Origin of the sequence: Pseudomonas farris (genome assembly GCF_019145235.1) — a bacterium.
GTDB classification, from domain to species: domain Bacteria; phylum Pseudomonadota; class Gammaproteobacteria; order Pseudomonadales; family Pseudomonadaceae; genus Aquipseudomonas; species Aquipseudomonas farris.
In genome coordinates this window covers 1-57249 of record NZ_JAHSTV010000007.1, presented here as the reverse complement: position 1 = coordinate 57249, position 57249 = coordinate 1, and the positions used below count along the sequence as shown (strand labels likewise).

Below are 57249 nucleotides of genomic sequence, written 5' to 3'. Positions count from 1 at the left end.
TCTGGGGCGCTCAGGCCCACGGCTTCAAATCGGGCCCGCGTGCGGCTGGCAGGCCAGCGGTGGCGGGGCACTGAACCACAAAAAAGTCAAAAAATGGTTCTGGATGGGGGGCTCGGGCGATCCAGTTGATGCGTACCAAGGCGTTCACATTGGAGCTTTCAAAAAACGTTGCTCATGATCAGGATCAGGCAAAAGGCACGTGTTGTATTTTCCGAAGAGCCAATAGCGATTCAACGCAATGCGATCGTATGCCCAATCGCGAAGCTTGCGTAGGAAGCTGCGCAAAAGGTTCACGGGATGCCAAGGGGTGGGCAGCTGGGCGATGACTTCGAAAAATGCATCCGAACGCACCCAGTAGTGTCGGTCGCGGATCACGGCCATGGTGTCGAATTGGTGCAAGGGCAAACCTGCCCAAGCAAGCAGGGCCTGCCCCTCGGGCGACTGTACTGCCGCCAACCGGACGCGCCGATGGCGGTCATGGCGGAAACCTCGCCCAGCCATTGCACAGCTTACATACGCCGTCGAACAAGAGCACCGTCTCGCCTTGCTTGAGCAACGGCGCGGGTGAGGGGCGAATTTGGGATGCTGGCATAAACATGGGTCCAATGGGCCTCGTTATCCGGATCATACCCGCACGCTAGAGTTGAAGTCTGTTTATGGTCCAGAGTGTATAAAAACGGCCACCACCTTCTACGAGGATCCCACCATGCGCAACTACACCCTGGAATACCTGTTCAACGGCGAACCTCGCACACACATGTTCGAATTCGAGCAGCTTCAACTGCCTGTCCATGAGGCGGCGATGCACCTGCTACAGCTGCACTATGGGGATGGGGAGAACAGCCTGATCATGCCCACCGCGGACGCGACGCCAGCGGAGATTTTAGAGCAGGCTGAGCGGGTAGGGCTGACGCAGATAAAAGTCGTCGATTAACCCGGTGATGCGGGGCTGCGGTCAGCAACACGCGCCTCGGCATATTTGAAGGACCGTTGTTGACCGATTGTTGCCGGTCGTGAAGGTCTGTAATCAACTGTGGATTCAACCGGTCGATGCAACAGATTGGCTAAATCGCTCAGCGGGTGTTTCGTAGTTTGGTGTTTTCCCAGGACGGCAGCTATCTACACGATAGTGCCCCCGTTATTCGATTCGCGGATGCTGCTGCACGAGATGCTCACGTTTAGCTTTCAGCTCAGCGATTTCTGCGTCGATGTCCTCGATCTTCTGCTCGATATTGTCGTGATGTTCCTCCAACAGTTCTTGCGCTTCCTCAATGTCGGAAGCCGCCGGAGCTGCACCACGCAGCGGTTTGTTCGCTGTTTCTTTCATCGTCACGCCGGTAATCAGACCCACCACGGCAATCACCATCAGGTAGTAGGCCGGCATGTACAGATTTTGCGTGCTTTCCACCAGCCAGGCCACAGCGGCAGGGGTCAAACCCGCGATTAACACCGAGACGTTGAAGGCGCTGGCCAGGGCGCTGTAGCGGATGTGAGTGGGAAACATCGCCGGAAGGGTGGAAGCCATCACGCCGATGAAAAAGTTGAGCAGCACCGCCAGCATCAGCAAGCCGGAAAAGATCAGGCCGATCTTGCCGCTGTTGATCAGCATGAAGGCCGGGATGGCGAGGAAGAATAGACCGACGCTACCGCAGATAATGAAGGGGCGGCGCCCAATCTTGTCGCTGATGAGCCCGATCATCGGCTGGACGAATAACATGCCGACCATGATCGCGATGATGATCAACACGCCGTGATTCTCGCTGTAGTGCAAGTTGTGTGTCAGGTAGCTCGGCATGTAGGTAAGCAGCATGTAGTAGGTGACGTTGGTAGCTACCACTACGCCGATGCAGGTCATCAGACTGCGCCAGTGCTGGGTGGCCACCTCCTTGAAGGACACTTTCGGGCCCCTGGCAAGGCCTTCGCGATCACCCTGTTCCAGTTGCTCGACATGCTGTTGGAACGCCGGTGTTTCTTCCAGCGCGTGACGCAGATAGAGCCCGATCATGCCCAGGGGCAGGGCGAGGAAGAAGGGCAGGCGCCAGCCCCATGCCTCAAACTGCTCTTCGCCCAGAATGGTGGAGATCAGCACGACCAAGCCTGCGCCGAAGACGAAGCCGGCAATCGAGCCGAAGTCCAGCCAGCTGCCAAGGAAACCGCGCTTGCGATCCGGGGCATATTCGGCGACGAAGATCGAGGCGCCGGTGTATTCACCGCCCACTGAAAAACCTTGGGCCATTTTAGCGAGCAGCAGGAGGATCGGCGCCCAGATGCCAATCGAGGCATACGACGGAATCAGCCCGATGGCGAAGGTGCTGAGCGACATGATCACAATGGTGGCCGCCAGGACTTTCTGTCGACCGTACTTATCGCCCAACGTACCAAAAAACAAACCGCCCAGAGGTCTGATCAGGAAGGGAACCGAGAAGGTGGCCAACGCGGCAATCATCTGCACACCGGGATCAGCGCCGGGGAAAAATACCTTGCCGAGAACATAGGCAACAAACCCATAGACGCCGAAATCGAACCACTCCATCGCGTTGCCGAGCGCAGCGGCCGTGATCGCCTTGCGCATTTTCGCGTCGTCGACAATGGTGATGTCTTCCAATCCGATCGGATTGACGGTTTTCTCAGGTGATTTCATGCGAGCCACTCTGTAACTGATCTGTCCTGATGCAAACTGCTGAGCTCCGGTGTGGCACAGCCCAGACGGGTTTGCCGGCCAGACCGATTCTTCTAAGCGCGTGTCTAAACCAGCGACTTTTGAATTTGATGATCAAATGTATCTAGAAAATCATGCATGCTGATTTCTCCGAGATCTACAGCTTTAGCGCCGCCGGCCGCAATAAAGGTGACATCAGTGATACCTAGGACGTTCAGGATCAGTTTCAAATATTGGGTCGCAATGTCACGGTCTTTAATCGGGGAGTCGTTGGTGTATACACCTCCGGAGGCGAGCAGCACCGTTGCCTTTTTACCGGTCACCAGCCCTTTACCATCAAAGCCCAAGGTCAGGCCTTTACGAACCACATGATCCACCCACGCCTTGAGCGCCGCAGGAACGTTATAATTGTAGACCGGCGTTGAAATAACCACGTGATCGGTTTCCAGCAACTCGGCCCCTAGCGCACCGCTCATCGAAAGCCTGCGCGCTATCCGTGAGGCTTTTCCGCATCTGGCAGTGAGTTTTTCCACAGAAGGCTTAGGCGGCGCAGAGCGTCGATTGCGCAACGGCGATGCGGCACTGGCGTTTTGCACATTGATTCCGACAGTGCCCGACGATATCACCGCACTGCCGCTGCTCAGCGTCGACTTGAGGCCAGTAGTAGCCAGTGGGCATCCCCTGGCTATGTTAGGCCGTCGGGCAACAAGTGCAGACCTCAAGCCTTATGTACAACTGGTACTTTCCGATCCGGTTTCTCCCGACAGCCCTAGCTATGGGGTGACGGGCAGTCACCAGTGGCGGTTTGTAGATTTGGCACGGCGGCTGGATTTTTTGCTCGCCGGGTTCGGTTGGTGCCGAATGCCAGAGCATCTGATTGCGGATCATCTGGCTTCAGGACGCCTCCTACCGCTTGAGTTAACTGCCGAACTTCAGCGCACACCAGACACACTTACGATCTACGCAGCGCACATGCAAAATTGCTCTTTAGGGAAAGCAGGCCGATGGCTTCCGAATGATCTGACCCGTCGTCTGTGCATGTGATGATACGAAGACGACTAACGTTAGCGGTTTGGTTATCCCGTTGGCCAAAGGGCTGATGCGCGCCATAGGGTTTGGCACCCCAACGATCAGTCTTAATATGTCGTTGTTTGCTCGGCGCGCATCACTCTTCATTTTGGATATAGACAGTTAGCTTTTGTCGATACTTTGTCTCTGGGTCGTATCGTAATCGAACGGTTTAGTTCCATAAAAAGAATGGATTTCTGTTGCCCAAGACTCATCGGCCATATTGGGCCAATTGTCCTTGTCAAAGCCTGGTGCATTTTCCAAGCGTTCTTTCTCTACGTTGAGTACGAAGCGCTTGTTTATTGTGTCGAGTGTCAATGCATTCCAGGGTACTGCAAACAGTTTTTCTCCCATGCCAAGAAAACCACCAAAAGAGAGAACCGCATAACTCACTCTACCGCTGCGAACATCCAGCATGATTTCCTTAATATCCCCCAAATCTTCGTCATTATGGTTATAAACATCATTTCCAATGAGGGTGTCTGCCCCCATCAGGTCAGGGCCAGGCCCCTGTTCCTCGGAGCCGGCATCTCGTATGAGGTTGGTTTTGTACATGCCATAGGTATCGCGATCTTCGTAGTTCATTACTCTCTCCTATCAGCAATCGTCAATCAATCAGAAAATTTACCCACCGCCTTGATGGCTGTATTAGTGGGAGTCACCCGCTTTCGGAAAGGTTGAATTTTTTTTCTGCATGACGACGAGTGGCACGTGGGAAGTAAAAGAAGTTAATCAGCTTTTAATTAGTGTGCTATTCATGTGTGATGTTTGTATTGTTTTTATTATGGATGTTCATTGGATCGATATCGTAGATGCTTGGATGAAGCGATTTTCCGTTATGGCAACTACGTCTCCGGCTTGCATATGACTTCATAAATATGAAGATTAAATTTGGGCCGCTACCGGGACCGAACTTGTTTGAATGGTAGTCAATCTAGTAAGTGCCCTGGAAATGGCGGAACAGACGGCCGTCTGACCACCCACTGCAACGGTCGAGACTAGACCGTCGCAGTCTCTTACCAGGCTCGAGGTCGACCAATGCCCGGCGAGGCACCAATCGCTGCAGATCTTTCATCGTGACGTTCCAGCTTTCCAGGCGTCTATGACTTTGTAGCCAAGGTTGGCTCTCATCTTGGAAGAGGGAGAACTTTTATGATCATTAAACCGCGCGTTCGCGGCTTTGTCTGTGTGACTACCCACCCCACTGGCTGCGAAGCCAACGTCAAGAATCAGATCGATTACGTTACTACGAAAGGATTGATCACCGGAGGGCCAAAGAATGTACTCGTGATCGGTGCATCGACCGGATACGGACTTGCTGCGCGGATAACGGCAGCTTTTAGTTGTGGCGCCAGGACTCTCGGTGTGTTTTTCGAACGTGCAGGTGATGAAGGCAAGCTCGGCACCGCCGGCTGGTACAACACAGCGGCCTTTCACACGTTTGCCGAGTCCGACGGCCTCTACGCCAAGAGCATCAACGGCGATGCTTTTTCCGATGAGATCAAACAGAAGACTATCGACGTTATCAAGCGCGACTTCGGGAAGGTCGACCTGGTTGTTTACAGTCTTGCCGCACCGCGCCGGACACACCCCAAGACGGGTGAAGTATTCAGTTCTACCCTCAAACCGCTCGACAAGGCCGTGACCTTGCGGGGCCTTGATACTGATAAGGAAGTGGTCAAGGACACCAATCTACAACCCGCGACCCAAAGCGAAATCGATGGCACGGTGGCCGTGATGGGCGGCGAAGACTGGCAGATGTGGATCGATGCCCTGCACGAAGCAGGTGTTCTGGCTGAAGGGGCTAAAACGACCGCGTTCACTTACCTGGGCGAAAAGCTGACTCATGACATCTATTGGAATGGCTCCATCGGTGCGGCCAAGAAGGACCTGGATCAGAAAGTCCTTGGTATCCGTGAACGGTTGGCTGTTCTTGGGGGCGATGCGCGGGTCTCGGTATTGAAAGCGGTGGTTACCCAGGCAAGTTCAGCTATCCCGATCATGCCGCTGTATCTGTCATTGTTGTTTAAAGTCATGAAAGCGCAGGGCACACACGAGGGGTGTATCGAACAGGTCTATGCGCTCTACAAAGACAGCTTGTACGGCCATTCTCCAGTGATGGATGAAGTGGGCCGCCTGCGCGCGGACTACAAGGAGCTGGCTCCCGAAGTCCAGGACCGCGTCAGGCAACTTTGGGATCAGGTTAGCAACGATAACCTCTATGAACTAACTGACTTTGTCGGTTACAAAGCGGAGTTCCTGCGTCTCTTCGGTTTCGGGATCGAAGGGGTTGACTACGAGGCTGAGGTAGATCCAGACGTCAAGATCTCTAACCTGCTCCAGGCTTAGGTCGTAAGTATGGACAGCTGCCTCGATGCCCCATGCAGAGGCAGCGGCTGCCCAAGAGGGGTTGTGATTCCCTGCTATCTGTTGGCTAGCTGCACCAAGATGCTCTCTTGAACCTGCGCGACCACCTATAATTTCCTCGGAAATCATCGCAAGGCTCGCCTATGAAGCGCTTTATTCAAGGTGAACATCGAGGCCAAAGTACTTTACTTCCCGAGAGCCTCGATGACTATTTCAGCGATACCAATCCGGTGAAGATCTACATCTACGGCTATCTCAACCGCATTCAGTCGAGCCGGCGCCTGGAACGAGAAGCCCAACGCAACGTCGAGCTGATGTGGCTGACTGGGCGATTGATGCCTTATTTCAAGACCATTGCCAACTTCCGAAAAGACAACAGCAAGGCAATCCGAGGCGTCTGTCGTCAGTTCGTCGTGCTCTGTCAGCAGCTCGGATTGTTCGCAGAAAAAATGGTCTGTCACTTCCTGCGATTTTCCTGGGAGCGCATAGTTCGGGACTACGCTAAAGCTATGCGAATCGTCGATCAATGGTGACCCACTGTTCGCGCTGCGTCCGTCCCTGGAGCGCCCAATGCCGCCCATCACCACGCGCCTGGTGGCGCTGTTTGTTCTTTGCCTGACGCTTGAAGTGCCAGCCCAGACCAGCGCCTGCCCAGATGGTGAGAAACAAGTGTGCCTGGACGGCTGCCTCTGCCTGCCAGACGTGGGACAGGTGCTCGGTCCCCTGCCTGATGGCATCTACCAGATCGCAGCACCTGCCCTGGCGCTGTGGCTGACCCAAGCCCGCGCTGAAGCAGCCAACACCGGCATCCAACCGATTCCACCGCACATCCGCGAGCAACTGCTGCGCTGGTATGACCCCAGTGTCCTCGATACCGCGCGCTACAAAGTTAGCGACAACGGCCAATTCAACGCCGCTACTGCCATGCTGCAAAACCCCGATGTCGGTGCCGTGACGCTGATCGACATCATCCTCTTCCGGGACGCTCAAACCGCAGAACAGGACATCGCGCTCTGGGCTCACGAGTTAAAGCATGTGCAGCAGTATCAGGAATGGGGGGTAGAAGGATTTGCCCAGCGGTATACACAAGATTTCAATGCTGTGGAGGCGCCGGCTTATGCCATACAGGCTGAGGTCAGACGGCGGGTGCGGGAAGGGACTTACTGAAAAGCTGCCGGTCGGGATGGTTCAATCAGTTTCGCAAGTCACCCGCTTTGATGAAGTCGATGAGCGCTTTCAAGGCCGGTGGCACATGGCGCCGGCTGGAGTAATAAAGAAAGAATCGGCTTGGCGGTGCTTTCCATTCCTGGAGTATTTCTCGGAGATGTCCGTTGCGGATTTCGTCACGCGCCAGCTCTTCGTAGACATAAGCAATACCAGCGCCATCTTTCGCCGCCTGGATCATCAGCGCATCGTCTTCCAGAATGAGCGGGCCTGTGACGGACAACCGTATCGGTTGACCGTCTGCTTGATACTCCCAGGCGTAAAGTTTGCCACTGGGAAAACGCCTGGCAATGCACGAATGCTCGAGCAAGTTGCGGGGGGCGTGGGCAATCCCCTTTGCGGCCAGATAGGTATCCGAAGCAACCGTCACGAACGATTGAGGTGCGCCGACAGGGACTGCGATCATGTCACCGGCCAGGCTTTCACCAAAACGGACTCCAGCGTCAAACCCGCCGTTCACGATATCGGTCAATCCATCATCGGTGATCAGGTCTAACTGAATACGTGGATACCTGGCCACGAAGGGCGCGAGCACTTTCGCAAACACGATACGAGCCGCCGGACGCGCCACGTTGAGGCGAAGTTTGCCAGCGGGCACTTCCTGCATCGAGGTCAATTGCGCCAATACATCAGCAACCTGGTGCAGCGTCGGGACCAGCGTCGCCAATAGCTGCTGGCCGGCCTCGGTCGGGGTCACGCTACGAGTGGTTCGGTTCAGCAGCCTGATGCCCAGGCGTGTCTCCAACGCTCGCATTGCGTGACTCAACGCGGAAGCCGACACGCCACGCTCGTCGGCTGCCTTGCGGAAGCTGCGATGGCGAGCGACGGCGGCAAAGGCATCGAGTTCAGAGAGATCGGGGTGATTACTCATGAATGTCGTTCAGTAGTTCAAATACGATTACCCATCTTATCGCCATCAGATCTCTCCCGGATACTTCTCACATCATTTGTGGAGAGGTCGCTATGCAAAAGAATCGTCTTGGATCATCGGATTTCCTGATTTCGCCTATTGGCTTGGGGACATGGGCAATCGCCGGCGCCGGCTGGGAATACAGTTGGGGAGCGCAGGATGACCAGGACAGCCTGAGTGCACTTGAATATGCCGTCGAACGCGGCGTGAACTGGATTGACACCGCTGCGGTTTATGGCTTGGGCCATGCGGAGCAATTGGTGGGGCAATTGCTGTGTCGGGTGCCGGTCTCGCGGCGTCCTTTGGTGTTCACCAAAGGCAGCCTGGTCTGGGACCCGGTCACGAAACAGATTTCGCACTCCCTGGTCCCCCAATCCTTGCTCGCCGAGATCGACGCAAGCTTGCGCAGGCTCCAAGTCGAGACTATCGATCTGTATCAGATCCACTGGCCAGCCTTTCCTGCCGACGCAAGCAGTGAAGGTATTGAAATGGCGCTTTCGGCTTTGGCAGCCGCGCGCGATCAAGGAAAAATTCGCGCTATCGGCGTATCGAATTTCGATGTCGCTCAACTCAAGCGGGCGCAGGCGGTGACAGAGATCGTTTCGCTCCAGCCGCCGTACTCCGCCTTGATGCGGGACATCGAGAAAGACGTCCTGCCATTCTGTGAGCAGGCCGGGTTGGGTGTCCTTGCCTATTCCACACTTCAATCGGGGCTGCTGTCCGGCAGCATGACGCGCGAACGCATCTCGCAATTGCCCGAAGACGATTGGCGCAAGGCCCGAAGTGCTGATTTTCAGGAGCCCCGTTTGAGTGCGAACCTGGCATTGGTTGACGTCATGGCGCGTATTGGAGAAAGGCACGGGGTGAGCGCTGCGGCAGTCGCCATCTCTTGGGTACTTCGCCAACCGGTAGTGACGGGCGCCATTGTCGGAGCCCGCCGTCCCGCACAAGTAGACGGGCTGATTGCAGCCTCGGAGTTGCGTCTTGGCGCCGCGGAAATCGACGAAATTCGACCGTTCCTGCCCTCGGGCATGGGAACAAATGTCCCCGGCGTCGCCTGACTCTGTTGAACAGAGGGTGAGCGTTCGCCGACCAATCTTGTCGCTCATGAAACCGATCATCGGCTGGCCGAATAACGACCGGTCCGGGTGCTCACATCTACCCATACGGCTAACACCAGAATGCTGCCTTTGACAATCATCTGCCAGTAGCTGTCTACGTCGAGCATGGACATGCCGTTGTCCAGACTGGTGATGACCAACGCGCCAAGAAGGGCGCCATAGACCGTGCCGGAGCCGCCGCGCATAGAGGTGCCGCCGATGAAGCAGGCGGCGATGGCGTCGAGTTCGCCCATGCTGCCGGCCGAGGGTGAGCCGGCGGCAAGGCGGGCGGTGTTGACCACGCCGGCGAGAGCGCACATCACGCCCATGATCCCGAAAATCCACAGTTTCACAGCCTGTACGTTGATACCGGACAGGCGCGTGGCCTCCATGTTGCTGCCCACTGAATAGACGCGTCTTCCGAAGACGGTCTGGCTGGTCACGTAGCTGAACACGCCCAGCAGAATCAACAGAAGCAGCACTGGAACCGGAATCCCGTCGTAGCTGTTGAGGGTATAGACGAACCCGCCCAGTACCGCGCCGATCAACACCACGCGCAATACGTCACGCATCATCGAGTGTGCCGCCAGGCCGTGGAGAGCACGATTGCGGCGTTGTTTCCAGGTCAGCAAAAGTGTCAGCGCGAACAGCAGCACGCCCAAGCCGGTGCCTACCGCGTGCGGCAGATAACCCTGGCCAACGTAGACCAGCTCCGGCGATACCGGGGCGATGGTGGTGCCGCCGGTAATTCCCAGCAGGATGCCGCGAAAGGCCAACATGCCACCCAGCCCGACGATGAAAGACGGGATCCGCAGGTAGGCGGTCATGTAGCCGTTGGCCAAACCGATCATCAATCCGCACAGGGCGACCAGGCTCAGGTTCGCCAATAGCGGTATGTGATAGACCACGTCGAGAATCGCCGCCAGTCCACCCAGCAGGCCCAGCAATGAACCGACCGATAAATCGATCTCGCCGCTGATGATGACCAGCACCATGCCGCAGGCGAGAATCCCGGTGATGGACATCTGCCGCAGCAGATTGGAGAGGTTGCGCGGGGTCAGAAATCCGCCCTCGGTCTGCCAACTGAAGAACAGCCAGATAATCGCCACAGCAATCACTAGCGCGAGCATTTTGTAGCGGGTGAAGAGCTGTTTGATCTGATTCATCTACACGGATTTCCGATCATTATTGTGATGGCCAGCGGGGTGGCTGAGCGCGGCGGCGAGCACCTGTTCCTGGGTGAGTTCGTGGTTGACGAAATCGCCGCGCAATTGGCCTTCGCCGATCACCAGGACGCGGTCGGAGACGCCGAGCACCTCGGCCAGTTCCGAGGACACCATGATGATCGACACGCCTTCAGCCGCCAGCGTCCCCATCAACTTGTAGATTTCATACTTGGCGCCGACATCCACACCTCGGGTGGGCTCATCGAGAATCAGTACCCGGGGTTTGGTCAAAAGCATTTTCGCCAGCACGGCTTTTTGTTGATTGCCGCCAGAGAGGCTGGTGATTGGCAGGAACGGGCTCGCGGTTTTGAGATGCATGCGCGAGATTTCCCGGTCGATGCTGCCCAGTTCGGCTTCGGCGTCGATGCGGGTCATTTTCGAGTAATTGTCCAGCACGGCCAGGGTGATGTTCTGGCCGACGCCCAGATCCGGAATGATGCCCTGGCGCTTGCGGTCCTCGGGCACCATGCCCAGGCCGGCGCGGATTGATTTGCGCGGCGTGCGTGTGTCGATCGGTTTGCCGTCCAGCCAGACCTCGCCTTCGTGGCGACCGGGGTAAGCGCCGAAAAGCGCCGACACCAGCTCCGTGCGTCCGGCGCCGACCAGACCGGCGATGCCGAGGATTTCACCGCGTTTGAGGACGAACGAAATGTCGTCGACCCGTTTGCGTTTCGGTGTATCGACGTCGTAGCAGGTGACGTGGCGCGCCTCGAAAATCACCTCGCCAATGTCGTGGGGCTCGGTGGGGTAGAGGTTGCTCATTTCCCGTCCGACCATTTGGGTGATGATCTTTGGAATGTCCATGTCCACCATGGCGGTCGTTGCGATGTGTTGGCCGTCACGGATCACCGAAATGGTGTCGCATACGGCGGCCACTTCATCAAGCTTGTGAGAGATGTAAACGCAGGCAACGCCCTTGGCCTTAAGGTCGCGGATGATATCCAGCAGCACCTCGATTTCCGAACGGGTCAGGGCCGATGAAGGCTCATCGAGGATCAGCAGACGCGCTTGCTTGTTCAGTGCCTTGGCGATTTCCACCAGTTGCTGGTAGCCACCGCCGTACTGCGAAACCGGTAGCGATACGTTCATGTCCGGTACTTTCAGTTCACGCATCAGGGCTTCGGCGCGGTGGATCATCGCCGGGTAATTCATGCGCCCGCCGGGCAGCATCAGCTCATGGCCCATGAAAATGTTTTCGGCCACCGACAGGTCGGGAACCAGCGTCAATTCCTGATGAATGATGACGATACCGGCGGCCTCGGTCTCGCTGATCGATTGCGCCCTGAGCGGCTGGCCGTCCCAGAGGATTTCACCGTCCCAGGTACCATAGGGGTAGACCGCCGACAGAATTTTCATCAGCGTGGATTTACCGGCGCCGTTCTCGCCGCACAATCCCACGCATTCACCGGGCTTGACCCTGATGTCGATGCCATTGAGGGCTTTGACACCGCCGAAGGTTTTGACGATGCCGTTCATTTGCAGCAGGTAGTCGGACATGGCGAGGGCTCACACAAAGGGCTCACACATAAGCAACAGACGGGAGGCCAACCCTGCGGGAACGGATTGGCTCGCCCCGCAGGATTGCACTCAAGCTTGCTCTCGAGTCTGTACCGCTCGATGGTTCACTGTCCGGCAATCTGCGCCTTGGTGTAGAACCCGTCCTGTTCCAGCAGGTCGATGTTGTCCTTGGTCAATGGGGTCGGGGTGAGCAAGATGGTGTCGACTTTTTTACTGCCATTGTCGTACTGCGAGCTGTAGGTGGGTTTCTCGTTACGCGCCAGTTGCACTGACAGCTTGGCGGCTTCGGAGGCGATGAGTTTCAGCGGCTTGTAGACGGTCATGGTCTGAGTGCCATTGATCACTCGCTTGACCGCTGCCAGGTCCGCGTCCTGACCCGAGATTGGCACCTTGCCGGCCAGTTTCTGCGCGGCCAGTGCCTGGATGGCACCGCCGGCAGTGGCGTCGTTGGAGGCGACGATGCCATCAATCTTGTTGTCGTTGCGGGTCAGGGCATTTTCGACAATGCTCAGCGCTTCGGTGGGGTTCCATTCCTTCACCCACTGTTGGCCGACGATTTTGATATCACCCTTGTCGATGGCCGGTTGCAGCACTTTCATCTGACCTTCGCGCAGGACCTTTGCGTTGTTGTCGGTCGGCGCGCCTCCGAGCAAAAAGTAGTTGCCCTTGGGCGCTGCTTGCAGCACGCCGCTGGCCTGCATCTCGCCGACCTTTTCGTTATCGAAGGAAATGTAAGCGTCGATATCGGCGTTGAGAATCAGGCGGTCATAGGACACGACCTTGATTCCGGCCTTCTTGGCTTCGGCGACGGCATTGGTCAGTACGGTGGCGTTGAATGGCACGATGACGATCACATCGACGCCACGGGAGATGAGGTTTTCGATTTGCGAAATCTGCTTTTGCTCGTTGGCATCGGCCGATTGCACGAAGACCTTGGCGTCCATTTTTTCCGCCGCCGCGACGAAGTAGTCCCGGTCACGTGACCAACGTTCCAGCCGCAGGTCATCAATGGAGAAACCGATTTTCGGGTGGGCAGAATCGGCCATGACCGAAAGGGATAGCAAAGACAGGGCGCCGGCGAGTAGCGTGCGTTTTAGTTTCTTCATGATGGTGCGTCCTTTTATTGTTGTTTGAAAGACACTGCCTGACGATGAATATCGTGCCGGTAGAACTGTAGAGAGTCGCCAGGTGCCGCGGGCATAGATTTGTCGCGCGAATGTCACAGCGCCGCCAGCGGACGTTGTTGACCGTCAGTTGTAGATAAACCGGTTGACGACGTTTTCGAGCATCTCCTGCCTGCCGCTGACGGCCTGCGGATTCAGTTCGTTGGCGAAGGCATGTTCGGCCAGTGATTGGAGGCTGAACTCACCCGCCAGTACCGCTAGCCCCAAGGGCTGCTCCCAGCCGGCATAGCGTTGATCCTTGAATTGCTGGAGTCGGTCGTTCTGCACCATGGCCGCCGCGCGCTCCAGGGACAGGGCGAGGACGTCCATCGCGGCGACGTGGCCATGGAACAGATCGATCTCGTCGAGGCTTTGGCGGCGAACCTTGGAGTCGAAGTTGAACCCGCCATTCTTGAAACCACCGACTTTGAGAATTTCGTAGGTGGCCAGGGTCATCTCTTCGACGCTATTGGGAAACTGGTCGGTATCCCAGCCGTTCTGCGGATCACCACGGTTGGCGTCGATGCTGCCGAAGATCCCCAACGAGGCTGCCGTTGCGATTTCGTGATGGAAGCTATGACCCGCCAGGGTCGCATGGTTGGCCTCGATGTTGACCTTGATTTCGTTTTCCAGGCCGAACTGATGCAGAAAGCCAAAGACGGTGGCGCTGTCGTAATCGTATTGGTGCTTGGTCGGCTCCTGCGGCTTGGGTTCGATCAGCAGGTCACCTTTGAAACCGATCTTGTGTTTATGTTCGACCACCATTCGCATGAAACGACCCAGTTGTTCGCGTTCGCGTTTCAAGTCGGTGTTGAGCAGGGTTTCGTAGCCCTCGCGACCGCCCCACAACACGTAGTTGGACCCTTTGAGACGCTGGGTAGCGTTCAAGGCGCTGAATACCTGAGCGGCGGCACAGGCGAACACTTGCGGGTCCGGGTTGCTGGCGGCGCCTGCGGCGAAGCGCGGGTTGCTGAAGCAGTTGGCAGTTCCCCACAGCAGCTTGATCCCGCTCTGTTCCTGATGGCGCTCCAGATGGTCGATCATCTGCGCGAAGTGGTTGCGGTAATCCTTTAGCGAACTGCCTTCCGGGGCGACATCCGTATCGTGGAAGCAGTAGTAGTCGATACCAAGTTTGGAGAAGAACTCGAATGCAGCTTCCGCCTTGCCGATGGCCATCTCCATCGGATCTGCAGCTTGCTGCCACGGGCGCTTGAAGGTACCTGCACCGAACACATCGGAGCCCGGCCAGACGAAGGTGTGCCAATAGCAGACAGCCATGCGCAGGTGCTCGCGCATCGGTTTGCCGAGGATAAGCTTGTTGGCATCGTAGTGGCGAAAGGCGAGGGGAGAGTCGCTGGCGGGGCCTTCGTAGAGAATCTTGTCGACATCGGGAAAGTACGGCATTGGCAATGTCCTTGTTGTTCTTGGCGGTGTCTCGATACTAGCAACGGCCTTGTGGCTGCTGATTATGAAAGTCACCAACACAGGGTGCGATTTTGAGTATTGAGATTCGTCGTATGCACGCCTAGTCTGTGCCGACGCCTCGGTGTTGACCGGCCCAGGACAAGAACAATGAAAACCGTACCGCCCGTTCACCGCATCGCACTGCTGTTCAATGGCAGCAAGATCTACGACCGCGGCATCATCAGTGGCATCGGCAACTACCTGAGCAGCACCCGCGCATCCTGGGACTTGTTTCTTGAGGAGGATTTCCTCTGCCGGTTGAAAGGGATCGAGCGCTGGCAGGGTGACGGGATCATTGCCGACTTCGACGACCCGCTGATTGGCGAGGCGCTGGCCGCAATCAAGTTGCCCGTGGTGGCGGTGGGCGGTTCTTATCAGGATGCGCGAGCCTATCCGAAAGGTATTCCGTACGTCGCCACCGACAATGCCGCGCTGATGACGCTGGCGTATGAGCACCTGATCGAAGCCGGGCTGACGCGTTTTGCCTGCTTCAGCCTGCCTGAAGCACAAGCCAATCGTTGGGCTCAGGAACGGGAAAAAGCCTTTCGCCAGCTGATGCAACGCGATGGCCTGCACGCGGAGGTCTATCGCGGCATGGGCACCAGCGCGCCGCTCTGGGACAGCGCCGTCGAACAGCAGATCGCCTGGCTGCAGAGCCTGCCCAAACCCATCGGCATCATCGCCGTCAGTGACGCGCGCGCCCGGCAGCTACTGCAAGCCTGCCTTACCGCCGGGATCGCCGTGCCGGAGCAGGTGGCGTTGATTGGCATCGACAACGACCCGCTGACCCGCAGCCTGACCCGGGTGCCACTGAGCTCGGTCATCCAGGGCACCGAAACCATGGGGCGAACCGCTGCGCATCTGCTCCATCAGATGCTGCACGGCATGCCGTCCACAGGCACGCAAATACTGATTCCCCCTGATTCGATCAACGTGCAGGTATCAAGTCTGCATCAACCATTAGGTGACCCCTACGTCATGCAGGCGCTGCTGTTCATTCGTCAATATGCCTGCCAGGGCATCAAGACGGCGCAGGTGGCGGCTTATGTCGGCATATCGCGCTCGTCGCTGGAGTCGCACTTTCGCAAAGTGCGAGGCTGCAGCGTGCATGACGAGATCCTGCGCTTCAAACTGGCGGCCGCGACCAACGGGCTGGAGAACAGCGATTCAGCGATTGCAGACATTGCGTCCAGCTGCGGCTTCAAATCTGCGCAGTATCTGCACACTGTGTTCCGTCGCGAGTTTGGCTGTACGCCCCGTGAATACCAGCAGGGCGTCAGCGTCGCGATGCAGTGATCGTTGGGGTGAGTCATCGCCCTGGTCGTATAAATTTGAAATGTACGGCGTTGCTCTACAGAATCTCCCCCCCGATCCGGCCAAAGGTGCCGGACACTCGTGGTGAAAAGGAACTGCAGTTGAACGAACAGACATTGTCCATACGCCTGGAGCGCGTGGCGGCGCATGTGCCACCAGGTGCGCGCCTGGCCGATATCGGCTCGGATCACGGCTACCTGCCGGTGGCGTTGATGCGCCGTGGCGCCATCGCGACGGCGGTGGCCGGCGAGGTGGCATTGACGCCGTTCCGCTCGGCCGAACGCACCGTGCGCGAGAACGGCCTGGACCAGCGGATCACCGTGCGCCTGGCCAATGGCCTGGCGGCGATCGAGCCGGGTGACGGGATCACGGCGATCAGCATCTGTGGCATGGGCGGCGAGACAATCCGCGACATCCTCGACAGCGGCAAGGCGCACCTGAGCGGCCAAGAGAGATTGATCCTGCAGCCCAACGGCGGCGAGCAGCCACTGCGCCAATGGCTGATGGAAAATGGCTACCGCATCCTCTGCGAGGAGCTGCTGCGGGAAAATCGCTTCTACTACGAGATCATTATCGCCGAGTGCGACGGGCCGGTGATGTACACCGCCGAGGAGCTGTACTTCGGCCCGCTGCAGATGCAGGCGCGCAGCCCGGCGTTCCTGTCCAAGTGGCAGCGCCTGTTGCGCCAGAAGCAGAAGACCCTGACCAACTTCGCCCAGGCGCGACAGGCCGTGCCCGAGGAGAAGGTGCAAGACACCGAACGGCAGGCCCGGTGGATCAGCGAGCTGCTGGCTTGAACTCACGGTGTTAGCCGCTTTAGAGCCCCCTGAAACCGATAAACCAGGGAAGCGTATCCCTGCCTCTATGCCCTTTATACTCCGATTTTCTTTCAAGCTGCTTTCGACAATAAAACAAACTGATCATGGCTGGGATTAAGAACAAGTTGAACAACCATTGAAACGCATCTGTTGATTTCAAGGTGATCGCCGTAAGTAAGTTGATTAGAACCAGACCAATGATTAAAAGGTTGTATCTAATATGTCGACGCTTGATTAAAGCAAAGCTTTCCCAGTCATAAATCAGCCATTCGTGGGAAAATTCGTCGCATTTAGGGCACTTATGGGTTGGCGGAAGTTTGTCTCCGATATAACCACAGCCAGGGCATCGAACTTTCATGGCGCTATCCACTATTAGGTGACATGCCATGTCGCGTTTCTTGTCGCGGTAAGTGCGGGGAAACATGACTGAGGTGACGGCAAGCCCGACTATGGTAAAGAGGGTAGCAGGACACCACCCGTTTGCCACCAGTCTGTCCACCGACTGCTTTGTGGTCGATTGCGGCCTGTCACGAAGGGCTGCAATCGACCTATAACTCCCTGTCGCAAAGGCGAATTCAATATTCCTGGCAGGAATGCATCTCATAAAATTAATGAATTTTTATTATTTAAGTATGTGGAGTAGCTTAATTCAAGGACATGGAGAACCGCCTTGAAATCATCACCTCTGAAAGCAATTGAAAAATTCGATACCTCTCGGGCCAATGAATATGGACGACAGAGCCGCATCGCATTAGCAGGGTATGACGCCTGCCACGATCTTACCGCGTGTATGTTGGCGGCAAGCCTTGGTAATACAAGCTCCGCGAGAATATTGGCAGTCGGCGCTGGTGGTACCGCCCAAGAGATTATTGCTATGGCAGCATTGGAGCCAAGTTGGCATTTCACTGCCATAGATCCGTCTGAGCCAATGTTGGAGGCTGCGGCACAGCAGTTGAAGGCAAACAAGTTGCTTGAAAGAACGAATATGCACCTTGGGCAAGTCGACGATCTGCCTGAAGATAAGTTATACGACGCGGGCACTTTGATAGGCGTACTCCATCATCTCGAGGGAGATGACGCCAAGCGAAAACTTTTGCAATCCATCCGGACTCGTCTAAAGCCGGGTGCGCCGCTGATTGTGGCAGGAAATCAATATGCTTATGCCAGCCAACCGTTGTTGCTTGATGCCTGGGGGCAACGGTGGCGGCAACATGGAGCCAGCCCGGATGAAGTGAAGGCCAAGTTAGGAAAAATTCTACAGGGAGCTGACCCGCCACATTCCGAGGCTGCGGTTCAACAATTGATGCATGACTCTGGATTCGGAGACGCTACTCGTTTCTTCAGTAGTCTGTTCTGGGGTGCCTGGCTAACGCGTAAGACCATTTAAAACGGAACCGTAGACTGCTCTGGCCGTTTTCTGCCTGCTACGACGCAGCTATCGGGCCAAGATCCAAAACGCTGTCAGCACAACGACTTCTGGTAATAGAACCCACACATCGACTCGGGAACGCTGACACACTGCTTGAAGAGAAACAGCTGGAGGCATTTATCAAGGATGCATTTGCCGAGGAACCTGCACAAATCTTCTAAACGTTCTTTTCCATTGCGCGGTAATTTAGTCGTCCGCACAGATCAACACTGAGCCATGACCCAGGGAGCCTTGCGTGGATAGACGCAACTGGATTGAGCTGTCCCAGGACGCCGATACCGGGATTGAATCGATTCGTGCCCATTTTCAGGGGCATGCCTACGATCCGCATTGGCATGACAGTTTTCTGGTCGGGGTCACCGAGCAGGGGGTGCAGCAGTTCAATTGCCGGCGCGTTCGCCACCTCAGTACGCCGGGCAAGGTATTCATGCTGGAGCCGGGGGAAATCCACGATGGGCATGCGCCGACCGAGGAGGGGTTTACTTATTCGATGCTCTACCTCGATCCGCACTGGCTGGAGCGGGAGTTGCACGCGTTGTTCGAGCACGCGCCGGCCAACAGTCAGCCGGGTTTTGCCGACACCCTGAGCCAGGATCCGCGCCTGGCCACTGCCATTTTTCAAGCCTTCCACGCGCTCCATGAGGGCGACTTGCGCATTGTGCGCCAGAGCGCCATCGACACCTTGTTGGGTTCGCTCACTTGCCACCTTGATTGGCGCAAGCGTCAGACCTTTGATCCGCGCCTGCCGTGGGTGGCCCAGGTTGCACGTGACTATTTGCATGCCCATGTTTACGAAGACATCGGGCTGGATGATCTGGCCCAAGCCTGTGGTGTTGATCGCTTTCGTCTGACGCGGGCCTTCAAGGCAGCCTTTGGGCTGGCGCCTCATGCTTATTTGATCCAGCTGCGCCTGGCCAAGGCGCGACAACTGCTGGCGCGGGGCGAGTCGCCGGCTCAGGTGGCCAGTGCGCTTGGGTTCGCCGATCAAAGCCATATGGGGCGCTGGTTCCGCCGTGCCTACCAGCTCACACCCGCGGATTACCGCAAGCGCTGCTCAAACCTTCCAGACTGAATCCCGCTGACCCGCGACCATGGTTTCCTAATTGATCAAGGAGTCCATGCCATGGAATCGTTGTTGCCTTTCCTGCTGTTTGCGTTCGTTGCCTCGATTACCCCGGGACCGACCAATATTCTGGTGTTGAGCCACAGTTCGCGGCGGGGGCTGGGTGCCACGCTGCCGATCATTTTTGGCGCATGTGTGGCGGCGGCGCTGATTGTGTTTGCAGTCGGGCTCGGCGTGGGCGAAACGCTGCTGCGGTTTCCGCGTGTGCAGCAGGCAATGGCCTGGGCCGGGGTACTCTGGTTGAGTTGGCTGGCCTGGCAGATCTTTCAAAGCGCGCCGCCGTCCCTGGACCCGACCACCCCGCGCGATGAGGGGCTCAGCGTGTTCGGCGCCGCCACCCTGCAATTGGTCAACCCCAAGGTCTGGATGATGGCGATGGCGGTGGTCAGCGTATTTGTCGGTGGCGGCGACAAGACCCTGCGGCTGGTGGTGTTGTCGCTGATGTTTCTGTTGGTCTCTTTGCCGTGCATGACCCTGTGGGCGTTGCTCGGCGTGGGTAGTGCCCGGGCTTTTGGTTCGCCACAGGCGTTCAAACGCATGAACACTGCACTGGCTTTTTTGCTGCTGGTGTCGGCCTGGTTGACCGTGCTGGTGTAGGTCGAACATTGCCTGGGCAGGGCGAAGCAAGTCACAGCTTGCTGTCACTCATCTATATCAAAAGGCCAAACCGATATTCGTGCTCTGTCCCTTCCTGCCCAGATATAGGTTCAATCAAGAAGCCGCACCGGTTGAGCACTTTTGCCGAGCCGATATTTGCAGCGTATACGTTGGCAACCAGTTGTTTAAGGTTCCAATGCAGCTGCGCCTCCTGGATCAGATGCTTCACCGCCAACGTTGCCAGACCCTGTCCGCAAGCGCTTTGAGCAATCCGATAGCCGACTTCAGCCGACCGTTCGGAGATGTCGATACCTTTCAGGTTCGCCCGACCCACTATTTTTCCGTCAGCATCTTCGATGACAAATGGGTGCCAGGTTCCGGCGGCAAAGTCAGATAAATAAGCCGCAATGTGGCCGGCGACGCCCTGCACCGAGTAAAAAGCAGCGTCGCGCGCGTCAATGAAACGCTCGAACCACTCGCGATTGTCCATTTCAAAGGTCAGCAACGCCTCAGCATCAGTACTTTGTAGGGTACGAATTCTGACGGGTTTCATAAGATCGCTTCCTTGGTAGAACCACTTGGTAATTGTGCAGTGGAACAACTGTCCGCTCTCGGCCGATTCTTACCTGCATCGGTCGGTTGAATCCACAACCCAAAGCGGACAGCCCGGACATCAGAATCAGGTTTCGGATTGATGAGCCGCCCAGTGTTTCATCTCTTCGGCAATGAAGTGGTTCACCAGGTCGCTGTACATCTTCTCGATTGCATCCGGGCTCAGGCCCTCGGCCTTAGCCCACTCGCGACGTGTCGCCAGCATCGCCTTGAAACGCTCCGGTGCACGCACCGAAGTCGCTGAGGTCTTGAACTTCGAGGCCGCCAGCACGTAATGAAAACGCTTGCCCAATAGCTTGATAACGGCCTGATCAAGGGCATCGATTTCGCGTCGGATGTCCTCCATGCCTGCACACTCTGCGGGCTGCAACTGATTGATGACTTCCATGTAAGTGACTCCGTTTGCTGAAAAAGATCGTGAGGTATCTCTTAAACACCGCCGTATTGATACACCGTCGCACTCCAATACTGGCTGCCGTTACGTTTTTGCCGAGTCCATCCATCTGCCACCAATTGTTTGGCAATCATTCGATTCATAAAGCCATGACCGAGCAGCAGAACCGGTCCTTCGCTGGCAAGGGACTGAAGTCGTTGAGCTGCCGTGCTGGCGCGCATCTTTGCAGTGGCGACGGATTCGACTCTGCGTGAGTAACCGCACAACCATAAGACTCGAAGGATAAATGCCCAGGTAAACGGTGATAGCCGTGGCAGTTTCCAGTGACCATAAGGCAGTTGCGCTTCACAGAAAAGCGCGTCGACGAGGGCGGGTTTCAGGCCAAGAGCCTGGACGGAAGTCAGCGCACGAGGCGCGTTGCTTGAGACAATCACCGTGGCGGATGCGGCGAGCTGCATGCTGGCGTCCGGGACGGGTTGGTTGGTGATTTCGGACCGGTTGTATTGTTCGATCCAGTCTTTCATATCGAGCGCTGACATTTTGTCGGTTGCGACCAACTTTGGCTGGCCGTGACGCATCAGGATTATTTTCCTACTCACAGTATGTTTACGTCCTTGTCCTGGTATGCGGTGAATGTGGGACTCGACGGTAATCTTATCTGTGAAAGTCAGTCGTCGGCCATGACGGATGTGCGTTTTTCCTGCGTGGGAGGCGCACTGTTTTCAAACCAATCGTGATCGCGGTACCACGCCACGGTGTCAGTGAGTGTCAGCTCCAGCGGCCGGAAACTCAGGCCAAGCTCTTGTTCACTCTTGCTGTGGTTGAAACAGGTGCGGTCCTTCTCTCGTACCAACAGGCGCAACGTGGCCATGCTCAGCAGAATGGGCTTGCCGGTAATACGCGCATAGATCTCCTGCACCGCCGCCAAGGTGTATAGAAAGGGCAGTGGTAGTTGTCGAACGGGTGTCTTGACGCCCGCTATACGTCCCAGAACAGGCACCAGCTCACGCATTGTCATATGCCGGCCCGCCGCGAGATAGCGCTCACCGCGCCGTCCATGTCTGGCAGCGGCAATTTGCGCCAACGCCACATCGCGAGCATCGACAACGGAGAAACTACCGGGGATCAGTCCGGGCAATTTGCCACGCACGACATCGTTAACCAACTGTCCCGAGGAGGTCGGGCCCATGTCGGCAGGGCCCCACATCCAGCCAGGCAGAACCATGCAGGCATGCATCTTGGGATGGCGTTCCAGGAACGACAAGACGACGCGGTCGGCGAGGATCTTGCTACGGTAGTAGTCATCCGCATCGGCGTCGGCCCGCAGGCAAGTTTCATCGATTGACGTGCCGGGTGCGCCGTCGAGCACGGCAATGGAAGACGTGTGGATGAAGCGTCGGATACCGGCGTTGTAGGCCTGGGCAAGCAGGCGCCGCGTACCCTCCACGTTAATCTTTTCGAGTTCCTTCCAGTGACTGCCGCCCTTGTAGTTGTCGCGAAAGAACGCGGCGGTGTGAAACACCGTATCGCAGCCTTGCAGCGCCGTTGCGAACGCGTCGACATCGGCCATGTCACCAACGACCAGTTCCACACCCTGCAAATGCTTGAATTGTTGTTCACCTTTGGCTCTTGAGCGAACCAGGGCTTTGACCGCGCAGCCTCGAGCGACCAGTTCTCGCACCAGGTTGTTGCCCAACAAGCCGGTCGCGCCAGTGACGAATGTACTATGCATAGGTCAACCCTCACTCTGATCGGCTAAAAAATGACATCAACACCGCACTGTCGAAGAAGGCCTCTTCACGGATGGCCAGCCCGTCTTTGAAGGTGAAGTGTGCGGCGTAGTACACGGCAATATGGCGGCCATGGGGTGGAATCACCCGGTCCGGCATCACTAATGGTGCGGTGAAGGTGCCGGTCAGGAAGGCGGTCAGTGCTAAACGATCGTTATCGACGGCAAATGGGCTGAAGGTCAGCTGGGCATCGGGGAAGGCTTCGAGTAATGCGGTTTCTCGTTTGCGCATGGATTCGCGACCGGTTTGCATCCCCATCCCATCGAAGTAGATGAAGTCTTCGCAAACCAGCGTCAGCATCGCTTCCACATCACGGCGATTGAAGGCGCTGGCGGCGCGTTCCGCAAAGTCGTTGGGGCCAGTAGTCATACAGTCCGTTCCATTCCATTCGTTTCGAGGGCTTGTAGATATACCTTTGAGGCCTCTGCCGAAAAACAGCGACTGCTGCATAATGGCTTTGCAAATTTGCAAATCAGGGAAGATATGAAGCATGGCTTTGCAAGCAAACTGGGACGATCTTCGTCTGCTGTTGGCAGTCTCGCGACGTGGCAGCTTTCTTCAGGCCGGCCAATTGCTGGGGATCGCGGCGTCTACTGTGTCGCGACGGCTGACCCAACTTGAAGGTGCACTTGGCGAGCCACTCGTCGAGCGGGGAGTTGAAGGATGCTGGTTGACCCCGCGAGGCCAATCCCTCGTGGACGTTGCCCTGGCTGCAGAAGCGGGCTTGAGGCGTCAAACCGTTACGGGCATGTCCGAGCTACACACAGAGCTATCTGGCACTGTCGTGGTCAGTGCAGGGGAGGGGTTCTCTTCTTGCGTGCTCGAGGCCGCGAGTCGCTTCACCTCTGTGCACCCGCGATGCTCGGTGGAATTGCTGATAACAGCCGACTTTCACAAGATTGTCCGCGGCGCCGCAGACATTGCAGTACGCACAGCTCATCTGGGCGAGCCGTCGCTGATTTATCGCCCCATAGGCAGGCTCGCTTACGGTGTCTTCGCCGATGCAGGTTATCTGAAGCGGTTTCCAGGAGTGACGCCGGCCACTGCGGTCAATATTGCCTTGCTTCCTCCGCTGGATATGTTGCCGCAAATGTGTGTGGCAAAGGCGGCGGGCCTGGAACGCATGCAGATCAGCGTGAACTCGTTCGCGGCTCAGCTCGAATCGGTGAAGCGAGGTATGGGCGTGGCAGTGCTGCCCTGTATTCTGGCGAAGGACCTGATCGAGCTATTCCCGGATATCCAGCTTCCAGATATGGAGGTCTATCTGGTGACCCGGCCGCAGGCGTTGAAACAGGCTCACATCAAATGTTTTTTTGTCATCCTGGAGCAGGTGCTGCTTGAAGCCATTTCCATAGAAAGTGTCGAAGATTAGCCCTTGGGGGAGGCGCCCCGAAATGGGTGAATAAGGGCAAATACATCTTCTCAAATTCAGTGGCTTTGACTTTGCAATCTGGTAGGGGCACAGTCTGGCGCTACGTGAGGATGGATGCCTCGGTGACGCTTAAGGAGAATGCCGTGTTTCCGATCAATATCTGGTTTGCCTATACTGCCGCGTGCTTGCTATTGGTACTCGCACCAGGCCCGGACAATCTGCTGGCCGTAGGCCGAGGACTCAGTCAGGGCAGGATAGCCGCTATCGTATCGGGCATGGCATCCGGGGCGGGAATTCTCTTTCATGTGGCAACCGCTTCACTCGGACTGACTTTGCTTATGCAGACGTCTGCAGTTGCCTTCTGGGTCGTCAAGCTCATCGGCGCCGGTTATCTACTTTGGCTTGGCATAAAGGTCCTACGCTCTCGTAGCCTGATTAGCTTCCAGCCAACGACTCGGCAATCACTGCCGAGCATTTTCCTCACAGGATTACTCTCGGCAGCACTCAATCCGAAGCCCGGGTTTTTCGTTCTTGCGTTCATCCCTCAATTCGTCGACCCACAACGCGGCTCAGTGAGCGTGCAGATGCTGGTGTACGGCATATGGTTTGCCGCACTGACGGCAGTGGGATTCGCACTTATGGGCGTATTTGCCACTGCACTGTCCCGATTTTTGCGTCAGAGGCCACGACTGGTAAATGGCCTGAACGTAGGGGCAGGACTCACCTTCGTTGCTTCGGGAGTATCGATAGCGGCACTCAGCCAAAAATAGGATCAGTATATTGGCGTCGCGAGGCTAAGATTTCAGCCTCGCTGAGCCCCGGTAATTATGAAAGCTGACGATTTTAAGACATCCGGCTGTGATTCGCTCCACACGCCTGCCGACACAGCGAACGAGTGAGATCGGGCAACTGCTGTTGCATCAGTGAAGGGCGGCGCGTCGGTTGATCACACCTTGCTACGTTGGGCTTCCGGATAAAAATCGTTTGGTGATCATTGCCACTGCCTCCGCTGGAGATGTCAGGGCTGTGTCTATATTAAACGGGGCGTTATCCCACCCCTCATATTCATGATCCAATACAGACTGCCAGGTTGGTGGCGTCAGCCCGGGAATATCAATCTTTCTGGTTTCTACCCGTCTGCGGTGTTCATGTATATCAGAGCAAACCACCTGGATATTCACTAATGGAGCGCCAGAGCGTGTGGCTATTTCGCTCCACGCCTTTCGGCTTTCGATTACTGGGTTAACGCAGTCGACTATGACTGTGCTGCCAAAGCGAAGATTGCTCAGAGCAAGCTCATTAGCGACCATGTAACCGCTCCGCCCCACGTCTTGTGCCAGAGCACCGGAATTTCGGATAGCCTGCTCAATCGTGTCGATCCGCAGATACACAGCACTTGTTCTGGTGGCAAGGTCACTTGCGATAGTCGTCTTTCCGGTACCCGGAAGGCCGCTGAAGACAATGAGCATTTTATGTCCTTCGGTTAGTGAGTTAACCCAGTCTAGGCGGTTGCCAGTTATGCGGCAGCAATAGCGGCCAGCGCTCTCCTGCCATGACCATCTGCCCCCGACCTTCATAGGGTCACCGACGATGCCTATGTGGCAGTAGCCCGGCAATTTCATTCGCTTGATACGTTGGCAGACGGGCCAATACATCCTTCACACACATTTGTGCCATCAAGCCCTTTTCTGTCGTTCATCCATTAAAAAAAGCCCCCCTTAGCCCCAGATAACATGATTTTTCACACGATCAAGCCTTCCATATAGTCATCGCAAGCCCAATCGGAACACATCTGTGTTTCATCGATGCGAGATAAATTTATGGATGACAAGATAAAACCCGGTCAGAGCCAGAATGCTGGTTTGGGGACGCGAGTGGTTTGGGGCGGGGAGCAAGTTCAACATCCCTACAACGCCACCCAGACTCCCATCGTAGTCAGCGCCGCCTACGGTTACCATGACATCGATGAATGGTATGACGTGGCATTGGGTAAAGAACCTGGCTTCATTTACAGCCGCATGGGTAACCCAACTGTCACTGTCCTGGAAGACAAACTTTGCGAGCTGGAAAGCGCTGAATCGGCTGTCGCTTTCAGTACCGGGATGGCTGCCATCAGTGGTGTGCTGCATACCTTCCTGTCCTGTGGTCAGCGTGTGGTTTCTACCCGCGACAGCTACGGTGGCACAAACAAAATCTTTGAAGAGTTTCTCCCTCGCATGGGAGTCGAGGTCATGCTTTGCGATACCCTCGATATAGAAGCTATCGAGCATGAGATCGCTAAAGGCTGCAATGTCCTCTACCTGGAAACCCCGACGAATCCAACACTCAAGGTTCTGGATATCCGACGTCTCGTGGCGACGGCGAAGCGTGTTGGGGCTTTGGTCATAGCAGACAATACGTTCGCGACGCCTTTGAATCAGAATCCCCTTGCTCTTGGGGTTGATGTGGTAGTGCACAGTGCTACCAAGTTCCTGTCCGGTCATGGCGATGTGCTTGGCGGTGTGGTCTGCGGCACCGAGCATCTCATGTCTCAAGTTCGTCATTACCGCGAAATCAATGGGGCCTCGCTGGACCCGTTCTCGGCTTATCTCATCATCCGGGGCATCAAGACTCTGGCTTTGCGTCTTCGCCAGCAACAGGCGAGCGCACAAGTACTGGCCGAGTACCTATGCACCGAGCCCTTGGTGGAATCTGTGAACTATCCGGGACTTCCTCAACATCGAGGTCATGTCATTGCCCGTTCGCAAATGCGCGGATTTGGCGCAATTGTCAGCTTTGTGCTGGTGGGGGGCATGGACACAGTGACTCGTTTGTTACCGCTGCTCAAATATGCACATCGTGCGGGCAACCTGGGAGCGGTTGAAACCATCTACGGGCCGGCACGGACAACCAGCCACGTGGAAAACACCTTGGAGGAACGGGAGGCACTTGGGATTTCCGAGGGCTTGGTCAGGGTCTCCGTGGGTATTGAAGATACGGCCGACTTGTTGGCTGACCTTAAACAAGCATTTGCGTTAGTTCGCAGTAAACAAGGTGATGCAATCCTCCATGCTGGCACAACCGAGCGTTTCACCGAGGTGGGAACCTGAACTCGGTAAGACTTCCGATTTTATGATCGGATCGTCCTTCATGAATAGTGAAAACAATAACAACTAGCGACAATTTAATTGTGCTGCCTAATAGTCGGTTACAAGAAATATTTGTCCGTGCATTTCATGAGAACATAGCGATGACTATCCAAACAAAAAATGATCAGTCCGATCCAGCCTTAAATTTCAAGAAAGAAATGCAAACCCGCCACATTGTTATGTTGGCGTTGGGCGGTGTAATCGGTACGGGATTATTCCTTACCTCCGGCTACACCGTTAATCAGGCTGGGCCGCTCGGCGCAGTGATTGCTTACATCATCGGTGCGGTGATGGTGTATTTGGTAATGGTCTGTCTCGGTGAATTAGCGGTACAGATGCCAGAAACCGGATCTTTCAGTAGCTACGCAACTCGATACCTGGGCCCAGGTACGGGCTATACGGTGGCCTGGCTATATTGGCTCACTTGGGCAGTCGCTATTGGCTCTGAGTTTACGGCTGCGGGCATCCTGATGGTTCGGTGGTTCCCTGATACACCGGTCTGGATCTGGAGCGCGTTTTTTGCCATTGCAGTCTTTTTAAGCAACGTTGTATCTGTTCGTTTGTTTGCGGAGACTGAATTCTGGCTTTCGCTGATTAAAGTTCTGACTGTTATCACGTTTATCGTCATTGGTGGTGGGGCTATTTGCGGTCTCTTCCAAGTACAGCATTTGCAAGGTGCCGGGCTCTCGAACTTTACCCGTGAAGGGCTTTTCCCGACAGGGTTCTTACCCATTGCGATGACACTTCTAGCTGTCTCCTTTGCATTTTCCGGAACTGAGCTTATCGGGATTGCGGCAGGTGAAGCGCAAGATCCTCAGACCAGCGTACCCAAGGCGATACGGACGACGGTGGTACGTCTGGCGCTGTTCTTCGTGGGCACGATTTTCGTACTTGCTACCTTATTGCCCCGAGAGCAGGCGGGCGTTATAGAAAGTCCGTTCGTGATGGTGTTCGAGCTGATTGGCATCCCATATTCAGCTGACATTATGAACTTCGTCATTCTCACGGCCCTGATATCCGCCGCTAACTCAGGACTGTATGCGGCTTCGCGCATGCTTTGGACATTGAGTGATCAAGGGCACATGCCTAAGCGCTACGCCAGGCTTTCGCGCCAGGGCACGCCGGTTAATGCGATCGTTTTGAGTATGGCGGGTGCGATGGCGTCGCTGCTCAGCAGCGTGCTTGCCCCTGATACGGTTTACTTGGCTCTGGTGTCGATTTCGGGTCTCGCGGTGGTGATCGTCTGGATGAGCATCGCTGCGAGCCAAATCGCCTTCCGACGCCAATATGTCGCCAATGGCGGGCGAGTTGAGGATCTGCATTTTCGTGTGCGCGGCTACCCTTGGGTTCCTATTGGTGCTCTGTTGTGTTGCTTGCTGGCCTGCGTCGGCATTGCTTTTGATCCTGAGCAGCGAGTGGCGCTTTACTTCGGACTTCCGTTTATCGCGTGGTGTTACTTCGTTTATTGGATCACTCGCAAGAAGCGGGAAGAGCGGTTGGCATTAGCAGCGGCTGCACATCATTCTGCTGGTGCGGCGTGAGTAGCTCAGGCGATGATTGAGCAGAGATAAGTCCCAATGAGGTTGCGCCGATGAGTCAAAAATCACTACCGCCCTTGAATTGGCTGAGGGCATTCGAAGTATCGGCGCGGTATTTGAATTTCACCCATGCAGCGGTGGAGCTGCACCTGACTCAAGGTGCAGTAAGTCAGCAGATCCGTCAGTTGGAGGGCCACCTCGGGGTGGCGCTATTCAAGCGCCTGCCCCGAGGGCTTGGCTTGACTGAAGAAGGGCAGTCGTACCTGCCGGTAGTACAAGACGCGATCAGCCGTCTTGCAGTGGGTACAAACGAGATTTTTGGCCAGCACAATCGAAGGCATGTGAAGGTGCGTGGCAGTCTTTCCTTTCTTCACTATTGGTTGGCCCCGCGGCTCGCAGTTTTTTGTCGAGAGTATCCCCAAATCGACATCCGATATATCAGCAACATTTGGGTGAAGGAACCGGACGGAGAGGATGACCTGGAGATTCGCTGGGGATGCGGTGAGTGGTCGGGATTGCACTCTCAGCGATTAACGTGGGACATCCTCCAGCCCGTTTGCTCGCCTGAACTTATGACCCGTTCACCGATACGTGAGCCTCGCGATTTGATGAACCATTCTTTGCTGCATGTATTGGGGTACGAGGAAGGTTGGGGTTACTGGTTGAAGCGGGTTGGAGCAGACGATGTCGATTATTCCCGTGGTCTTCAGTTCGACACACTGATTTCCACAATCCGCATGGCAGAACTGGGTCAGGGCGTTGCCTTGGCGCGGTCTTCCGTCGTGGAAGATTTGCTGAAGAGTGGGCACCTGATTGCTCCATTCAGTCACCGAATCGAGGCCAGCGAGTCTTTTTATCTAGTGCGTGAGCAGGCCGAGATGCTTTCGCCTGATGCCGCGACTTTTTCTACTTGGTTGGTGGCTCAAGCCCACCGCCTTTTGTAATTCTGTTCTGGAGTCATCATGCATTACGTAAGCACACGCGGCGGTGACGTGCGGGCGGACTTTGGCAGTGTGGTTCTGTCGGGGCTTGCCGAAGATGGCGGTCTCTACGTCCCGGCAAGTTTGCCTGTCTTCACTGAGAAACAGATTACCAGTTGGTCGTGGTTACCTTTCGAGGAGCTGGTCTGGCGAGTGGTCTCACCCTACGTTGGCTCTTCCATGGACGAAAGCACCCTGCGTGCTTTGCTGAGCGACAGCTATCGAAACTTTAACCACCGCGCTATTACGCCGCTTGAGCAGATAGGCCATAACGAATGGATACTCCAGCTGTTTCATGGCCCGACCCATTCTTCCAAAGATTTCGCTGCGCAACTGCAATCGCGTTTGGTAGAACACTTTTTGGGGGAGGTCGGTGGAGAGGCGCTGATCGTCGGTGCGACTAATGGCGATACTGGGCTGGCTGCGCTCGAGGCGTTTTCCAACTGCGCTGGTACTCGCATGGCGATATTGTATCCGCGCAATGGGGTAGCGCCTGAGCAACTCTCTGCCTTGCAGGCGGCAGACCCTGATCGGGTTCAGCTTTTTCCAGTAGACGGCAATTTCGACGACTGCCAGACGTTGGTCTCTCGACTCTTGCGCGACTGGCCGTTAGACGGGGTAATACCGATCAGCTTCAACTCCACCAACTGGGTTGGCGTCCTCGCACAGATCGTTTTTTATTTCCACGCTGCCTTGCAGCTGGGTGGCGGGACACGTCCTGTAGGTTTCAGCGTTCCAGCAGCCAGCTCTGCTGAGATCTGCGCCGGCTACATGGCTCAGAAAATGGGATTACCCATCAACCAGGTGATCATTTCTACGAACAGTAATGATGCACTTCACCAATTTATTCATCGCAATCGCTACTCGACCCGAGTCAGTAATCGAACATTGTCTCCTGCGATGGATTTCTCCCTGTTCTCCAACTTGGAGCGGTTCATTTGGGAGCTGTATGGGCACGATGGGCATTCAGTAAAGGCGCTAATGGAGCACTTTGAAGGCTGCGGCGAGTTAAGCATTGGCAACCAGCAATGGCTCAGGGCCCGCGTTCTGTTCGACTCCTATGCAGTAGACGAATCACAGGTTCGCGACGAAGTCGTCAAGTTGTTCCGTGAGACCGGGTCTGCAATCGATCCACATACCGCTGTGGGCGTACTGGCTGGCCGAATTCATCGACGCAGTCTGGGGGCTCCGATGGTGACCTTTGGGCAAATTGCTCCGGCCAGGTCTGCGGCCCTATTGTCCGAATTAGGTGTCTGGCAGGCAGAGGTGCCAACGACTCCTGACATTTTTGCTCAGCCACCGTACTTGGCCAAAGGCGATCTGGACGGTCTGTGCCAGGCCCTCTTGTTGGCGCAGCAGAGGCCTGTATGAAGCGCATTCTGGATCCGCTGGACGAGCGCATACTTGCCGAACTCACAGCGAATGCTCGAATCGCCCATGTTGAACTGGGCGCCAAGGTCAACCTGTCTCGCAATGCTGTGCGGCAGCGCATCGAGCGTCTTGAGCGAGACGGCGCCATCCAGGGTTATACGGTACGTCTCGGTGATTCCCGAGGACCTTCATCGCTGATCAGTGCGGTGATCTTTGTCTATCGCTACGACCGCATGCGTGGAGAGGAGGTACTTGCTGTGCTGCGCTCCATCCCCGAGGTGGTTCAGTGTGAAGTATTGAGCGGTGAATTCGATTTGATGCTTCGAGTCAATGCTGCCTCTCCCGAACGTGTCCACCTCGTTTGGAAGGAAATCTCTGCGATGCCCGGGGTGGAAAATACCGTCACTTCCTTCGTCCTTTCTGCCGTGTTCTGAGCACAAAAAAAGGGGCTTTCTGCCCCTGTATACCTCGTCTTTCTGTACGGGCAAAACGGCCAACAAATACAGCACTCTGCCATATTCAACTGCCAGAGCTCGACTCTTACGATCTTCCTATCGAACAACGTCTAAGAGGACTGCTTTCATGACTGAATACAAAATTGCCCTGGTGGGTTTTGGTGGCGTCAACCGTGGCCTGGCTCAACTGGTTGCAGATCGTAATGCCGAGTGGAAAGCCTCTCTGGGTTTTGGTATCAAAATCGTGGGTGTGACTGATATTTTTCTCGGTTCCATCGTTGCTAAAGAGGGGCTGGATGCAAAGCAGTTGGTCGCTCTGCCTCTCGAGAAGGGGGCGCTCGCTCAGATGCCTGGAGGCACCGCTGAAGCGTTGAACGAAGCTGTCATTAAGCATTCTGGTGCGGACATGATTGCTGAAGCCACCTTTACCAACCCTGTCGATGGTGAGCCCGCTACTACGTTCTGCCGCTGGGCACTGGAAAGCGGCATCCATGTTGTGACCACCAACAAGGGGCCAATTGCGCTGCACGGCGCTGAGCTTAAGGATTTGGCCCGTCGTAAGGGAGTTGCCTTCGAGTACGAAGGCTCGGTTATGAGCGGTACGCCCGTGATTCGCCTGGCACGACAGGCTCTGGCAGGCGTGGAGGTTCAAGGCTTTGAAGGCATCCTGAACGGGACTTCCAATTATGTGCTGACCCGCATGAAGGACGGCCTGACTTTTAACGACGCAGTCGCTCAGGCTCAACAGCTCGGCTATGCCGAGGCCGATCCAACTGCCGATGTCGAGGGGTTTGACGTCCGCCTCAAGGTGGTGATTCTCGCCAACGAACTGCTCAACGCTCGATTGAGCGTCAGCGATGTGGCTTGTTCAGGGATTAGCAGCATCAGCCCAGAAGACGTCGCCCAGGCAAGTGCCAACGGTGCAAGTTGGAAGCTGATCGGTTGTGCAAATCGCGAAGCCAATGGCTCGGTTCGAGCGAGTGTGGAAGCTCGACTGTTGCCGAATGCGCATCCTCTTGCAGGTATTTCCGGCGCCACGAACGCGGTGTCGTTCAATACTTCACTGCTGGGTGCCGTCACTGTATCCGGCCCTGGAGCAGGTCGTATCGAGACTGCCTATGCGTTGCTGTCAGACATCATCGCCATCCATACCACCCACGGCAAGTAATAGGAGAGTAGTCATGAGCGTATCCAGCATGGCCAGCATCCAGCTTGTTGATGCCAAACAGATTGATGTGTTCAGTCCATTCGATGGTCGCCTGGTGGGAAGCGTACCTTGCCTCGATGCAACCGCTGTTCCTGGCTTGCTGGAGCGTGCGCGAATTGGCGTGCGTGAGAGTGCGGCAATGCCTCGTCACCTTCGTGCACGCATCCTTGAGGAAACGGCACGGCGTGTAGAGCTTGAGGCTGAAGCGTTTGCCAAACTCATTGTTGCAGAGGCGGGAAAGACGCTGCGACAAGCAGAGAAGGAAGTGAAACGTTGTGTGAACACGCTGAAGCTATCGGCGCAAGAGGCTCGTCGTAACGCCGGGGAAGTGATTCCATTCGAGGCTTATGAAGGCTCCGAATCGCGCCAAGGCTGGTTCACTCGTGAACCGTTGGGGCTTATCGTCGCGATCACCCCATACAACGATCCGCTGAACTTGGTCGCCCATAAATTGGGCCCGGCCATCGCCGGTGGCAATGCTGTGATCCTGAAACCCTCAGAGCTCGCACCGTTGTCGGCTCTCAAGCTGGTTGAGTGCCTGGTGGAAGCGGGTTTGCCTCCGTCCGTGGTAACCCTGGCGACCGGAGGCGTCGATCTGGGTAAAGCATTGGTGGAACTGCGCGAAGTGCGGATGATTTCCTTCACGGGTGGTTTTGCAACGGGAGAGTCCATTGCTCGTAGTGCAGGCTTGAAGAAGCTGGCCATGGATCTGGGAGGGAATGCACCGGTTCTCGTGCTCGAAGACTGTGATCTTGAACCAAGCGTAGAGTCTTGTGTATCGGGTGCCTTCTGGGCAGCAGGACAGAATTGCATCGGCACGCAGCGCATCCTCGTACACAGTTCAATCTACGAAGATTTCCGTGAGCGTTTTGTCAGCCAAACGCGTGCATTGGTGCTTGGCGATCCTGATCAGCGAGCAACGGATGTTGGCCCGATGATTACGGAGCAGGCGGCTCGTCGCACCGAACAATGGGTGAATGAAGCGCTGGCCGAGGGTGCTCTTCTTCTGTGCGGACACCATCGCCAAGCGGGAAGCTATGCCCCGACCGTACTGGAGCGTGTAAGCCATAACAGTCGGATTTGGCAGCAGGAAATCTTCGCGCCGGTGGTCATCCTGGAGCCTTTTGACCACCTGGATGACGCCGTTGCTCTGGCCAACGCGCCAGAATACAGCTTGCATGCGGGACTCTTCACCCGTGATCTTTCCAAGGCCCTGAAATTGGCGCGCCAAATTGAAGCCGGTGGCGTGATGATCAATGATTCTTCTGATTATCGTTTTGATGCCATGCCTTTCGGTGGCTCCAAGTACGGAAGTCTGGGGCGAGAAGGTGTTCGATTTGCCTACGAGGACATGACGCAACCCAAAGTGGTCTGCATCAACGAAATGGGTTGAGCGCTTAAGGCGATGGTGTCCATCTAAATTTTTTTTAAGTGGACACCATTTTTAGCTGTGTAAAAGCGTAAGCAGTCGTTGAGATCTATTTGTTGTCACTTTATGTTATTCGTTTCCATGGAGGATTCTGACTGATGGCACGCGTGGGCTTGATACTGACACCCGGTTTTGCGGACTGGGAATACGCTTTTATTGCAGGAACCGCATCCCCGTTTTACGGGATCGACGTCAGGTTTTTCGCTTCTGCCACGGGGCAGTTCCGCTCCCAGGGGGGACTGGCTGTAACTGTGGATAGCAACTTGCAACAATGCCTGGACTGGAAGCCGGACGTTGTTGTCGTCATCGGTGGAATGATCTGGGAACGTGCAGATGCACCGGATATTCGGGACTTTCTGCTTGCGAGTCGTTCAAGTGGAGCGACAATTGCCGGTATCTGTGGGGGGACGCTGGCACTTGCGAGGGCCGGGCTTCTCAACACGGTTTCTCATACCTCGAACAGCGCTGACTTCTTACAACAGAATGCCGTAGGTTATGAAGGCGCCGCGCTTTATCGAAGCAGTCAAGTAGCTGTGGTTGCCGACCGCATCATCACGGCTCCAGGCCCTGCACCCGTTAGCTTTACCTGTGCAGTGTTTGAAGCTGCCGGACTCTCTTCAGAGAACGTTTCGCAGTTCAGGTCATTGTTGGCAGCGGAACACGTTTTTTGCCGGTCGCGCTGAAGAATTGTCTGGATCGAATCTAACCACTGAATCGTCAAGGAGCGCGCCCGAACGGAAGTTGATTTGCAGGACCAGGCCTGGCCGACGTACGGTCGGCCGCTCCCTGTCGATCAATTGCTCATGATTGGCGCCAGTGCGGTCTGGATCGTGGACATCTGTGCGGGTGTTGTCATGTGCGTAAGCAGCCGGCCAAAGTGTGGATGCTCCACGCCCGAGATTATGTATTTGGATTCCTCTGCTCTGAAACACCCTTTAGTCCGTTGCTTAAGGCAGCGGTACGATGAACGCAGAGTGTATTCATCGTACTGATTTTTTCAGCGATGAGGCTTACATCTGGCTTTGTTGCTCTAAAGCTGAGGTTTCGACGTTATATGAATGCAATTCACTCATTGCTGCACAAAAAGTGAGAACGTCCTCCTTGACGTTTAGCGGACTAAAAGAGACTCGTAGGGTGGAGCTCATTTGGGTGTGACTGAGCTTCATCGCGCTTAACACCCGGGAAGGTGTAGGAGACACACTGCTACAAGCTGAGCCTTTAGAGACGCAAATACCTCTTTGCGAGAGAAACTTGATCGCCCTGCTGGCATCGATACCGTTAAAGCAAATAGAGAGTATGTAACCTGAAGTTTCTCCATCCTGGGTATTGATCGAAAATGAGATGTCTGACTGCTCAAGAGTCTTTTGAAGGAGCAGGCTCAAGGCGCGAACGTGATTATGGTACTGGTCAGCGTTTTTTTGGTGATGTACGAGAGCTCTATATAAAGACTCTATGCCGTAGATGTTTTCCGTTCCTGGCCTGACGCCAGCCTCCTGCTCCCCTCCAAATAGCAAAGGGGAGAGTCGAAAACGATGGTTAAAATAAAAAAAACCGACCCCCATTGCCGCTCCGAGTTTGTGTCCAGAACCAATAAGGGCATCGATATACGTTAAGTCGGGAGAGGAGACTTTTGTCAGTGTCTGTACACCGTCACAAATGAAGGAGATTTCCGGATCTATGGCTTTTATTTTTTTAGCGATATCGTCGATAGGTTGGCGTGCCCCAGTTTCATTGTTAACGCCCATGACCAATACCATTGAAGTATGTTCATTGAGTAAATCATATATGAAAGAAGTCTCTATAATTCCTCGGTGATCAACTGGAACAATATGGACGATAAAGCCGGACTGCTGCATGTGTTTTACGGTATTGAATACAGCAGGGTGTTCAATGGCGCTGACAATTATTTCGTTTCTTGTCGAATTGGCCATCTTAAGAAAATGGCATCTTCCTTGAATAATCAAATTAGCAGCTTCGGTGGCGCCTGAGCAGAAATGATACTCGCTTGACCGCCCTCCGAACATCGCGCTCAGCAGCGATCTGGTTTTTTCAAGCACTGCGTTAGCTGCATAGCCTGCAGAATGAGCGCTTGAAGGGTTTCCAGGTTCAGGGGAGAAAGTCACAGCATCTTCAAAAGGTAATGCAGAGGCAGCGCTGTCAAGATAGATCATATATGTCCTTATATTATTCTCATGTTATTGTTGTGCAGCATATCTTGTATCTGGTTCGTAAACTCTATGCTGTCTGTGCTTGAACGGCCAATCAGATTTTTTTCAATGAAGGTGTACTCGATCAATTCTTCTTTGTTGATGATGATCTGCGCGCAATTTCTGGAAAAGTTTTCGATCAGTAAGTTGGCCGATATAACGCCGCGATACACCTTTTCTCCAATGAACTCGTCATCTGCTCTTGCGTAAATAGCGATATGATCCACGGAGTTGTCAAATTGACAAAGCAAGCCACCGTAGGTCGCAGGGCAAAGAACTCGTCCTCCTGTTTCGTAGAGATTGATCACCGGGTTCTTTTTCAAACGGGCCAAAGGGCAATTTTCCAGGTCGCTCTGTTTAATCTGGTTCTCGTTGTCCTTCCACCATGAACCTCCAAAATAGGAGTCCTCATCGTGTGTGTCGAACAGGTAGGGAGTGGTCAATGAGAATAGACCCTGATCTTCGGTAGAGAGGAATAGTGCGTTTGTTTTATTGAATACCTCGTGGATGTAGTTTTGACTGGTTGATTTGAGTTGTTCAATTTCGGAGCGAGTCCGACGCATGATTTTCCGGAAGTGATCGTTGCCTTTGGATTGCAAATGAATTGCTACTTTTTCTAAAGATATTTCACTTGCGGCGAGTAATTTTTGATAGGCGCTGGGGATATAAACGGCTTTCTCACGGTGTTGGATGTCTTGAGTGATTCTCCGTCGTTCATCATTCCCACCTTTGATGCCTATAAGGTCAGAAAGGTACAGGTTTATGGATACGTTTTTGTTATGACGCTTTAAGGCGTCATGTAATGCAATCCCCAGTTCGAATGTGCGAATCTCCGTCGGACTCGGTTCTCCTTGTATGCCAAATGAATAGCCATCGTGAGATGAGAATATGGTCGTGTGACCGCAGTCGATTACAATGTTTTCTCTTAGATTTTTCTGTGAGGTGATGGTGTGAACTATTGAGTCAATATCCATTTTGTGTTCTCAGTTCAGGTTAAATAGTTTTTTTCTAATGAGTGCTCTATAGATTCCGTAAGGTCTGCCAACAAAGCCTGCAATAATGCAAAATATCAAGGCGGCCTTGATGGCTTGCATTAAGGTTGCACCGCTTATGCTCATGTTTATTATGTAGAGTGGTAACTCGAACGAGAGATAGGCCAAGGTATCGACAAGGTAAGGTTTTATACCTTTATCCCTGTCGGAAATCTTGAATTTTTTAAAGACATAGTCGCGCCATATACCGAAGGGGCGAGCAGTGCTGGTGATAATGAACAGCCCTACGAGTCTAGCACTTAGGTGTGTGCTAAGTGTCATCTGCGCAAAACCTAGTTCGATAGGTATGGAGATTAAGTAGCAAAACGTATTTAGCGCGAAGGTGTCGGCCCAAAAATTTTTTAGAGACTGGGTGTTTTGTTTTATAGATAAATCATTGTTGGTAGAAGGCATGGTTTAGCCTCGCTATAATGTATAACGTCACAGGTTGAAATTACGAGCAGCAACAAGCAATGAACTGTTCCATTGGTCGCGGCGCTTAAAAGTCTATGTTCGCGGTCGAGTATTTAAATACTCGAACCAGGAGGCTTGTTTTTAATTAGAGATCGTGCGCAATAGTGTCTGGCACCTAGACGCATGAGCGGAACGGAGTAAGGTTTTTTGGCGGGAGTTAAGACGTATACACATAAATGCCTCCATGGCAGCAATGCTCTCTGATACGACAGCACTCTAATCTATGGGCGATAGCGTCGTCTACCCCTCACTATCATTCTGCTACGTTCGGGCTTTGTTCTGGTGTTGATCACCACTGTTGCGGTATTTCGAAAGCCTAAATCGTTTAGTTTCAGCTCATTCTAAATTCTGTGCAGTTTGCCCCTGTTCCGCCTCGGCCCTTAGCGACAACCCCATATCGAATAGCACTCGCAGTTTACTTGGTTTGAGTTGAGATCAAGTATCGCGAGGCGCTTATAGTCCAAACGATGATACTTACCAAAAATCATAAAACTCACCAGGATTTTCAAAATAGCTTCTATTTTGTGGCGCAAATCACCCTCTAACGCCTGCAATTTGCAATTTTTTCACACTAAACTCTGATTCAAATCAGTTTTAATGCGGCGCAGGCGTGCCCGATTATCGCTCGGGAATACTGAAAATGACTTCCGGATTTGGTGCGCGCCACACACGAATTGAACGGAGAGCCCCTATGAAACACCTGGCCTTCGCATGCTGAGTGTGCCGACGAACGTAAGCAAAGCCGTCTGGACCGGAGATTCACAAGCATGTGCTGGCTGCGCGTAAACGCAGTGGCAAACATGCGGCGGCGATCATGAGTTTGATCCAGTCGGCGCGGCTCAATCGGCAGGGCAGACGCTCACGCCCTATCAGCTCCTTGTTACCGGAGTTACAAGCCCGACTCCCTTACGCCGCCTGCCGCCGCATGGTCAGGATAGCAGCACCGAAACCGATGAATGTCGACCCCACCACCCGGCTGACCCAACGGGACAGCGCAGGCCGGGTCAGCACACCCTTGGCCCGCGAGGCGAGCGCGGCATAGAGGCTCAGGGACAACACCGACAATGCCATGAAGATCGAGGTGAGGATCAGAAATTGCGGCAGCAATGCCGCACTCTGATCGATGAACTGCGGGAACAACGCGGTGAAGAACATCGTCGCCTTGGGGTTGGTCACCGCCGTCAGGAAGGCCGCTTTGTACAGTTTGGAACGAGTCGGCCGGCTTTCCTTCAAGTCGTCCTGAATTCCGTCCGGGAGCATCGGGCCCTTTTTGAACAATTGTTTGATGCCCAGGTAGAACAAATAACCGGCACCGATGAACTTCACTGCGTTGAACAGCCATTCGGAACTGGCAAGCAGCGCCCCCAGCCCCAGCATGGCAGCGGACGACAGGCAGAACAGGCCACTGGCGTTGCCGAGCGATGACCATATGGCGCTGCGCTGCCCATGGGCCAGGCTATTGTTGATCGCCATCAAGGTCGCAGGCCCGGGGCTGGCAATAGCAATCGCGGCGACCAGTGTAAACGTCAGAATCGAGTGAGAATCCATTTTCAAAGCTCGTGGTGATGGGGGCTGGCATATTACAGGAACGAACGGTACAACAAGTTAAGTGGTGCCCCATCTTCACCAGCGACCCATATTACTGCGGACTTGGCGTAGTCAAAAAAGTCGGGACTCAGGAGAGCATTCAGGGCGTTCCAGCGGCCGCTGCTTGGCGAAAGCAAACAATACTCATGCTCCCCAAATCCGCAAAACAGGAGCGCGTTATTCCCGGTTCCGTAGCGTAGAATTTCCCAAACGCCAGCCCCCACCCGAGACGGAACCTCAATGCAAACCCCCGCCACCCAACACCCTCTCTGGCAAACCTACCTCCTATTCCTCGCCCCCATGGTCCTCTCCAACTTCCTCCAGTCCATGTCCGGCACGATCAACAGCATCTACATCGGCCAAATGCTTGGCACCCAGGCTCTCGCGGCGGTATCGGGCATGTTCCCCGTGGTGTTCTTCTTCATCGCCTTGGTCATCGGCCTCGGCGCTGGCGCCGGGGTGTTGATCGGTCAAGCCTGGGGCGCTCGCGAGTTGCATTTGGTGAAGGCGATTGCGGGTTCGACGTTGCTGTTGGGGGCGATGATTGGGTTGGCGGCGGCGGTGTTGGGCAGTGTGTTTGCCCGGCCGGCGTTGCAGGGTTTGGGCACGCCGGTGGATGTGCTGGACGATGCGGTGGCGTATGCGCATGTGATGATGTGGATCTTGCCGTCGCTGTTGGTGTTTGTGTTGTTCACGCAGTTGCTGCGTGGGGTGAGCGATACGGTGTCGCCATTGTTGGCGCTGGTGGTGTCGACGTGTGTCGGGCTGGCGCTGACGCCGGCGTTGATCCTCGGGTGGTTGGGGTTGCCGCCGCTGGGGATTCAGAGTGCGGCGTGGGCGGGGTTGGCGGGTAACTTGTCGGCGATGGGGTGGCTGGCGTGGCGGTTGATTCGCAAGGGGCATCCGTTGGCGCCGGATCGGGAGATGTTTGCGTCGATGCGGCTGGATCTGGAGATCCTCGGCAAAGTGTTGCGCATCGGGCTACCGACCGGGCTGCAGATGGTGGTGCTGTCGTTATCGGAGCTGGTGATTCTGGCGCTGGTGAACCAGCACGGTTCCCAGGCGACGGCGGCGTACGGGGCGGTGACGCAGATCGTCAATTACGTGCAGTTCCCGGCGCTGTCGATTGCGATCACGGCGTCGATCCTCGGCGCGCAGGCGATAGGGGCGGGCCGCATCGAGCGCATGGGGCCGATTTTGCGCACGGGGCTTTTGATCAACGTGTGCCTGACCGGTGGTTTGGTGGTGTTGGGTTACCTGCTGTCGCACTGGTTGCTGGGGTTGTTCCTCACGGATGATTCCACGCGGGCGATGGCGGAGCACCTGTTGCACATCATGCTCTGGAGCCTGCTGGTGTTTGGCTTTCAGGCGATTGTCGGCGGCATCATGCGCGCCAGCGGCACGGTGTTGGTGCCGGTGGCGGTTTCGATCGTTTGCGTGGTCGGGGTGCAGTTGCCGGTGGCGTATCTGCTGGATGCGCGTTTTGGATTGCAAGGTGTGTGGATGGCGTTTCCGGTGGCCTATCTGGGCATGCTGGTGCTGCAGACGCTGTATTACAAAATGGTCTGGCAGCATCAGAAGATCGAGCGGTTGGTGTAGGGCCTCGGTTTGAGTATCAAGCGCTGCTCTTGAGCCAGGTCTCGAAGCGCGTCGGCCCGATGATGGGGTGCTCTCCCGGCGTAAGCGAATGGTCATCGATGGGCGCACCGAAGTAGGGGACAGTGTCGTCCGCTTGGGCCTGGCGTGGGTCGTTGGTGTGTTGCAAAAACAGGCGCACGAATTCCACCAGCGGCCAGCGCTCTGGCCCGGCCACTTCCAGGGTCTGATTGCTCGGCGCTTGCACGGCGACCTTCGCCAACGCCATCGCGACATCGACTGCGGCAATCGGTTGCAGCTCGGCGGAGGTCAGGCGCACGGTATCGCCGTCCTGAACGCCCGAGTGCGAAATCGCCCCGATGAATTCGAAGAACTGCGTGGCCCGCAATATGGTGTAGGGGATGCCTGAGTTTTTGATGAGTTTTTCCTGCGCCATTTTCGCCCGGAAGTAACCGCTGTCGAGCATGCGCTCGGTGCCCACCACCGACAGGGCGACATGGTGTTTGACGCCGGCGGTTTTCTCGGCGGCGAGCAGGTTACGCCCGCAGGTTTCGAAGAATTCGAGCACGACAGCGTCTTCGAAGGAGGGCGAGTTGGCCACGTCGACCACCACATCGGAGCCTTGCAAAGCGGTTTGCAGTCCTTCGCCGGTGAGGGCGTTGACGCCGGTGCTGGGTGACGCGACCAAGGTTTCATGCCCCAGGCCTTGCAGGTTTTTGCAGAGGTGTCTGCCGATCAGCCCGGTACCGCCAATGACGACGATTTTCATGACGAGTCTCCCGATCCGTGCGCAGTGGGTTGCGGTGGCTTGGAATCCTGCAACCATTAAAGACCCGGAATGCGCGAGAGGGTGGCGGGGGCGACGATCGGGTTATCGGGAAAAAGCGCGGCTGGTTCACAAAAAGATCGGAAAACTGCACTGCTGGCAATGTTATATTGCCGGCCTCTGGCCTAATGCCAGTCAGTTAAGCGCAATCCATCCATGTGGGAGCGGGCTTGCTCGCGAAGACGGCAGCACAGTCAACATTGATGTCGCCTGATACACCGCTTTCGCGAGCAAGCCCGCTCCCACGTGGATTACGTTTAACTGACTGGCATTAGCGTCTGCACCATCATTTTTTTGAAGTTCGAAGGCTTGTTTGAGGCTACTCAAACGCCTTCCCAGCAGTCAGATCAAACACCGCGCCGAGGATCGGGCGCCAGGTTTCGTTATGCATGGCAGGAGGCGTTACATGCGTTGTGTTCTTTCACTGCTGATCACGCTGGTCTGCGCCCAGGTTGCATGGGCCGAGCCCACGGCTGAGTTGTCGGAACCGGTGGGCGGCTGGCGCTATCACGGCCTGCTGGACCGCAGTGAAAATCCGCGAGTCGCCTATCCCACGCCGCCTATCGACCGGGGCGTGCAGCGCAATCGCACGATGATCGAAGGCCAGCTCAAGGCCCTCGGCACGCTCCGACCGCCGCACAGCCTGGCGGTCAACGGCAATCCCCTGAATTTGTACACCGACGACCAAGGGCGTTTTGCCCGGCCGTATGCGTTCGGCGCCGGGTCCAACAGCGTCGAAGTGCGCAGTTCCGAGGGCAAGTCGCTCAAGCGCGTTCAATTCTATGAAGCCAACAACCTGCGCACGCCGGCGCGCATTCGCGTGGTGCTGGGGTGGGACGATCCCAAGGCCGAACTCGATCTGCACATCATTACCCCCGACGGCCAGCATGCGTTCTGGGCTCGCCCTGCGATGAGCAATGGCGGCGGCCTCGACCCGGACGGGGTCGATGGCCCCGGCCCGGAAATGTTCACCATGACCGCGCCGATGCATGGCACTTATCTGGTTTACGTGAACTATTGGGGCAACTTCGGCAGCGGCGGCTATAACTTCGATGAGACCAGCAACCAGAACGAGGTGATCACCTCGCAAATCAATCTGGTGCTCTACGAAAACACCGTCGACGAAAAACGCGAGACCTTCATCGTACCTTTGCGGGCGATCGGCGACCTGCTGCTGGTCAAGACTTTCAACTATTAAACATCCCGCACCACGGATGAATTGGGTTTGTGAACATGAGTGATAAGACAGTTTCTCCGGCCGCCGACGCACCTGCTGCCAACACTTCCCGACGCTGGCCGGCGCTGGTAATCGGGCTGTGCCTGGTGGCCGGCGTGGCAGGCGGGTTGGGGTGGTTCCTGAACAAACCCAAGGCTCCGCCTGCGGAACTGGCCAGTGACAAACTGGGCATGAGCCGGCCGGACGGTTTGCTCGAAACCCACTCCCTGAGCCAACTGCCAAAAGATCTGCTGGCGGTGCCGTTTCTCAAGGAAACCCTGACCGAAGATTTCGTCTTCTATTACGAAGCCCACGCCGACCGTCTCGGCTTGATCGGCAGTCTGCGGCGGATCATTTACGAGCATGACCTGAAGTTGCAGGACAGCCTGATCGAGCAGCTATTCGATCAACCGGCGGATGTGGCGCTGTGGCGCGGGGCGGATGGGCGTCTCAAGGATTTTCTGTTAGTGATGGATCGCGGCGGGCTGGCCAAGGTGCTGGAGCCGCTGGCGAAAGTAGCGCTGGGTGATACGCAGCTGAGCAAACTCAGCGAGGTGAAAGTCGGCACCGACGCCGTCACGCTGTATCAGCTCAACTACAACGCCAGCAAGTCATTGGTGTTCGCTTCCCATGGCGACAAACTGGTGGTGCTGTCCAATCCGGCCAAGCTCTACGATCCGGAAAACGGCGCATCAGAGGACACCGGCAGCGTTTCGACCAAGGCCATCGCCGCCTTGCTCAACGGCGACAAACTGTTCCCCGAAGCCTTCGGCCTGCCACCGCGTGCGCCCGAGGTAAAACAGCGTCTCTCGGTCAATTCCAGCGTTTTGGCCATGGGTTACCAGCGCTTCATCCCGAACTTCGCCGGCCTGCGTTTCGACATGGACGACAAGGGCTGGCACAGCTTCCTCGCCATGGACGAACTGGAAAATCAGCCAGACTTCGACTTCAAACCGATCTGGCAAGCCATGCCCATGGGCGCCAGTGCCTGCGTGGCCTTGCCACTGGCCGCCGAACAACAGAAACCGCTGCTGGTGAAGCTCGGTGCCGACGACGCCGTGGCCCAGGCTTTGACCGAACACATGGCCGGTGCCGCCGGCTTGTGCTGGTACGCCGATTCGCGGCTGTACACGCCGCTGCTGGTGGCCAGCCTGAATGACGATGACAGCGCCAAACTCGACGGCGATCTGGGCAACCTGTTCGGCTCGATGGTCGGCGCCTACGAAGGCAACGTCGCCGATCACGCGTTCCCGGTGGTCGAGAAACAGGAAGGTCAGACCCATCAGTGGCAGCGCCAGGTCAGCTCCAATTTCGGCCCCTATAAGGCCAAGGATGCCGAGCAACCGGACGCGATCACCGGCAAAGCCTTTATGCGCGTAAGCCTGGCTCGCCACGGTTCGACGCTGCTGTTCTCCCTCGACGACAAACTGGTCGACAAAGCCCTCGGCACTCTCGACAAACGCTTTCCACCGTTGGCTGACGTGCTGCCGAAAGACCTGCTGATGCCGATCTATTTCGGCCCGGATTCCATGGCGCAGCTGATGCAACAGGAAACCCTCGACAGCCTGCCGCAGGACATGGAACCGGTGTTCTACAACGCCGCGCAAACCTACCTGATTCCGAAACTGCGCACCCTCGGCGGCTATGGCAAATACGCCCTGACCTTGCCCAAAGGCAGCGAGCCCGACGGCCATTGGCAGTGGCTGCCGCTGGAGTGGAAAGCCCTGTGACCGCACTCATCCGAGGCCTCGGCCTGCTGGCGTTGTTGCTGGGGACCCGCACCTTTGCCAGCGAAGCTCCGGCGCTCGACCCGCAGCAATCCCAGGTATTCCGCGCCTGGTTCGTGCGCATCGCCCAGGAACAACTGACCCACGGCCCGAGCCCGCGCTGGTATCAGCAGGACTGCGCCGGGCTGGTGCGGTTTGCCGCCAACGAAGCGCTGAAGGTTCATGACGACAAATGGCTGCGCAGCAACGGCCTGTCCAATCGCTACCTGCCGCCGGAACTGCAACTGAGCGACGCCCAACGCGGCCTCGCCCAGCAATGGCAGCAGGGTGGCGGCAAGGTCGGGCCTTACGTCAACGCGATCAAACTGATTCAGTTCAACAGTCATCTGATCGGCCGTGACCTGTCCCAGGCCCGGCCCGGCGACTTGATGTTTTTCGATCAGGGCGACGACCAGCACCTGATGATCTGGATGGGCCGCTTCATCGCCTATCACACCGGCACCACCACCCCCACTGACAACGGCATGCGCTCCGCAAGCCTGCAACAACTCATGACATGGAAGGACACCCGATGGATACCCGACGCAGCCAACCCCAACTTCATCGGCGTCTATCGACTGAACTTCCTCTCCCAATGATCGGTGCCCGCATGCTGCGCATTTGCTCAAAACTGCCTTTGTTGTTGGCCTTGTTCATGCCGCTGGCCGCGGTCAATGCTGAAGACACCGCCGAGCCAAGCGGCTATACGCCGGTGGCCGGTGAGAGTTTCTTCCTGCTGGCCGACAGCAGTTTCGCCAGCGACGAACAGGCGATGGTTCGTCTCGAAGCGCCGGGCCGCGATTACCGCCGGTTTCGCATGGAACCTTACGGCGGCGCGGACATTCGCGTGTATCGCATCGACAAGCCGCTGGATTTCCTCAAGCGCCAGAAGAACCTGCACCGCGTGGTCAGCGATGGCCAGTTCAAGGGCGAAGGCCTGTCGAACACCCTCGCGTATCTGTGGGACAACTGGTACCGCAAATCCCGTCGGGTGATGCAGCGGGCGTTTTCCTACGAGTCGCGCAAACAAGTCACCGAGGAAGTGCCGGAACTGAAGATGGGCACCGCCATCGCCGCGCCAACACCCTACGACGCTCAGCCGCAGTTCGCGTTGATTCCGGGCCTGCCGGTGGTCAGTCAATTCCGTTATCCGTTGTGGCAAGCCAAACCGATCCAGCCGCCTGAGGGCGTGAACCTGGCCGGTTCTTCCAGCGAGTTCGTCAGTGTCTCGCCGGGCAACGTGTACATCCCGTTGGGCAACCTGAAGCCGGGCCTGTATCTGGTGGAAGCGCTGATCGGCAAGTACCGCGCGACCACCATGGTCTTCGTCTCCAACACCGTGGCCGTGAGCAAAATTGCTGGCGATGAATTGCTGGTGTGGGCTGCGCGCAAACACGAAGGCAGTTCGGTGTCCAAGGTCAATGTGCTGTGGACCGACGGCCTGGGCGTGATGAGCAGTGGTGCTACCGATACCGATGGTTTGCTGCGTCTGAAACACGTCAGCCCGGAGCGTTCGTTCGTGATCGGCGAGGACGAAGAGGGCGGGGTGTTCGTCTCCGAAAACTTCTATTACGACAGCGAAATCTACGACACCAAACTTTATGCATTCACCGACCGACCGCTGTATCGGCCGGGGGATTGGGTGTCGCTGAAAATCGTTGGCCGCGAGTTCAAGAATGCGCGGGACTCCGTGGCACCGACCGCTGCCGACGTCAACGTTACCGTACTCGACGCCACTGGCACCGCGCTGCAATCGCTGGCGCTGAAGCTCGATTCCAAGGCTGGTACTCAGGGCCGTTTCCAGTTGCCGGACAACGCAGTAGCGGGCGGCTATGAGCTGCGTTTCAGCTACAAGGATCAGGCCTACAGCAGTGCCTTCCGTGTCGCTGAATACATCAAGCCGCACTTCGAAATCTCGCTGAACCTGACCAAGCAGGATTACCGCACCGGCGAACCGGTGAAGGGCAGTCTGGTGCTGCTGTACCCGGACGGCAAACCGGTGGCCAACGCCAAGTTGAGTCTGAGCCTGCGCGCCCAGCAACTGTCGATGGTCGATAACGAACTGCAATACCTCGGGCAATTCCCGGTGGAGCTGACCAGCGCCGAACTGACCACCGATTCCAAGGGCAACGCGAGCCTCGATCTGCCCGCCGCCGAGAAACCGAGCCGCTACATGCTCACCGTGTTCGCCAGCGATGGCGCGGCGTATCGGGTCAAGACCACCAAGGAAATTCTCATTGATCGCGGTGCTGCGAGTTTCCGTCTGAGCGCTCCGCAGCGGTTCAGCGCGGTGGGCGGCAAGGTTGCATTCAGTTATGCCAACGAAGGTGGCAGCGAGCAGAGCAAAGCGGTCAACCCGAGCAGCTACAGCTGGGTGCGACTCGAAGATCAAACCACTGGCGAAGGTAAACTCGCCGCCAAAGATAAAGGCTTCACCCTGGCCTTCGACCGTCCGGGCACTTACAACCTGACGCTGAAAGATGACCATGGCCGCGTACTTGGCGCGACCGGTCATTCGGTCACTGGCGACGGCGTCAAAGCCGTGCCCGGCACCGTGGAAATCGTCCTCGATAAACCCGAGTACAAGGCGGGCGACGAAGCCCTCGCGTTGATCACTTTCCCCGAGCCGATCATCGATGCGCTGTTGTCGCTTGAGCGTGACAAGGTCGAGGCCACCGCGCTGCTGTCCAAGGGCAGCGACTGGCTGAAGATGGAAAAACTCAGCGACACCCAATACCGCGCGCGCATCCTGGTGAAGGACAACTTCGCGCCAAACCTGACGTTCTCGGTTCTTTACACCAAGGGTGGCCAATACAGCTTCCAGAACGCCGGCATCAAAGTGGTTGCGCCGCAAATCGACGTGGCCATCACCACCGATAAAGAGGCGTATCAGCCGGGCGATACCGTGTCGGTTGACCTGACCACCCAGTTCGCCGGCAAGCCGATTCCGGCGCACCTGACGGTCAGTGTGGTCGATGAAATGGTCTACGCGCTGCAACCGGAAGTCGCGCCAACCATCGATCAGTTCTTCTATCACCCGCGCCGCAACAACGTGCGCACCAGCGCCAGTTTGTCGTTCATCAGCTACGACGTGGCATTGCCGGGCAGCCCAGGCGCGCCGGGCAAAGCCAACCGCAGCGAGCGTGGCGTGAAAGTGCTGGAGCGGCCACGTCGCGAAGACGTCGACACCGCTGCATGGCAGCCTGAATTGATCACCGATGCGAATGGCAAAACCCGCTTCACCTTCAAAATGCCGGACTCCTTGACCCGCTGGCGCATCACCGCCCGGGCCATCGCCGATGACGGCCAGGTCGGGCAGAAGAAGCAGTTCGTGCGCTCGGAAAAACCGCTGTACCTGAAGTGGAGCGGCCCGACCAAATTCCGCAACGGCGACAAACCGGATCTCGGTGTGTTCGCTTTCAGTCAGGCCGAGAAACCGGTCAAGGCTGAGCTGGTGATTCATTACGCGGGCGCCGAACAACGTGTGCCGGTCACTTTGAACAACGGCATCAACTACATCGCATTGCCGGCGTTCACAGTGGCCAATGGCGAGTGGACCGCCGAGCTGGTGCAGGACGGCAAAACCGCCGATGCCTTGGCGGTGCGCCTGACCGCGACCGGCGAAGGCTGGCAGGTGACTCAGAGCCAAAGTCTGGACGTGGCCAGCGGTGATACGCCGCTGACCTTGCCGGCAGACGCCACGGATATTCGCCTGCGTCTGGATGACAGCCCGCAAGCGCTGTTCCGTTCGGCGCTTGATGATCTGCTGAGCTATCCGTACGGCGGCGTCGAACAGACCGCCAGTCGTTTGCTGCCGCTGAGCATCGCTTATCCAACCTTGTCGTCGAACCCGCAGATCCGCGATCGCTTGCGTTTGATCATGCAGAACAGCCGCCTGCGTTTGGTGCAAATGGCCGGCCCGTCGGCGAGCTTCACCTGGTGGGGCTATGACGGTGAACCGGATGCGTTCCTCACTGCGTACGCCTATTACGCCGACTGGCACGCCAGCAAAGCGCTGGAGCTGAGCCTGCCGCCGGAGCATTGGCAGCGGGTGCTGGAGGTGTACGCCAAGCAGTCGCAGAACACGCCGCTGTTGCAGCGGGCGTTGATTCTGTCGTTTGCCAAGCAGATGCAATTGCCGGTGAACACGCTGCTCAGCGGTTTGATCGACGACTTGGTGAAAGCCGGCGAAGGCCATGCGGCGAGCATGATGGACGATGGCGAAGAAAGTCTGGTCATGAGCGATCCGGATTCGGCGTTGGGGCTGGCCAGCGCTCGAGTGCTGACCGCATCGATGGCGCGTCAGGCCAAGGTCAATCTGCCGTCGGCGTTCAATGGTCAATTGGAGGCTGCGCAACAACAAGTGGCCGCCAGCTCTCAACCGTTTGTCGAAGCGCTGAACCTGTCGCTGCAAGCCTTCGATCAGTCTCACGCTCAAGCGTTGTTGCAACGTTTGTTGCCACAGCAATCGACCCTGGAACGCGCCTTGGCGCTGACCTGGCTGCAACGCAGCATTGAGCAGGCCTCGCCGACCATCGCGCTGGCACCGGGTGAAGGCTGGAAGAAAGAGCACAGTGCTACCGGTGAGATGTATTGGACGTGGCAGGGTGCTGCGCCCGTGCCGACAGTGTTGTCGCTGACCGGGGAGCAAGAACGCCCGCTTCGCGCCGCGTTGAGCTTCCAGAGCAAGCAACCGCCAGTGGACCCGATGGCCGTGACCATCACTCGTCGTCTGTCGCGTCTGGTGCCGGGTGACGAAGCGTTTGAATTCAAACTCGAAGCCGTCGGCAGCAAACCGTTGTCCAGCGACAGCCTGTACCTGGACGAAGTGATCATCACCAGCAAAGCCGCAAAACCGCTGCGCTACGGCATGCTCGAAGTGCCGCTGCCACCGGGCGCGGACGTCGAGCGCACCACGTGGGGCATCAAGCTGATGGGCAAGGCCGGCACCGAGCCGACCTCGCTGGAGAAGGCCCGTTTCGAACCGGGGCAAATGGCCTACGCGATCCCGGTGGATGCCCTGAGCGGTGAATTGCGCCTGCGTCATCTGGTGCGTTTCTCGCAAAAGGGTCAGTTCAACTTGCCGCCGGTGCGTTTCACACAGGTCTACGCGCCACAGCATCAGGCCCAGGAACAGAAACCGGCGCTTGGTCAGGTCACGGTCCACTGACATGACCCGGCGCTTGGTCTGGTGGCTGCTGTGTTTGATGCCTGCGCTGGCGACAGCGCAGGACGAGCCGTTGCGGCTGGGCTTCAAGGGTGTGTTGCTTGCGTTGAGCCAGACGCAGGTGATTTCGCGTGAGCCATTGCCTGCTGATTTGCAGACGCCGCTGGGTAGTTTGTGGAAGCTGTTTGTCTACGGCTGGCTGGTGGATACCGGCGCGCGTGAACCGGCTTATGAGTGTCGCGGGCAATCGAAGGAAGAAGTGTATTGCTGCACGGCGGGCGGCAGGATTGAGCGCGACCAGGCATTGGTGAAGTCTTGCGGGTTGTATTTTGAGCCTGCGCGCCTGGGCATTGCTGGCGCTGATTGGCGCGAGTATTGGCAGGCGAGACAAGCGCCGAAGTGGTTGCTGGACTTGCCGTCGTTGCAACCGCAGACCCGGGTTTCGGTGGCTGAGTTGTTGAAGGCATTGGCCGTGATGCCGGCGCAGGATCAAGCCCGGCGAGTGTTGCTCGATGTGGTGCTGAATGCTGCTGACGGCAATGTCGTGGGCGAACTCGGTGGTCGGTTGCGGGTGAAAACCTGGAGCTGGTTGGGGGATCAGGATCCTTCGTCGCGTCAGGGCGGATTCGCGGGCTGGACGGCGGACGGCACGCCGATCTGGGCCGGTGGGCGCGGCACCAGTCAAATGGTCTTGCGCAATTACGGTCAGGCACTGGCGACGGTGTTGCCTTCGTCATGGCCAGCGGAGGCGGGGAAGTGCGTCGAGGTCGGACTGTTCGCGCGTTATCCGCTGAAACGCGTGCTGTCGGGGGATCGCGTGTTAGCGCCCGGGCCCTTGCAAGGCGACTATCGCGTCGAGTTCGCCAATGGCAATCAACTCGATATCCATAGCGACGGCGAGTTGTTCTTGCTCAAAGACAAACTCGTCGCCCGCCTGGACCGCGAAGAATACGTCGCCCGCGTCCTGCAGCGCGAAGCCAGACCGGAACCTGCCGAAGCCGCCAAAGCCCTGAGCGTCGCGATCCGCACCTACCTGCTGCAAAACGCTACCCGCAACGGCGATTGCCTGAGCATCGATGACAGCAGCAGCCGACAGCGCGTCGCCCCGCGCCCGGCCGCGACCGAGTCGCGCAACATCGCCGCTTGGACCAGCGACCTGGTCCTTGCCGGCAGCAACGTCACCTATCACTCCGACCAACCGGGGCCGGACAAACTCTCCTGGCAGCAAGCCGTCGAACAGGCCAACGCCGGTCAACGCTACGACGCCATCCTGCTGCACGCTTATCCGCGCGCCAGCCTCAGCCGCTGGGACCATCCCGTCGCTTCCTGCGACGCATTGCCCGCCGCGCAAGACTGGCTGCAAAAGCAACGTCGCGGCTGGCGACCACGGCTGGAAAGCGAAGTTGGTTACAACGAAGTCAACACTTTCGCCGTCTGCCGCCTGGCTTTCGGCCGTCCTTTTGTCGACCGCGAACGCCAGCGCATTTACGTGCGTGGCGTGCTGTCGCTGCAAGACCGCCTCGACCTGACCCATGAATACCTGCACCTGGCCTTCGAAGCACATCCCAACGGCCAGGATGAAACCTACATCGAAGGGCTCGCCCGCCACCTCTTGCTGGAATAGGCCATGAAACTCCGTTACCCACAGGTCCTCCTGTTCCTTTGTTCCTTTTGCGTATGGCCGACCACGTTCGCCACCGATAGCGCAGTCAAACTCGACACGCCCGTCGGCGGCTGGCGCACGGGCGCACCCGAAGGCGAAGGCGAAAACTTTCGTCAGACGGTTAATTACCCGGCGTCCTCGGTCAACACACCGGTGGGACAGGCCAATACCGCTCGCATTACCGGTCAGATCAAGTCCGCGCCCAAGGGCAATGAACCCGGCAAGCTGATCGTCAACGGCGTCAGCATGCCGCTGAAAATTGACCCCGCCGGTCGCTACGATCGCCCGTTCTCATTCCCCAACGGCAGCAACAGCGTCGAAGTCCGCAGCCCCGATGGCCAACAGCGGCATCGCACCCAATTCCTCAACACCAGCGGCGGCGCCACCCCGGCCAAGTTGCGAGTACTGCTGGCCTGGGACAGCGACGGCACCGACCTTGACCTGCATGTCGTCACGCCTGACGGCGGCCACATCTGGTACGGCGACCGCGTCGCGGCCAACGGCGGCGCACTCGACGTCGACGTCACCACCGGCTACGGCCCGGAAATCTTCGCCATGCCCGCGCCGATCAAGGGGCAATATCTGGTGTACGTGAACTACTACGGTGGCGGGTATCGCAGTGATGAAGAGGGGCAGGAAGAGGCTGTTCAGCCGCTGACGACCGCGCAGATTACGGTGATTACGGAAGAGGGGACGCCGAACGAGAAGATGGAGACGTTCCTGGTGCCGATGCGGGCGGTGGGGGAATTGACGTTGGTTAAGGGGTTTAGTTATCCGTGAGGGGGTAATTGTGACAGCGGTGCTGACACAATTGAATTGGGCAGCAGTTTGCTGCCCAATTCAGTAATCAAGGCAGGTTGGGGCTTACATAACCGAAAGATCGAAGCGGCGGAGTGGGGTGGTCGGGCAATGGGCTACTCACCTCGCGCGTACTCAGCCGGGATTGCGTGGTTTTATCCGACCGAATCTCTTTCATATACGCCAGTTTTACGAGGCGTATAGGCACGATGTAATTGTCGCAGCACCTGCTGAGACAATTACCCCAGACCCACAACCTGATCATTTTTCAACCAAGGAAAACGCCTGAAGAGTTTGAGTTACCTGCGCATGGCGATTCAGGAGAAGTGGGCGAGCCGGGAGCTCGAATGCCTATTTGAGGGTGTTCTTGCGGGCCTCATCGCGGGCAAGCCCGCTCCCACAGTGATCGGTGTCGTTCACAAATCTTTTGGTCAAAGCAGATACCTGTGGGAGCGGGCTTGCCCGCGAAGAGGCCAGCCCCTCCAGCACAAAACCCGAAGTAAGACCGCCGTTCTCCGCCGATGATCGGGGCGTTTACTCAGTCTTTCCGACGATTAGCCCACGCTTTCGTCTCGCCAATGGAGAAAGCTGTCTAAGAGCGATGTCGTAGCACCACCAGCTCCAGATAAAACAGGAGAACCGCATCATGAAAGCCTTGCTCAGAAGCATCGGACTGTCATCGCTGCTGGTGGCCACTTCGGCGTTCGCTCATCACGGCTGGAGTGAATACGACTCCAGCAACTCCATGCAACTGAACGGAACCATCGAGGAATCCGGCTATTCCCATCCGCACGGGCTCTTGCGTCTTAAAACAGCCGACAAGACGTGGATCATCGTTCTGGCACCGCCATCGCGCATGGAGAACCGTGGGCTTTCCAAAGACATGTTGAATGTCGGTACGACGGCTACCGTGGTCGGCTATCCGAATCGAAACAAACCCGATGAACTGCGAGCAGAACGCATCATCATCGGCGATAAAACCACTGAGTTGCGCTGATGGACACCATAGGTGCCCGCGCGGGGATAGGTCCGGATAGCTGGCTGGACTGGTTGGATGACTCGCGACTTGGTCTGGCCATGCGAAGCGAGCTGTGGCTTTACCCGATAGTCGAGGTGGTTCACATCATTGGCTTCGTGTTGCTTGTCGGCTCAGTGGTCATGTTCGATCTGCGGGTGCTTGGCCTGTCCAAGGATATTGCGGTGACGGCCCTGGCCCGCCATCTCCTGAGATGGTCCGTCGCTGCCCTGGTATTGATCGTACCGGCTGGGCTGATGATGTTTACCGCCCATCCCCATGACTTCGCCACCAACAACATTTTCATTTTAAAGTTGTGCCTGATCGCTACGGCGGGCATTAACGCAGGCCTTTTTCACGTCGGTGTTTACCGTTCAGTCGCCCGGTGGAACACAGGCATCGCGGCACCGGCAATTGCCAGAGTGCAGGCAGTGTTCTCGATGGGGTTATGGGGCACCGTGGTGTTGTGCGGCCGACTGTTGGCTTACACCTGATTCACAACGCGGAACCCAGCAGTTTGAGGTACTGCGGGCTTTCGGATATCGAGTTGTGGCCCGAGCCCGGTATCACCTGCAGCGTGGCCACGCCCTTGGCGAAATTCGTGTAGAGCTTTTCCGTGCTTGAGCGCGGTATGACTTCGTCGTGCTCGGCGGCGATCAACAGCGTCGGTACGGTGATGTGAGCGGCGTATCTCCAGGATTCGAACCTGTCCCGAAGCAGCCACTTCACCGGGAACCAGCGGAACTGCCGGGCGGCGAGGTCTTCAAGGCTGTTGTAGGGCGTGATCAAAATCAGCCGCGAGGCCGGGCGTTGGCTGGCGAGGCGCAGGGCGACGCCCGAACCCAGGCTGCGTCCGACCACGGCGATAGTGGGATGGGTGTTGTAGACCATGTCGAACAAGGTCATGGCATCGCGCTGAATCGCTTCTTCGGACGGCGACCCGGAGCTGCCACCGTAGCCTCGGTAATGCAGCAAGTAGATCGCATGATCCGCAAAGGCCTGCGAAAAATCGGGCAGGCTGCGGGAAACGTCCTCGGCATTGCCGCCGAAGTAAATCAACGCCTTCGGTCCGTCGTGCGGCCTGACCGTCACCAACACCTGCGCATCGGCGACTTGCAGCGTGAGCAGCGTTTCGGGTGCGTCGATGGCGCGGGGTTGCGGGTAGTAGATGAGGGCGCGTTGAAACACGAACAGCGCGGCGCAAAGCACCAGGTACGCAACGACAAGGAATGCGAAGAGAGACATCAGGGTTCGCGACATTCGGCTAACTTTAGTGGACGACATGGACTGCTCTGGGCCTGACGACGGCTATCGCTTGAGCGCTGTCAGAGTGTAGTACATCGATATTTGCCGCACGGGAGCGCACCGATGTCCAAGGTTCGACGCTTGTATCCGATTGCTGCGCCATGACGGCCACCGGCGCGTTGAAATGGGTCAAGGTTCTGCCGTCTGAACGAACGGCCCTGATGCTGGGTTTCGCCTTCCATTTCTGCGTGCTCGCCAGTTATTACCTGGTGCGACCTTTGCGCGATGCCTTGGGCCTTGAGGGCGGTGCCGACAAGTTGCAATGGCTGTTCACCGCCACATTCGTGGTGATGCTGCTGATGGTGCCGCTGTTTGGCGCGCTGGTTTCGCGTCTGCCTGCCATGCGCTTCGTGCCGTTGATCTATCGCTTGATAGCCTTGTCGATGCTGGTGTTTGGCGTGTTAATCGCTCAGCGCATTGCGCCGGTGACAGTAGGGCGGGTGTTTTTCGTCTGGATCAGCATCTACAACCTGTTCATCGTTTCGATTTTCTGGAGCGTGCTGGTCGACCGCTTTTCCAGCGAGCAAGGGCGGCGACTGTTCGGTTTCATTGCGGCGGGTGGAACCCTGGGCACGTTTATCGGGCCATTGCTGGCCGCGACCATGGCCACAAATCTTGGGCCGGTAGCGTTGACCGTCGCGGCGGCCGTGCTGCTGGAGTGTGCGGTGCGTTGCTATCGGGCGCTGTTGTCGCGCACAGTGTCGCAGTCCGGCAGCCCCTGGCTGGATGAGCGGCGCATGGGCGGCAGCATGCTGGCCGGGGTCACGCTGATCCTGCGCTCGCGCTATCTGATGGGGCTGGTGCTGTTCATGCTGTTGCACACCAGCGCCGCGACCTTGCTGTATTTCGAACAGGGACGAATTGTGGCTGGCAGCTATGCTGATGTGGCCAGCAGGACGCAGTTCTTCGCCGTCGTCGATTTGATCGTGTCGGCGCTGACCCTGCTATTTCAACTGTTGCTGACCGCGCCGTTGATCCGCCTGATCGGCATCGGCGGGGCGCTGGTGGCGTTGCCGTTGGCGACAATCATGGCGTTTAGCGCCATGGCCCTGGCACCCGTGCCGGCAACCGTCGCGCTGGCGCAAGGGCTGCGCCGCGCCGTCGAGTTCGCCATCGTGCGCCCGGCGCGAGAGGTGCTGTGGACGGTGGTGAGCCGCGAGGAAAAGTACAAGGCCAAGAATGTGATCGAAACCCTGGTGTATCGCGGCGGCGATGCCGCCAGTGGCTGGCTCTCCGCCGGGTTGACGGCGCTGGGCGCGGGGTTTGGGCTGGTAGCGGTAGTGATCATGCCGTTTGCCGGGCTGTGGGGCTGGTTATGTCTGTGGCTGGCCAGACGACAAGAGCAAAGGGCGAGCATGAATGAACAGCCAGGGGGAATTCCATGACAGATCCTGCTGTCTTCACGCGTAGAAGACTACTTACGTTGGCTGCCGGTGTTTCGGCGGTCTTCACCTTCGATCCGGCCTTTGCCGCATCGGCGCCGTCGACGGAAACAGGAGGCAAGAACATGCTGACCCGAGCCATTCCTTCCAGCAACGAGCCGTTACCCATGGTCGGGTTGGGCACGTATCGCGGCTTTGATGTCGCGCCTTCCGACGCAGCCTACAAGCAACTGCCCGCCGTGCTCATCGCGTTGTTTGAGAAGGGCGGCACAGTGATCGACAGCTCGCCCATGTACGGTCGCGCCGAGCAGACGACCGGGGAATTGCTGTCGATCCATCGGCCTCGTTCGCCTGCGTTTCTGGCCACCAAGGTCTGGACCCAGGGGCGCGAAGAAGGCATTGCGCAGATGGAGCAGTCGTTCAAGCTGTTGCAGACCGACCGTATCGATCTGATGCAGATTCACAACCTGCTGGATTGGAAAACCCACCTGCCCACCCTGCGCCAATGGAAGGCAGAAGGGCGCATCCGCTACATCGGCATCACCCATTACACGGCGTCGGCGTATGACGAAGTGGAGGCGGTGTTGAAAGCCGAGCCGATGGACTTTTTGCAGATCAACTATGCCCTGGACGACCGCGGCGTCGAGAAGCGAATCCTGCCGCTGTGTCGCGAGCGCGGTGTGGCGGTGATCTGCAATCGGCCTTTCGGCGGCGGTGGCTTGCTCGCTCGATTGAAAGGCAAACCGCTGCCGGGATGGGCCGCGCAAGTGGGGGTCAATAGCTGGGCGCAACTGGCGCTCAAGTTCTTGCTGGCTCATCCAGCGGTGACTTGCGTCATTCCCGGCACGAGCAACCCGCGCTACATGGCGGAAAACGCCGGTGCGGGTTTCGGCCCGATGCTCACGGATGCGCAGCGTCAACAGTTGATGGTCTTGGTGGGGTAGTCGTGTTGACGGGACG

The 57249-nt window shown here is 56.9% G+C and carries 52 protein-coding genes and 2 pseudogenes (1 of these 54 only partly in view); 33 read left to right on the top strand and 21 right to left on the bottom strand.

Going from position 1 to position 57249, the window contains the following annotated elements; all coding sequences use genetic code 11:
* On the top strand, positions 1-74 hold the 3' end of the coding sequence (locus tag KVG95_RS15970; protein ID WP_217857108.1) for an MFS transporter. Its footprint begins 1144 nt before the window's first position; the window shows 74 of its 1218 coding nt (coding positions 1145-1218); the start codon falls outside the window, past its left edge; it ends in the stop codon at positions 72-74.
* A gap of 70 nt (positions 75-144) precedes the next feature.
* Here the strand turns inward: KVG95_RS15970 and KVG95_RS15965 are convergent.
* Positions 145-592: pseudogene (locus KVG95_RS15965) on the bottom strand (thiol-disulfide oxidoreductase DCC family protein).
* Between the two features lie 114 nt (positions 593-706).
* On the opposite strand from KVG95_RS15965, the gene KVG95_RS15960 reads away from it, so the two are divergent.
* The gene (locus tag KVG95_RS15960) at positions 707-934 is read left to right on the top strand and encodes a hypothetical protein (protein WP_123722083.1); all 228 of its coding nucleotides are present in this window, start codon (positions 707-709) and stop codon (positions 932-934) included.
* Between the two features lie 204 nt (positions 935-1138).
* On the opposite strand, the gene proP is transcribed toward KVG95_RS15960, so the two are convergent.
* Positions 1139-2641 (bottom strand): glycine betaine/L-proline transporter ProP, encoded by a 1503-nt coding sequence (proP, locus tag KVG95_RS15955; protein WP_217857107.1) that lies wholly within the window; start codon positions 2639-2641, stop codon positions 1139-1141.
* 104 nt (positions 2642-2745) lie between these two features.
* Positions 2746-3255 carry an FMN-dependent NADH-azoreductase gene (locus KVG95_RS15950; RefSeq protein WP_367616768.1) on the bottom strand — a complete coding sequence of 170 codons (510 nt, stop codon included), beginning with the start codon at positions 3253-3255 and terminating at the stop codon, positions 2746-2748.
* On the opposite strand from KVG95_RS15950, the gene KVG95_RS30170 reads away from it, so the two are divergent.
* Complete coding sequence (locus tag KVG95_RS30170) at positions 3143-3703, top strand: substrate-binding domain-containing protein (protein ID WP_225923192.1); 561 nt, start codon at positions 3143-3145, stop codon at positions 3701-3703. The genes KVG95_RS15950 and KVG95_RS30170 overlap by 113 nt on opposite strands.
* A 147-nt stretch (positions 3704-3850) precedes the next feature.
* On the opposite strand, the gene KVG95_RS15940 is transcribed toward KVG95_RS30170, so the two are convergent.
* The gene (locus KVG95_RS15940) at positions 3851-4312 is read right to left on the bottom strand and encodes a PRC-barrel domain-containing protein (protein WP_217857106.1); all 462 of its coding nucleotides are present in this window, start codon (positions 4310-4312) and stop codon (positions 3851-3853) included.
* Between the two features lie 567 nt (positions 4313-4879).
* On the opposite strand from KVG95_RS15940, the gene fabV reads away from it, so the two are divergent.
* The 3 genes and pseudogenes from fabV to KVG95_RS15925 all read left to right on the top strand — a co-directional run bounded on the left by fabV (position 4880) and on the right by KVG95_RS15925 (position 7261).
* Positions 4880-6076, top strand: a complete 1197-nt coding sequence (fabV, locus tag KVG95_RS15935) for an enoyl-ACP reductase FabV (RefSeq protein WP_217857105.1) — start codon at positions 4880-4882, stop codon at positions 6074-6076.
* A 161-nt stretch (positions 6077-6237) separates the two neighbouring features.
* Positions 6238-6549, top strand: a pseudogene (locus KVG95_RS15930) (transposase); the annotation flags it as partial.
* A gap of 115 nt (positions 6550-6664) precedes the next feature.
* The gene (locus tag KVG95_RS15925; RefSeq protein WP_217857104.1) at positions 6665-7261 is read left to right on the top strand and encodes an eCIS core domain-containing protein; all 597 of its coding nucleotides are present in this window, start codon (positions 6665-6667) and stop codon (positions 7259-7261) included.
* Positions 7262-7286: 25 nt separating this feature from the next.
* On the opposite strand, the gene KVG95_RS15920 is transcribed toward KVG95_RS15925, so the two are convergent.
* The gene (locus tag KVG95_RS15920; protein ID WP_217857103.1) at positions 7287-8189 is read right to left on the bottom strand and encodes a LysR family transcriptional regulator; all 903 of its coding nucleotides are present in this window, start codon (positions 8187-8189) and stop codon (positions 7287-7289) included.
* 92 nt (positions 8190-8281) lie between these two features.
* Between KVG95_RS15920 and KVG95_RS15915 the strand changes: the two genes are divergently transcribed.
* Complete coding sequence (locus KVG95_RS15915) at positions 8282-9289, top strand: aldo/keto reductase (protein WP_217857102.1); 1008 nt, start codon at positions 8282-8284, stop codon at positions 9287-9289.
* A 56-nt stretch (positions 9290-9345) separates the two neighbouring features.
* On the opposite strand, the gene KVG95_RS15910 is transcribed toward KVG95_RS15915, so the two are convergent.
* The 4 genes from KVG95_RS15910 to xylA all read right to left on the bottom strand — a co-directional run bounded on the left by KVG95_RS15910 (position 9346) and on the right by xylA (position 14639).
* Complete coding sequence (locus KVG95_RS15910) at positions 9346-10494, bottom strand: sugar ABC transporter permease (RefSeq protein ID WP_217857101.1); 1149 nt, start codon at positions 10492-10494, stop codon at positions 9346-9348.
* The gene (xylG, locus tag KVG95_RS15905) at positions 10495-12051 is read right to left on the bottom strand and encodes a D-xylose ABC transporter ATP-binding protein (protein ID WP_217857100.1); all 1557 of its coding nucleotides are present in this window, start codon (positions 12049-12051) and stop codon (positions 10495-10497) included.
* 125 nt (positions 12052-12176) lie between these two features.
* The gene (xylF, locus tag KVG95_RS15900) at positions 12177-13178 is read right to left on the bottom strand and encodes a D-xylose ABC transporter substrate-binding protein (RefSeq protein ID WP_123722092.1); all 1002 of its coding nucleotides are present in this window, start codon (positions 13176-13178) and stop codon (positions 12177-12179) included.
* Positions 13179-13322: 144 nt separating this feature from the next.
* Positions 13323-14639, bottom strand: a complete 1317-nt coding sequence (gene xylA, locus KVG95_RS15895; protein WP_217857099.1) for a xylose isomerase — start codon at positions 14637-14639, stop codon at positions 13323-13325.
* A 168-nt stretch (positions 14640-14807) separates the two neighbouring features.
* Between xylA and KVG95_RS15890 the strand changes: the two genes are divergently transcribed.
* The 5 genes from KVG95_RS15890 to KVG95_RS15870 all read left to right on the top strand — a co-directional run bounded on the left by KVG95_RS15890 (position 14808) and on the right by KVG95_RS15870 (position 19980).
* Complete coding sequence (locus tag KVG95_RS15890) at positions 14808-15995, top strand: XylR family transcriptional regulator (RefSeq protein ID WP_217857098.1); 1188 nt, start codon at positions 14808-14810, stop codon at positions 15993-15995.
* A gap of 119 nt (positions 15996-16114) precedes the next feature.
* Positions 16115-16810, top strand: coding sequence for a tRNA (adenine(22)-N(1))-methyltransferase (locus KVG95_RS15885; protein WP_225923181.1), 696 nt, complete (start codon positions 16115-16117; stop codon positions 16808-16810).
* Positions 16811-17501: 691 nt separating this feature from the next.
* A complete protein-coding gene (locus KVG95_RS15880) occupies positions 17502-18218 on the top strand; it encodes a class I SAM-dependent methyltransferase (RefSeq protein ID WP_217857097.1) in 717 nt (238 codons plus the stop codon).
* 277 nt (positions 18219-18495) lie between these two features.
* Positions 18496-19332 carry an AraC family transcriptional regulator gene (locus tag KVG95_RS15875; RefSeq protein ID WP_217857096.1) on the top strand — a complete coding sequence of 279 codons (837 nt, stop codon included), beginning with the start codon at positions 18496-18498 and terminating at the stop codon, positions 19330-19332.
* A 51-nt stretch (positions 19333-19383) separates the two neighbouring features.
* Positions 19384-19980, top strand: coding sequence for a LysE family translocator (locus KVG95_RS15870; protein ID WP_217857095.1), 597 nt, complete (start codon positions 19384-19386; stop codon positions 19978-19980).
* Positions 19981-20032: 52 nt separating this feature from the next.
* Here the strand turns inward: KVG95_RS15870 and KVG95_RS15865 are convergent, their stop codons facing one another.
* From KVG95_RS15865 to KVG95_RS15845, 5 genes are all read right to left on the bottom strand, one after another.
* The gene (locus tag KVG95_RS15865; protein ID WP_217857094.1) at positions 20033-20533 is read right to left on the bottom strand and encodes a GNAT family N-acetyltransferase; all 501 of its coding nucleotides are present in this window, start codon (positions 20531-20533) and stop codon (positions 20033-20035) included.
* A gap of 126 nt (positions 20534-20659) precedes the next feature.
* Positions 20660-20980: an isochorismate lyase gene (locus KVG95_RS15860; protein WP_217857093.1), complete on the bottom strand. Its 321-nt coding sequence runs from the start codon at positions 20978-20980 to the stop codon at positions 20660-20662.
* A 41-nt stretch (positions 20981-21021) separates the two neighbouring features.
* Positions 21022-21564 (bottom strand): histidine phosphatase family protein, encoded by a 543-nt coding sequence (locus KVG95_RS15855; RefSeq protein WP_217857092.1) that lies wholly within the window; start codon positions 21562-21564, stop codon positions 21022-21024.
* Positions 21565-21653: 89 nt separating this feature from the next.
* Entirely contained in the window at positions 21654-22718 is a 1065-nt protein-coding gene (locus tag KVG95_RS15850) for an SDR family oxidoreductase (protein WP_217857091.1), read from the bottom strand.
* Between the two features lie 10 nt (positions 22719-22728).
* Positions 22729-23145, bottom strand: a complete 417-nt coding sequence (locus KVG95_RS15845; RefSeq protein WP_217857090.1) for an ester cyclase — start codon at positions 23143-23145, stop codon at positions 22729-22731.
* 121 nt (positions 23146-23266) lie between these two features.
* On the opposite strand from KVG95_RS15845, the gene KVG95_RS15840 reads away from it, so the two are divergent.
* Together KVG95_RS15840 and KVG95_RS15835 are read left to right on the top strand one after the other, a co-directional pair.
* Complete coding sequence (locus tag KVG95_RS15840) at positions 23267-24148, top strand: LysR family transcriptional regulator (RefSeq protein WP_217857089.1); 882 nt, start codon at positions 23267-23269, stop codon at positions 24146-24148.
* Between the two features lie 143 nt (positions 24149-24291).
* Entirely contained in the window at positions 24292-24918 is a 627-nt protein-coding gene (locus KVG95_RS15835; protein WP_217857088.1) for a LysE family translocator, read from the top strand.
* Between the two features lie 186 nt (positions 24919-25104).
* On the opposite strand, the gene KVG95_RS15830 is transcribed toward KVG95_RS15835, so the two are convergent.
* A complete protein-coding gene (locus KVG95_RS15830; RefSeq protein WP_217857087.1) occupies positions 25105-25617 on the bottom strand; it encodes a P-loop nucleotide/nucleoside kinase family protein in 513 nt (170 codons plus the stop codon).
* Between the two features lie 351 nt (positions 25618-25968).
* Between KVG95_RS15830 and KVG95_RS15825 the strand changes: the two genes are divergently transcribed.
* The 8 genes from KVG95_RS15825 (at position 25969) to KVG95_RS15790 (ending at position 34939) form a co-directional block, all read left to right on the top strand.
* A complete protein-coding gene (locus KVG95_RS15825) occupies positions 25969-27237 on the top strand; it encodes a cystathionine gamma-synthase family protein (protein WP_217857086.1) in 1269 nt (422 codons plus the stop codon).
* Positions 27238-27377: 140 nt separating this feature from the next.
* On the top strand, positions 27378-28817 hold the full coding sequence (locus KVG95_RS15820; RefSeq protein ID WP_052964720.1) for an amino acid permease: 1440 nt from the start codon (positions 27378-27380) through the stop codon (positions 28815-28817).
* A gap of 50 nt (positions 28818-28867) precedes the next feature.
* Positions 28868-29758 (top strand): LysR substrate-binding domain-containing protein, encoded by an 891-nt coding sequence (locus tag KVG95_RS15815; RefSeq protein WP_217857085.1) that lies wholly within the window; start codon positions 28868-28870, stop codon positions 29756-29758.
* A gap of 18 nt (positions 29759-29776) precedes the next feature.
* The gene (gene thrC / locus KVG95_RS15810) at positions 29777-31165 is read left to right on the top strand and encodes a threonine synthase (protein ID WP_217857084.1); all 1389 of its coding nucleotides are present in this window, start codon (positions 29777-29779) and stop codon (positions 31163-31165) included.
* Positions 31162-31599, top strand: a complete 438-nt coding sequence (locus tag KVG95_RS15805; protein WP_052964723.1) for an Lrp/AsnC family transcriptional regulator — start codon at positions 31162-31164, stop codon at positions 31597-31599. Before thrC ends, KVG95_RS15805 begins: the two co-directional genes overlap by 4 nt.
* 148 nt (positions 31600-31747) lie before the next feature.
* The gene (locus tag KVG95_RS15800) at positions 31748-32788 is read left to right on the top strand and encodes a homoserine dehydrogenase (protein WP_217857083.1); all 1041 of its coding nucleotides are present in this window, start codon (positions 31748-31750) and stop codon (positions 32786-32788) included.
* A 13-nt stretch (positions 32789-32801) separates the two neighbouring features.
* Complete coding sequence (locus KVG95_RS15795) at positions 32802-34220, top strand: aldehyde dehydrogenase family protein (protein WP_217857082.1); 1419 nt, start codon at positions 32802-32804, stop codon at positions 34218-34220.
* A gap of 134 nt (positions 34221-34354) precedes the next feature.
* Complete coding sequence (locus tag KVG95_RS15790; RefSeq protein ID WP_217857081.1) at positions 34355-34939, top strand: DJ-1/PfpI family protein; 585 nt, start codon at positions 34355-34357, stop codon at positions 34937-34939.
* Between the two features lie 327 nt (positions 34940-35266).
* On the opposite strand, the gene KVG95_RS15785 is transcribed toward KVG95_RS15790, so the two are convergent.
* From KVG95_RS15785 to KVG95_RS15770, 4 genes are all read right to left on the bottom strand, one after another.
* Positions 35267-36427, bottom strand: coding sequence for a cysteine desulfurase family protein (locus tag KVG95_RS15785; protein ID WP_217857080.1), 1161 nt, complete (start codon positions 36425-36427; stop codon positions 35267-35269).
* An 8-nt stretch (positions 36428-36435) separates the two neighbouring features.
* The gene (locus KVG95_RS15780) at positions 36436-37437 is read right to left on the bottom strand and encodes a hypothetical protein (protein WP_217857079.1); all 1002 of its coding nucleotides are present in this window, start codon (positions 37435-37437) and stop codon (positions 36436-36438) included.
* A 9-nt stretch (positions 37438-37446) separates the two neighbouring features.
* Positions 37447-37908: an L-alanine exporter AlaE gene (gene alaE / locus KVG95_RS15775; protein ID WP_217857078.1), complete on the bottom strand. Its 462-nt coding sequence runs from the start codon at positions 37906-37908 to the stop codon at positions 37447-37449.
* A 966-nt stretch (positions 37909-38874) separates the two neighbouring features.
* Positions 38875-39516 (bottom strand): LysE family translocator, encoded by a 642-nt coding sequence (locus tag KVG95_RS15770; protein ID WP_217857077.1) that lies wholly within the window; start codon positions 39514-39516, stop codon positions 38875-38877.
* Between the two features lie 279 nt (positions 39517-39795).
* Here KVG95_RS15770 and KVG95_RS15765 point away from each other — a divergent pair, with 279 nt between their 5' ends.
* Positions 39796-41154: an MATE family efflux transporter gene (locus KVG95_RS15765; RefSeq protein WP_217857076.1), complete on the top strand. Its 1359-nt coding sequence runs from the start codon at positions 39796-39798 to the stop codon at positions 41152-41154.
* A gap of 16 nt (positions 41155-41170) precedes the next feature.
* Here the strand turns inward: KVG95_RS15765 and KVG95_RS15760 are convergent, their stop codons facing one another.
* A complete protein-coding gene (locus tag KVG95_RS15760; RefSeq protein WP_217857075.1) occupies positions 41171-41920 on the bottom strand; it encodes an SDR family oxidoreductase in 750 nt (249 codons plus the stop codon).
* A gap of 463 nt (positions 41921-42383) precedes the next feature.
* On the opposite strand from KVG95_RS15760, the gene KVG95_RS15755 reads away from it, so the two are divergent.
* From KVG95_RS15755 to KVG95_RS15715, 8 genes are all read left to right on the top strand, one after another.
* On the top strand, positions 42384-43175 hold the full coding sequence (locus tag KVG95_RS15755; RefSeq protein ID WP_217857074.1) for a YfaP family protein: 792 nt from the start codon (positions 42384-42386) through the stop codon (positions 43173-43175).
* Positions 43176-43210: 35 nt separating this feature from the next.
* Positions 43211-44923 (top strand): DUF2138 domain-containing protein, encoded by a 1713-nt coding sequence (locus KVG95_RS15750; RefSeq protein WP_217857073.1) that lies wholly within the window; start codon positions 43211-43213, stop codon positions 44921-44923.
* Positions 44920-45558, top strand: coding sequence for a DUF1175 domain-containing protein (locus KVG95_RS15745; RefSeq protein ID WP_217857072.1), 639 nt, complete (start codon positions 44920-44922; stop codon positions 45556-45558). The genes KVG95_RS15750 and KVG95_RS15745 overlap by 4 nt, the downstream gene beginning before the upstream one ends.
* Positions 45555-50129: an alpha-2-macroglobulin family protein gene (locus tag KVG95_RS15740; protein ID WP_217857321.1), complete on the top strand. Its 4575-nt coding sequence runs from the start codon at positions 45555-45557 to the stop codon at positions 50127-50129. The genes KVG95_RS15745 and KVG95_RS15740 overlap by 4 nt, the downstream gene beginning before the upstream one ends.
* A gap of 1 nt (position 50130) precedes the next feature.
* Entirely contained in the window at positions 50131-51750 is a 1620-nt protein-coding gene (locus KVG95_RS15735; protein WP_217857071.1) for a DUF2300 domain-containing protein, read from the top strand.
* Between the two features lie 3 nt (positions 51751-51753).
* Positions 51754-52569 carry a YfaP family protein gene (locus KVG95_RS15730; protein ID WP_217857070.1) on the top strand — a complete coding sequence of 272 codons (816 nt, stop codon included), beginning with the start codon at positions 51754-51756 and terminating at the stop codon, positions 52567-52569.
* A 664-nt stretch (positions 52570-53233) separates the two neighbouring features.
* Positions 53234-53584 (top strand): DUF6152 family protein, encoded by a 351-nt coding sequence (locus KVG95_RS15720; RefSeq protein WP_217857069.1) that lies wholly within the window; start codon positions 53234-53236, stop codon positions 53582-53584.
* Positions 53584-54096, top strand: coding sequence for a DUF6644 family protein (locus tag KVG95_RS15715; RefSeq protein WP_217857068.1), 513 nt, complete (start codon positions 53584-53586; stop codon positions 54094-54096). Before KVG95_RS15720 ends, KVG95_RS15715 begins: the two co-directional genes overlap by 1 nt.
* A gap of 1 nt (position 54097) precedes the next feature.
* Here KVG95_RS15715 and KVG95_RS15710 read toward each other — a convergent pair whose 3' ends face one another.
* On the bottom strand, positions 54098-54886 hold the full coding sequence (locus tag KVG95_RS15710; RefSeq protein WP_217857067.1) for an alpha/beta hydrolase: 789 nt from the start codon (positions 54884-54886) through the stop codon (positions 54098-54100).
* Between the two features lie 122 nt (positions 54887-55008).
* On the opposite strand from KVG95_RS15710, the gene KVG95_RS15705 reads away from it, so the two are divergent.
* The gene (locus tag KVG95_RS15705; RefSeq protein WP_217857066.1) at positions 55009-56292 is read left to right on the top strand and encodes an NTP/NDP exchange transporter; all 1284 of its coding nucleotides are present in this window, start codon (positions 55009-55011) and stop codon (positions 56290-56292) included.
* A 122-nt stretch (positions 56293-56414) separates the two neighbouring features.
* Positions 56415-57233: an aldo/keto reductase gene (locus KVG95_RS15700; protein ID WP_217857320.1), complete on the top strand. Its 819-nt coding sequence runs from the start codon at positions 56415-56417 to the stop codon at positions 57231-57233.
* Positions 57234-57249 lie beyond the last annotated feature (16 nt).

What these genes read in the sequence shown, in the direction of transcription:
- KVG95_RS15730 (WP_217857070.1), top strand. Translation starts at nt 51,754, where the DNA reads ATGAAACTCCGTTACCCACAGGTCCTCCTGTTCCTTTGTTCCTTTTGC.
- KVG95_RS15820 (WP_052964720.1), top strand. Translation starts at nt 27,378, where the DNA reads ATGACTATCCAAACAAAAAATGATCAGTCCGATCCAGCCTTAAATTTC.
- KVG95_RS15720 (WP_217857069.1), top strand. Translation starts at nt 53,234, where the DNA reads ATGAAAGCCTTGCTCAGAAGCATCGGACTGTCATCGCTGCTGGTGGCC.
- KVG95_RS15800 (WP_217857083.1), top strand. Translation starts at nt 31,748, where the DNA reads ATGACTGAATACAAAATTGCCCTGGTGGGTTTTGGTGGCGTCAACCGT.
- KVG95_RS15780 (WP_217857079.1), bottom strand. Translation starts at nt 37,437, where the DNA reads ATGGATATTGACTCAATAGTTCACACCATCACCTCACAGAAAAATCTA.
- KVG95_RS15815 (WP_217857085.1), top strand. Translation starts at nt 28,868, where the DNA reads ATGAGTCAAAAATCACTACCGCCCTTGAATTGGCTGAGGGCATTCGAA.
- KVG95_RS15910 (WP_217857101.1), bottom strand. Translation starts at nt 10,494, where the DNA reads ATGAATCAGATCAAACAGCTCTTCACCCGCTACAAAATGCTCGCGCTA.
- KVG95_RS15925 (WP_217857104.1), top strand. Translation starts at nt 6,665, where the DNA reads ATGCCGCCCATCACCACGCGCCTGGTGGCGCTGTTTGTTCTTTGCCTG.
- KVG95_RS15765 (WP_217857076.1), top strand. Translation starts at nt 39,796, where the DNA reads ATGCAAACCCCCGCCACCCAACACCCTCTCTGGCAAACCTACCTCCTA.
- xylG (WP_217857100.1), bottom strand. Translation starts at nt 12,051, where the DNA reads ATGTCCGACTACCTGCTGCAAATGAACGGCATCGTCAAAACCTTCGGC.
- KVG95_RS15915 (WP_217857102.1), top strand. Translation starts at nt 8,282, where the DNA reads ATGCAAAAGAATCGTCTTGGATCATCGGATTTCCTGATTTCGCCTATT.
- KVG95_RS15705 (WP_217857066.1), top strand. Translation starts at nt 55,009, where the DNA reads ATGACGGCCACCGGCGCGTTGAAATGGGTCAAGGTTCTGCCGTCTGAA.
- KVG95_RS15940 (WP_217857106.1), bottom strand. Translation starts at nt 4,312, where the DNA reads ATGAACTACGAAGATCGCGATACCTATGGCATGTACAAAACCAACCTC.
- alaE (WP_217857078.1), bottom strand. Translation starts at nt 37,908, where the DNA reads ATGCCTTCTACCAACAATGATTTATCTATAAAACAAAACACCCAGTCT.
- KVG95_RS15960 (WP_123722083.1), top strand. Translation starts at nt 707, where the DNA reads ATGCGCAACTACACCCTGGAATACCTGTTCAACGGCGAACCTCGCACA.
- proP (WP_217857107.1), bottom strand. Translation starts at nt 2,641, where the DNA reads ATGAAATCACCTGAGAAAACCGTCAATCCGATCGGATTGGAAGACATC.
- KVG95_RS15825 (WP_217857086.1), top strand. Translation starts at nt 25,969, where the DNA reads ATGGATGACAAGATAAAACCCGGTCAGAGCCAGAATGCTGGTTTGGGG.
- KVG95_RS15790 (WP_217857081.1), top strand. Translation starts at nt 34,355, where the DNA reads ATGGCACGCGTGGGCTTGATACTGACACCCGGTTTTGCGGACTGGGAA.
- xylA (WP_217857099.1), bottom strand. Translation starts at nt 14,639, where the DNA reads ATGCCGTACTTTCCCGATGTCGACAAGATTCTCTACGAAGGCCCCGCC.
- KVG95_RS15850 (WP_217857091.1), bottom strand. Translation starts at nt 22,718, where the DNA reads ATGCATAGTACATTCGTCACTGGCGCGACCGGCTTGTTGGGCAACAAC.
- KVG95_RS15735 (WP_217857071.1), top strand. Translation starts at nt 50,131, where the DNA reads ATGACCCGGCGCTTGGTCTGGTGGCTGCTGTGTTTGATGCCTGCGCTG.
- KVG95_RS15700 (WP_217857320.1), top strand. Translation starts at nt 56,415, where the DNA reads ATGCTGACCCGAGCCATTCCTTCCAGCAACGAGCCGTTACCCATGGTC.
- KVG95_RS15840 (WP_217857089.1), top strand. Translation starts at nt 23,267, where the DNA reads ATGGCTTTGCAAGCAAACTGGGACGATCTTCGTCTGCTGTTGGCAGTC.
- KVG95_RS15920 (WP_217857103.1), bottom strand. Translation starts at nt 8,189, where the DNA reads ATGAGTAATCACCCCGATCTCTCTGAACTCGATGCCTTTGCCGCCGTC.
- KVG95_RS15750 (WP_217857073.1), top strand. Translation starts at nt 43,211, where the DNA reads ATGAGTGATAAGACAGTTTCTCCGGCCGCCGACGCACCTGCTGCCAAC.
- KVG95_RS15855 (WP_217857092.1), bottom strand. Translation starts at nt 21,564, where the DNA reads ATGCGTCACGGCCAGCCAAAGTTGGTCGCAACCGACAAAATGTCAGCG.
- KVG95_RS15740 (WP_217857321.1), top strand. Translation starts at nt 45,555, where the DNA reads ATGATCGGTGCCCGCATGCTGCGCATTTGCTCAAAACTGCCTTTGTTG.
- KVG95_RS15755 (WP_217857074.1), top strand. Translation starts at nt 42,384, where the DNA reads ATGCGTTGTGTTCTTTCACTGCTGATCACGCTGGTCTGCGCCCAGGTT.
- xylF (WP_123722092.1), bottom strand. Translation starts at nt 13,178, where the DNA reads ATGAAGAAACTAAAACGCACGCTACTCGCCGGCGCCCTGTCTTTGCTA.
- KVG95_RS15870 (WP_217857095.1), top strand. Translation starts at nt 19,384, where the DNA reads ATGGAATCGTTGTTGCCTTTCCTGCTGTTTGCGTTCGTTGCCTCGATT.
- KVG95_RS15770 (WP_217857077.1), bottom strand. Translation starts at nt 39,516, where the DNA reads ATGGATTCTCACTCGATTCTGACGTTTACACTGGTCGCCGCGATTGCT.
- KVG95_RS15845 (WP_217857090.1), bottom strand. Translation starts at nt 23,145, where the DNA reads ATGACTACTGGCCCCAACGACTTTGCGGAACGCGCCGCCAGCGCCTTC.
- thrC (WP_217857084.1), top strand. Translation starts at nt 29,777, where the DNA reads ATGCATTACGTAAGCACACGCGGCGGTGACGTGCGGGCGGACTTTGGC.
- KVG95_RS15785 (WP_217857080.1), bottom strand. Translation starts at nt 36,427, where the DNA reads ATGATCTATCTTGACAGCGCTGCCTCTGCATTACCTTTTGAAGATGCT.
- KVG95_RS15865 (WP_217857094.1), bottom strand. Translation starts at nt 20,533, where the DNA reads ATGAAACCCGTCAGAATTCGTACCCTACAAAGTACTGATGCTGAGGCG.
- KVG95_RS15805 (WP_052964723.1), top strand. Translation starts at nt 31,162, where the DNA reads ATGAAGCGCATTCTGGATCCGCTGGACGAGCGCATACTTGCCGAACTC.
- KVG95_RS15760 (WP_217857075.1), bottom strand. Translation starts at nt 41,920, where the DNA reads ATGAAAATCGTCGTCATTGGCGGTACCGGGCTGATCGGCAGACACCTC.
- KVG95_RS15830 (WP_217857087.1), bottom strand. Translation starts at nt 25,617, where the DNA reads ATGCTCATTGTCTTCAGCGGCCTTCCGGGTACCGGAAAGACGACTATC.
- KVG95_RS15710 (WP_217857067.1), bottom strand. Translation starts at nt 54,886, where the DNA reads ATGTCGTCCACTAAAGTTAGCCGAATGTCGCGAACCCTGATGTCTCTC.
- KVG95_RS15860 (WP_217857093.1), bottom strand. Translation starts at nt 20,980, where the DNA reads ATGGAAGTCATCAATCAGTTGCAGCCCGCAGAGTGTGCAGGCATGGAG.
- KVG95_RS15795 (WP_217857082.1), top strand. Translation starts at nt 32,802, where the DNA reads ATGAGCGTATCCAGCATGGCCAGCATCCAGCTTGTTGATGCCAAACAG.
- fabV (WP_217857105.1), top strand. Translation starts at nt 4,880, where the DNA reads ATGATCATTAAACCGCGCGTTCGCGGCTTTGTCTGTGTGACTACCCAC.
- KVG95_RS15890 (WP_217857098.1), top strand. Translation starts at nt 14,808, where the DNA reads ATGAAAACCGTACCGCCCGTTCACCGCATCGCACTGCTGTTCAATGGC.
- KVG95_RS15715 (WP_217857068.1), top strand. Translation starts at nt 53,584, where the DNA reads ATGGACACCATAGGTGCCCGCGCGGGGATAGGTCCGGATAGCTGGCTG.